Below are 57,671 nucleotides of genomic sequence, written 5' to 3' on the forward strand. Positions count from 1 at the left end.
GCAGCAACGTTTGCGACAGCATTCAACGAAGCGCATGCGACGAATGTAAAAAAAGACAAAACAGCGGGTACAAGTGAATTTTTTGTTTCTTCCAACGGAGGAGCAATCACAGCGAAGTCGATTACGCTTGGGGCAGACATTAAAAAGAGCCTGGATAACATTGCTACGTCGACAGACGGGAACATCGGTGATAGTGCCGGTGCCTTGAAACTGGCCAACATGAAGACGGCAAGTATTCGTTTTGAACGATCCGATACGACGACGACAATCGGTTCGTTTTATCAAAATGTCATTGGAGATATGGCAGTCGCAACGGATCAGGTCGCTCGGCTCGGTCAGAGTTCTGCCGTTTTGATGGAAAGTGCGGAACAGCGCCGTATGTCGGTTTCGGCTGTTTCAATCGATGAAGAGATGACGATGATGATTCAGTACCAACATGCATACAACGCGGCAGCGCGTAATATTACTACGGTTGATGAGATGCTTGATAAAATCATCAATGGTATGGGAATCGTAGGACGGTGATGACTAAATGCGCGTAACACAAACGATGCTGACGAAAACGAATATCGGACATCTATCAGCCAGTTATCAAAAACTGAGTGCGATGCAGGAACAATTGATCAGTGGAAAAAAGATTCAGCGACCATCTGAAGATCCGGTCGTCGCAATGCAAGGGATTCGTTACCGGACAGAAGTGCGTGAAGTCGAACAGTTCAAAAAAAATGTCAATGAAGCGACAGGTTGGATGGACTTGACGGACTCGGCACTCAACGAAGTGACATCCGCCATGAGCCGGGTCCGTGAATTAACGACACAAGCTGCGACGGATACGTATGATGCCACGCAACGGAAAGCAATTCAGAGCGAAGTGGGTCAGTTGATTGAACATATCGGGACACTGGCGAACACGAAATATAATGAAAAAGCCATTTTTAATGGAACAAAGACGGATCAACCCTTCATTTCGATGGAAGGTCTGAAAGAATATTTAACGACACCAGGTAAGGCGGTTAATACCGTATTTACAGACGGTGACCCAACTCAAAAAGAAGAAGAAGTCATACGCTATGAAATCTCTTCCGGAATTGAAGTACAAGTCAACGTTTCACCGACAAATGTATTTAGTCCGGAAACGTTCACGACGCTCAAAAAATTATACGATGCCCTTGGTGGGGTTTCAGACGCAGGTGCCGTCGATAGTTCAAATAATGGAGCCGAATTATCAGGTATGTTAAAAGATCTTGATAGTATGCTCAATCAAACGGTCGAAACGCGTGCTGACCTCGGGGCGCGGGTCAACCGACTCGAACTGAACGCATCTCGTCTGGAAGATCAGGAAATTATCGCGAAATCGGTCATGTCGGATAACGAAGACATCGAAGCCGAAAAAGTCATCATGGAACTGAAGTCGTATGAAACGTTACATCGTGCGGCACTCAGCGCGGGGGCGCGGATCATTCAGCCGACCTTGCTTGATTTCTTACGTTAAGAAGGGAATGACGGACGGTGAATCTGCCACATCTTGAGATGCGTCAAACGTCAGCGAAGATTGGAATCAATACCACCCGTGCGACACTTGAGCAACATCAGGCACCGGCGACGTTATCGATCGAACAGCCGAAAGGGAATCTGTCGATCGAGACAATTGCCGCCCGGCTCGAGATTGATTCGACTCAGGCGATGATTGAAACAGGAAGGATTCCGGCTTTTGAGTCTGTCCAGCGTTATGCGGAGTATGGTCGACAAGTGGGACAACAAGCGGTTGGACGTGCCGCTTCTGAAGGGGATCAACTGATGCGGATTGAGCAGGGGGGCAACGCAGTTTCCCGTGTCGCCAAATCGCGGGACACACCGCCTGCTGAAGTAACGACACTCGGCTTTTCGCCACGCAGTCTCGACCGGGTCAAAATCAATTACACACCGGCAGAAGTGCAACTCAATTACACGGCAGAGCGACCACGAATCGAGGTTCAGGTTAATCGTCCGGAATTGAAAGTCACGGAAGGTACGGTCGACATTTATCTACGGGAACAAAATCAACTGGACATGTGGCCGGTCGGCGGCATGTTCGATGGGGAAGGATAATCATATGCAAATCATGACTGATTTTTTTGGTCCGGTTCAAGTCGACGAAAGTGAAATCATCACGTTCGTTTCGGAAGTACCGGGTTTTCCGGAAGCACGACGCTTTATCCTCTTACCATTTGGGGAAGGCATTCCTTTCTGGTCCTTCCAATCGATTGACCAGCCGGAGTGTGCGTTCGTCGTGACGAATCCATTTTGGATTGATACGGATTACGTGTTTGAATTACCGGAATCGGCGAAAGAGCAGCTTGGTATTCAGGAAACGGCACAAGTCGCTGTCTATACGACGGTCACGTTACGCGAACCGTTCCAGGAGTCGACGACGAACCTACGGGCACCATTCGTCATGGAGACGCAACGCCGTCAAGCGAAACAAATCATTCTCGATGAAACGTACGCCAATCGTCGGATGATCGGCAGTCTGACTGAAGTAGGTGGCCGCTGATGCTCGTCTTAAAACGAAAAACGGGAGAAGCGATTCAAATCGGGGATGACATCGAGCTGACGATTCTCGCCATCGAAGGGGATCAAGTCAAGCTGGGCATCAATGCCCCGCGGCAAATCGATATCCACCGCAAAGAAATCTATTTGGCGATTCAGGATGAGAATGCGGAAGCCTCACAAAGTACCGGTCTGATGAGTCAATTATTAAAGCAACGGACGGATACATGACTAGGACAGGACAGACTTCAATGTCGGTCCTGTTTTTTCGTTCAACAAAAAAATGCTCATTTCTTTTGAATCGTGTATAGTAATGTAGAGAAAAGAAACCTTTTTGACTAAAGAGGGAGTGTAATGGATGAATGAGACGAAGCAGCTGAAGAAAGATGCGAATCGTGTATTAAAAGCGACGAGCCGGACCTTTTATATACCGATCAGCCGTCTGTCACAGGAATTACAGGAAGCCGTCGGAGCTGCTTACTTATGTATGCGGGCGATCGATGAAATCGAAGATCACGAGGAATTGCCGACCGGGGTCAAGACGACATTACTGCGGGAAACGGCGTTGATGATGCGGGGAACATTCGACGCGCATGCGTACCGGACGATGATTGCCCCTTATGCGGATCAGTTACCGGAAGTGACGCTACGCTTGTCAGAATGGATTGCGTATTGTCCGGTTGGTATTCGGACGAAAGTCTTGGAATCAACGGCCGAGATGGCAGAAGGCATGGCCACTTGGGCAGAGCGGGACTGGACGGTCAAAACGGCGGCAGACCTTGACGAGTACACGTATTACGTCGCAGGACTGGTCGGTGTCATGTTATCCGACATCTGGTACTGGAAAGCTGGTATCGTGACGGACAAGCAACAGGCAATCGGATTCGGACGGGGACTGCAGGCCGTCAACATCCTGCGTAATCAACAGGAAGACGCAGAACGTGGTGTCGGATATTTCCCGCCCGGTTGGACGACGGAGACGATGTTCGAGTATGCCCGCGAGAATCTGGCGGAAGCCGATGCGTACCTCGCATCGATTCCGAAACAGACGACTATTTATGAGTTCTGTAAGATTCCGCTTGCGCTTGCTCACGGAACGCTTGATGCACTCGCACGCGGGAAAGAAAAACTCAGCCGCCCGGAAGTCTTGAAGATTGTCGGCAGTGCCGTGTTAAAACGCTAAGTATATAAAAACAGGAGACTTTTGTTCTTAGGAACAAAGGTCTCCTGTCGGTTTAACGGATATCTTCGAGATAAGATAAGACTTTTTCTTCATAGGCTTTCCGGTCATGTTTGTACGACTGGACGTGTCCGCCGTTTTCCGTCACGTATAACTCGGAACGCGGCGCTGCTTTTTGCAACCGCATGCTCTCGGTGACCGGAATCGCGTCATCGTCTTTCCCGTGAATCATCAAAATCGGGTAATCGATCCGACGAATGGCTTCGATCGGTTGAACCCGTTCCGGATTCAATCCCGTCAAAGGCGGGGTGACTTGTAAGATGACCGGCGTGAACGGGAAGTTCGGCAATCCACTCCAAACCGGCAGATTCGTCTCGAGATAGTTCTTGAGGTCACTGAACGGACTGTCGGCGATGACACCGGCGACTTCGGCTTTTGGTGCCGTGACGAGAGACGTTGCAGCTCCCATCGAGATGCCATAGAGGACAACCGGTTCCGATGCGCGGGACTTCGCATAATTAACGGCCGTCAGCAAATCATCCTGTTCCTTCGCTCCGACGGTGACCCGTTTACCTTCGGATTCACCAGAACCGCGGAAATCAAATGTCAGGACGTTGTACCCGGCCTGGTGGAATTTCTTGAACAACGGAAGGATCGGGACATCATTTTGTTCCCGGTTCTTCCCGTACCCGTGGGCAAAGACGATTGTCAGCTTGGCGTCTTCACTCGGAATCCACCAGCCGGATAAACGGGTCCGGTCTTTGTAAGAGCGAAACGAGACATTTTCGTAAACGAGACCTTCCGCCTTTTTCGGGTTGGTCGTCAACGATTCCCGAGGCGGCTCCGTTAAGGAAGAACCGACATAAGCAGAAATTCCGACGATGGCAATCAGGACTAAGACGATGAGTACGATCAGTCCGGCAATCAGTTTCTTGCGGTGTTTTTTCAAAAACGACACGGCGATTCTTCCTCTCTCTAGTAGAGTACGTTAATGAATATCTTTTTTCTTGAAACGACCGCCATGGACATCATGGATGTTTCCGATCGCGATAAAAGCTTCTTCATCGAAATCACGGACGATTTCTTTCAGCTTCGTTTCCTCCAACCGACTGATGACACAAAAGATGATTTTTTTGTCATCGCCGGAAAAGGCGCCTTCCCCGTTTAGGTACGTCATCGTCCGACCGAGCCGGTCCATGATGGCAAGACCAATCTCTTCATGGTTTTCAGAAATGATCCAGACACTTTTCGACTGATCGAGCCCGTCGATGACGACATCAATCGTCTTGAAGGCGATGAAGTAAGTGATCAACGAATACATGGCCCGGTCCCAGCCGAAGACAAAACCGGCAGCCCCTAAAATGAAGACATTGAAGAACATGACGATTTCCCCGACGGAGAAGGGCGTTGATCGGCTGAACGAGACCGCTAAGATTTCCGTCCCGTCGAGTGAACCGCTGGCCCGGATGACGATCCCGACCCCGATTCCGAGAATCAGTCCTCCGAACACCGTCGCAAGCAAATCGACCCGTGTCATCGGACCGATGTCTTCGAGCAACTTCGTCGCAATCGCCATGACCGTGATGGCATACAGTGTGGATAAAGCGAAGGTTTTTCCGATTTGTTTATAACCAAAAAAAATGAACGGAATATTGAGGAAGAACAGCCAAAGGGCGAGTGTCGAGTCCGTCAGCTTGGAGCCGATGATTGAAATTCCGACGATCCCGCCATCGATGATGCTGTTCGGGACAAGGAACCCTTTTAATCCAATCGCAAAAATAACCGCCCCAATCGTCAATAACAACAGGCGGCGCACCAGTTGCCATTTTGTCGAACGGCGGTGTCGTTTGGCCTGTTCAGCAGCGGGCATCGAATCCCTCCTTTTTACACACTTTTCATTACTATAACAAAAAAGCACTAAGGCGTGCGAGAACGACCTTAGTGCTGGTATTATCCGGTATAGCGAAGAGACTGGAAAAAACGTAAGACCAGTTCAGCTTCTTGGACAGTTGCATATTGTCCGACATATTGTCCCTGTTCGATGGCGATGATGGACAAGGTACAGGAGACCATTTGAATCCCTTCGGTGAGCCGTACTTCAAACGTCGCGGTCTGCAACGGCAGTGGCGTTTTCGTCGTGAAGTAGAGATGACGGGTACTCGTCCGGTGTGCCTGAATGTCTGAAAAACTAAAATCAAAGGCTTGATTTTGATGTTTCAGCATCTTGATTTTTCCTGAGACGGAGAAACTGGGAATGGTATCGGACGCAAGGGAACAGGCTTCAATCGGATACAACACTTCCCGTAAGAGGAAACTTTCCATCACCTCTGCCGATACCGGTCTACTAAATAAATAACCTTGGATATTCGGACAGTTCAAGAACCGGAACATCTCGAGTTGTTGTAATGTTTCGATTCCTTCCGCGATGACGGCTAGATTAAACTCTGTTGCCATGTAAAGAATACTTTTGACGATGGCTTGCGCTTTTCGATCCTTCGCGATATGCGTCGCAAATTGCCGATCAATCTTGACGACGTTGATCGGATAACGTTGCAAATAGACCATTGAGGAGTATCCTTTTCCAAAGTCGTCGAGAGCAATCCGAACACCGAGCTGACTTAAGTGTTCGAGGGTCCGACTGATGTTCGGGTCATCCATGATCAAGGCGGCTTCCGTGATTTCAAGTTCAAGCAGATCAGCCGACAGCTGGTACGTTGTCAGAGCTTGTTCGATTTGATGCTCGAACCCGGGGATCAAAAACCGTTTTGGGGAGACATTGACGGAAATCGGAACAAGTTCAGCACCGGCACGGGACCAGTTGATCATCGCCTGACACGCCGTCTCGACGACCCAGTCGCCAATCGCGATATGGAGTGCACTTTCTTCTGCAAGTGGAATAAAATCATTTGGTGGAATCCGTCCCCATTCCGGGTGTTGCCACCGGATTAAGGCTTCGAGACCAATGATTTTCCCAGTCCAGCTATCGACTTTCGGTTGGTACTCAAGAAACAGTTGATTCCGCTCAATCGCGTAATGCAAATCTTGTTCGAGGCGGTAACGGCGATAGTAATCGATATCGAGATTGGACGCATAATGATGGACGGCACTATGGTCTTCTCGGCGCGAACGCCGCAGTGCCGTATATGAATGTTTCATCAGCTCAATCGGATCATGACTATCATCCGGAAAACGGCTGATCCCAATCGAGACCCGGGCAAACAAGGCGTATGGCTCAATCAGAATCGGTGCATCAGATAACGTGAGCAAGGCTTCGGCACACGATGTGATGTCTTGCTTGAAGCTGGACGGAATGAGGATCGCGTATTCATCGCCACCGAGATGACCAAAAAAGACTTCATCTGGTTTTGATGTGTAGAGAAGAGCGCTCGTTGCTTGAATCCACTGATCACCGGACGCATGACCAAATGCATTGTTGATTTCAGAAATCCGGTTAAACGAAATCGATAAAATCGAGAAGGTGGTATTCGTTTGCATCCAGTCCTTGATGGTTTCAGTTAACGAGATCCGGTTTGGCAGACCGGTGACAGAATCGTGCATCGCGAGTTGCTGCAACCGTTCTTCATATTCTTTTTGTAACGTGATGTCATGCATGATGCTGTTCGTATAGGCAATCGATCCATCGAGCTGAAAGACGGGGATTTGTTGATCCTCGACCCATTTGCGACGGCCATCTGGAAACAGCAGTCGATACTGGATTGTGCCGGATTTCCCGGAGGTTAGGCGTTTGATGAACTGTTTCATCGCCGGTTTATCACGCGGGTCCAGTCGCTCAAACAACCAGTCTTGACTGAGAATCAAGTCTTTTGGCAGCTCCTCGAAAATCTGGAAGAATCCTTTGGAATGAAACAGCAGCCGTCCACTTGATAAATCAATTTGTGAAATCGCCGCTTCGAGCGCCTCGTAGATTTCCTTTGTCTGTTCACGTTCGAGCTTCAGTTGGCGCCGAACTTCATCGACTTCCGATAAATCGTACAAAATAACTGAAATCGGTCCATTCAGACCGTCTCGTCGCAACGCTTTTAAACGTAAGAGTTGATACTCTTGATTGGCATTTAGAACGGATACCTCTTGTTCAAACGTATCGAGTTCTCCGTCGAGCAGCCGAATCATCTGAAACTTGAGTGGGTCAAAGTCACGTGGGTGAATCCATTGGTGCACTTGTTCATTCCACAAGTGTTCGGGCTTCTCTGGATCAAGGCCTAAGTAGTTGATCAAGGACGGGGAATACTCGATGGTTCGTGTCGACGGATCATATTTGAAGACGACGAGTTCCGCGATCTGTTCCGTCAGTTCAAGTTGGGAGCGGATTTGCGCGACATCATGTTCGAGTTGCTTTTCGCGGGTGATGTCGCGGGCAACGCCGTAGACGCCGACAATCTGACCATCTTGTTCAATCGGCATGTTGGTGATTTTTAACGTCAGCCGATGTTGATCGACGTGCAGTCCTTGCGCTGTATAATGGACGGTTTCCCCGGCAAGGGCACGTTTGAAAAAGGCAGTCACGGCATCAATCTGTTCCGGTGGATTGAAGACTGCGAAATGTTCGTATAACGTTTCCTGCGAATAACCGAGCATCTGCGGAAGGTATTCATTAAAATAAATGATTTCACCGAGGTGATTGAAGAAAAAAACAGCATCCGTCGTCTGCTTGAAAAACGGTTCCATACGTTCCGGATGTGACAGTTCTAGCCCTCCGATCAACAGAGGGGATGTGGACGAACGACTAAGTCGTTGCATCGCGTTGAAAAAAGTCATAGCTGAATCTCCTCACTCGAATTTTTAGCTCTCTTTCTAGTATCGGAGTATCTGTCCCTGAATTGCAATCAAAGTTCGACAGATAGACTTATTTTTCAAAAAAAGTGAATCATTTTTTGGGGGGTAAGTGAAAAAAGGGGAAGGTGGGAGATTGCGTCCAGGTTCTTTCGCTCACTTTTCTCGGGCGGAACGGAAACCGCGGTCGCCTTGGCAGTCGACCGGGTCTCCCTTGTTCCTGAAGGAAGCAAAGCTTCCTTTTTCCGTAGAAGTCGAGCTTCGAAAGTGGACGCAACCGTCTTATACGATGCACGGATCGAGAGGAAAACGGAAAGAATACAAAACCATAAAAGATGATAAAGTCGCAAAATTGAAGAAGATTATTTTAGGATACAAAAAGACAAACTTTGTCATGCTCCACTGGGTGTGAAGACTGACGCGGTTTGTCGTGATTCAATGTGTCATCAGACCGCTAAGTCACCAGATGTGTCGCGGAGGCGGATCGGGCGACGTTTACGTCAAACAAGACGGTGGGTCCGGACACAGCCTTGCGATCAGCCTGTTGATTCTTGACAGTCACGGCTTGACGTATGGTGTCCGAGAGAGTGCACTCGGAGGCGCCTGCTTTTATGTCTGCTTCAAGGAAAAATAAAAAATGTCCCGCTCTTCATACATGATGAAGGGCGGAACGTGCGGTTTATTCAGAGTCGTTTGCTTGGACGAGGCTTGGTTTGACGAGTGTATAGAATTCATCACTCATCCCGACACGGCTGCCCATCTGGCAAGCGAGTTCGAGTGTTTCCTGGTAGAATTTCGCAACTAAGCCATGGTTTTTGATGTGCATGTCTTTCATTGCTTTTTCGACACCCAGAACGACTTTTGCGATTTGGTCATCGGCGTCATTACGAACAGGGACGACGTTTTCCGGCAAATCAACTTCTTTGTCGTGTCCGTTGAAGCGGAACGAGGCGCCGAATCCGAGGTGCTCGAGGAAGAAGTGTGGTAACAATTTACCGGCAAAGAACTGGTGCCACTCGCTTTCTTTCATCGTATTCATATCGCGTTTGAAAGAAGTCGTCGCGAGTGCGTAGCGGTCATGTGTATCTTTCATGAACTTCTCGAGGATTGGTACCTGCATCGCAAACGAATTCTTCAGCAGATTATCGAGCTGTTCTTGCGTTAATTGTTCTTGTTCAGCCATCAGTTTAACCCCATTTCGTTTCGTTACTTCTATCGTAAGAAATTTAGACAATTCCGTCAAATCTTTTTCAAGAATAGAGTTTACCTATTTCACAAAAGGGAATTTAACTATTATCGAAGGGTTGAGGGGGAGTTAGCATGAAACGACTAGCAATGACAGGGGTATTAATCGGGGCATGTCTAATTCCAGTGACAGCTTTCGGCGCAAGCAACGTGACGTATCAAAAAGGAACGGTTCAAAATAAAGAGTTCGGTTATTCGGTCAAAGCGACGACTGCTCTACAGACAGCAATCAAACAAGACAAGGTCGACGTCGTCAAAAACAAAACCGTTAAGACGAAATACGGGACCGTGACACGAAGCGGGACGTTTTCGCTTTATTATAAAGTGAAGGGCAAAGACCAATTGCTCGTCAACTTGAACTTTGAACCGAAAAAATTATCAAAAAAACAATTTGAAAAACAAGTCGGGTACGGGACGTATCTCGGAATAAAAGGCAACAAAACGTATTATTATGTCCAACCGACAGAAGCCGTCAAAGGCGCAGTCGGTAAAGAAAAAATCGCTCACTTGATCACAAAGGATGTCCCGGCGATGATGAAAACATTTAAATTAAAATAAGTAAACTGCAAGGGGCACCAGCTTTTGCTAGTGCTTCTTTTGATGGTCCGATATAGTAAAGGTTGAGGTGAAGTGAAATGGAATGGACAGTAACAGAAGTCAAACAAACAACAGAAGTATTGCAACTTGAGAAATGTGTCAACGATCACGACGGAATTGAATTGAAAGTCGCGGCGGATTGGGTCGGACAAAATGATTTCGCGATTTATGACGATACGAAATTAATCGGTTATCTGCAGGCCTTCGCGTATTTGCCGACGGAGTGGGAACTCAATGTCTTCGTCGATCCAGATTACCGGAAGCAAGGTGTCTTTAAGACACTTGTCGAAGTAGCGAAAGAAGCGGCACGTCCGCAAGGCGTCGAAGCGTTTACGTTCGTCATTGATGACGCAAGCGAGTCCGGCCAAGCGGTCCTTGGTCAACTTGGTGCTGAATACCGGATGACGGAATACAACATGGTGCTGAAAAAAGCGCAATTGTTCTTAAAAGCGGATCCGGATTTCGAACTGCGGGAAGCGACAGCGGACGATCGTCCGTTCATCGTTGAGACACTCGGTTCATCATTCGGCAACACGGCAGACGAGGCAGAATCTATTTACCAAGCGATTGAGTCGGATGATCGTGTCACGTTCATCGGTGTCGCAAACCGCAAGCCAGTTGGTGTCATTCGGGCTTATCTGGCGTCAGACACGCAGGCGAGCATTCATGCCTTTGCCGTCCGCCCGGAAGCACAGGGCAACGGATACGGTAAGAAAATGTTGAAGCTGATGGTCCAAGCGATGTTCCGGACCGGGCGGACGCAACTTGAGCTCGACGTCGAGACAGACAACGCACGAGCGCTTGATTTGTATAAAGATGCCGGGTTCGTTGTTGGACGCGGTTATCAGTTCCACGTGCTTGGCTTATAATTGTTTTGTAGAAAGTCCATGCGAGTGGGCTTTTTTTGTAGAGTTCAAAGACCACAGGTCTGTCCACTTTTTAAATAAATACGATATCGTTTCCGGTTGTCCGGTGGCGCGCTTTCCTCGGGCGGAACGCAAGCCGCGATCGTCCTCTTCGGACGACCGGGTCTTGCCTGTTCCTGACGGAAGGGACAAGCCCTTCCTTTTCCCGCAGGAGTTGCGCCTGGACTCCGGAAACTGAGGCATTGAAAAATTGGTGAGATATGATGAAGTGACGACATAAAAAAACAAGTTCACATTCTAAAGGAAATCTGAAACCTTCTCCGTTTTTTGTCGTATACTACACATATGGAAAAAAAGAGGAGGCGACGTTATGGAATGTCGGAAAGATTCATTACGGACGTTGAAGTGGGTATCAGGTGGTTTAGAGGCAATGCTCGGGATTCCGGTGCTTGGTGGATTATTTATTGTCTTTGGAACAGGTTACAATGCGCTTTGGGTTATGTTAGCGTTCCATATCGTGGTCGTCGTTTTGACGGCAAGAGCCGGCCGTGTTTCAAAAGGAAACATCGTCGGGATTGTTGCATCAACAGTCGGTGTCATTCCGGTCGTCGGCATGTTCTTGCATCTAGCTGCAGCGATTACGATCTTGCTTGATGCGGCATTCGTGAACCGGATCATTACGCGGACACATGTTGAACGTGTCGAACCGATCCGTCCCCGTCCGGTCCGGAAAGAACAGGAACGCAAAGAAGACCATCCGTTCTAAGTTTTTTTCGTTGACAGGAGAAAACAAGCCGTGTAAAGTAAACAACAAGTTAAGCCATATCAAACAAATCAACGACGCGGAGTAAGTACCGTCAACACTGCCGACAAAGCGAGTCAGGAAAGGTGAGAGCCTGACGCGGTAAGCTGATTAGGGAATGGACCGCTGAGAGCCTGTTGAACGATTCAGTAGACAGGACGGTTGCCTCCGTTAACGGGCTAGCTGGTTGTTGGACCAGCGACAAGAGGAGATTTTTAATCTCAACTAGAGGTGGCACCGCGCGGATAAAGGCGTCCTCTATGCATCAGCTTTTGCTGTGCATAGAGGACGCCTTTTGTTTTACGTCAAGGAACGCCGAATCATCCAACGCACATTATCTTTAGGGGGAATTTTTGATGAAAAAGACATTGATCGCGGCGGCAAGTACGGCGTTCCTGCTTGCAGGATGCTCAACAACGGATACGGAACAAGCAGCACCAAATAAGAACGAAAAGAAAGTCCTGCATACGATGGAAAGTTACGATCTCCTGTCAGTCGACCCGGCAGACGCCATCACGTCAAATATCTTTAACCAGATTTATGAAGGACTCTACCGCTTTGATGCAAACAATGAACTGGTCCCGGCAGCAGCGAAGTCGCATAGCGTGTCGGAAGACGGAAAAGTCTATACGTTTAAGCTCGACCCGAATGCCAAATGGTCGGACGGCAAGCCGGTTACAGCGGAAAACTTCCGTTATGCATATGAGCGCGTCATCGACACGAATTCACCGTTCGCGTATCTGCTCGAGCCGGTTAAGGAAACGAAAGTCATCGACGACGAAACGTTACAGATCGAACTGAAACGCCCGACACCGTACTTCCTCAGCATGACGACGTTTGGCACATACATGCCGGTCCGGGAAGACATCGTCAAAGCGCAAGGCGACAAGTTCGGAACGGATCCGAAAACGAACGTCTACAACGGACCGTTCACGTTCAAAAAATATCAGGCCGAGCAAGGTTATACGCTCGCAAAAAACGCGGACTACGCCGACCGGAAAAACGTCAAGATCGACGAAGTCGATGTCAAAATCATCAAAGATCCGATGCTCGCGATCAACTTGTTTGAAACAGGCGAACTCGACGTTGCACCACTCAACTCAGAAAACGTCGTCACGTACAAAAACAAAAAAGAGTACAACACGTTCAGCGATTCGCGGATGTTCTTCATTCGGATGAATCAAAAAACGGACGCGCTCAAAGATCAGAAGACACGTCAGGCGATTGATGCGGCCTACGATAAAAAAGCACTGACGGAAACGTTGCTCGGAAACGGTTCATTGCCGGCTGATTACATTGTCCCGCAGGATCTTGATCCGAAATACGACAAGACACGTCAAATCGAATCGTCGTTTGACGCGGCACAAGCGAAACAAGTTTTGGCTGGTCAAAACCTTGAGCTGACGATGATCATTGAAGACGACGATGTCTCGAAGAAAATCGGTGAGTACATCCAAGGTTCACTGAAACAACAAAACGTCGACGTTAAACTGTTGTCACTGCCGAAAAAAGAACGATTGGCGCGTGAAGGACGAGGGGATTACGACTTGTCACTCGCGAGCTGGGCTCCAGATTATCAAGATGCAACAACGTACTTGAACTTGTTCATGACAGGAAATCCGTTTAACATGATGGACTACTCGAACAAGAAGTATGACGGTCTCTTGAAACAGGCGGAAAACGAACTCGATCAAGATAAACGTCTGGAACTGTTAAGCGAAGCAGAAACGATGTTGCTTGACGATCAAGCCATCTCACCGGTCTACCAACGAAAAAATGCCTTCCTCCAAAACACAGAAGTCAAAAACCTGGCCCGTCATAATGTCGGAACAGATATCTCGTATAAATACGTCGAGATTGACCGTAAGTAACGTTCTAAAATTAAAGATACCCAATCGACTTTCTTTCTATAGGAAGTGTTGATTGGGTATTTTTGTGCATGGCGTTTCATTTGTGGTGAAAATGAGATGAGAAAGAACTGGAAAATCAGGTCAATTCACTTAAAGCGTCCTCAGAAGTTGCCGATAAGTAAGGTGATGAGATTTGAAACAGGAAAGGGAGTTTCGAAGATGAGTAGATTACGCAAAAATTTAAAGATGCGGTTGTTTGTCTGGGTCTTGGCGATTTCAGTCATTACTGGTGGGATTTCAGCACAGTTGACGTTGTTCTTAAACCGAGGACTTAATGTCGCTGACGGACCGTCGATTTGGTTAGGTGCCGGGATTGGCTTAGTTTTATCCATCATTGGTTCAGCATTGATCCAATTGATTCTCCGTCAACCGATTAAAGCGATTGAAAAGGCGACGGAAACAGCGCGTGAAGTCGCAAACGGTAATTTCAACGTTGATTTCGAAGAAGCAAAACGCGGCGACGAAGTTGATCAGTTGATGCATGAACTCGAAGTCATGGTCTTACATATCCGCAAACAGGCAACACAGATGGGCAATTCAAGTGATAAATTAACGGCGTCAGCGCAGGAAATCGCGGCTGCTGTCCAAGAAGGTAATGCATCAGGCGAAAGCATCCGCTCTGCGATGGCAGAGCTATCGACGAAGATGAATGAAAACGTCGATCAAGCTTATCTGTCGATGGACGCGCTCGGTGCCGTTAAACGGACGATGGATGAAGTCGCAAAAGAAATGAATGAAGCGTTGAAATCGGCGACCGTCATGCAGACGGAAGCTGAGAACGGGAAGACGCTGGCGACAGATTCTGTCGAAGCGATGCATATGATTTCAAGTAAGATGGAACAATCAGCGACATTGAACAGTCGACTAACCGGCATGACAGGTGAAATTTCGAGGATTACCGATGTTATCAGTGACATCTCGGCCCAGACGAACTTACTCAGTCTCAACGCCTCGATTGAAGCAGCACGGGCCGGTGACGCCGGGCGTGGCTTTGCCGTTGTTGCGGCAGAAGTTAAGAAACTCGCGGAACAAACAGCAACATCAGCCAAAGAAATCACGGATTTAATTTCCGGTGTTAAACGTCTTGTTAACGATACAGCTAATGCGATGACGGACGTCCAAAAAGAAGTTGCGACTGGTGTCGGACTCGTCGAACAAGCCGGTTCGTCGTTTGAAGAGATTCACCAGTCGACAGAGAGTGTTTATTCACGTGTCCAGTCGGTTGATCAACTTGTCATTAAGTCAGACAAGGAAATCGATCAGGTTGGATTGACGACGGCAAATATCCTTGCGATGGTCGAAGAAGCATCGAAACACGCGGAACAGGTCTTGCAGGCATCAAGCCATCAAGCGGCTTCACTTGGTGAAGTCAACGGTGCAATGGAAGAGCTCGTCGCCGTCGCGGAACAACTACAGGAAGAGACAGGCGCGACGCGTCTGTGAATCAGAAATCGCAGACGGAAACAGCGTCTGCGATTTTTGTTTGAAGTTTTTTATTTTTTTTGAGAGAAACTGTTAAACATTTCGGTACGGCGACGATATATAGAGTGGAAGCAGTCATCGACTACAACCACCGCGCTACTCTTGGGCCGGCCAGGGGGCGCATCTCGGAGAAGAAGGATCTTCAAAGAGACAAAAAAATTATTCCTATGGAGGGAAACTTACAATGATTATCAATCACAACATTACAGCACTTAACACACACAACAAACTTTCGAGCGCTTCTGCTGCTCAAAGCAAATCAATGGAAAAATTAGCTTCAGGTCTTCGCATCAACAAAGCGGGCGACGATGCTGCTGGTCTTGCAATCTCTGAAAAAATGCGCGGACAAGTTCGTGGACTTGATCAAGCTTCACGTAACGCACAAGACGGTATCTCAATGATTCAAACTGCTGAGGGTGCACTTAATGAAACGCATGATATCCTTCAACGGATGCGTGAACTTTCTGTCCAATCTGCTACAGATACAAATACTGATGCAGATCGTACAAACATCCAAGATGAAGTTAACCAATTAGGAAAAGAAGTTGATCGTATTCGCGATACAACTCAATTCAATACAAAAAATCTTTTAAACGGTTCAATGGATAAAGGACAAGCAGCTGCTGTAGCAAACATTAACCAAAATACAGAAGTTAAAACTGCTACTGCAAGTCTTTTAACAGATGCTTTGACAACTTTAACTGATAAAAACGGAAACAACTTAGGTATCACAGCAACTGACGTAATCAGTGTCTCTTATGTAAAAGATGGAGCGACTGTTACGAACTCATTTACTGCTGGAGCACTTACGACAGCTGCATTAGGAACAACTAACGGTGCTGCTGGGGATACTAACCTAACACTCGCTGCGGATGCTAATAAAAATCTTTCTATCACAGCAGCAGCAGGTGGTTCAGGTGCAGCAATCAATGGTCTTACTGTAACTGTTAAAGATGCATCTGGAAACGTGAGAAGTGCTGCTACAAACGCACTTTCAAGTTTTACAGAAACAACAGCTGCTGCTAACATCAACACAGATGGACAAGCAACTTTCCACATCGGTTCTAACACTGGACAAAACATTCAATTAGCATTTAAAGATATGGGTACTTCTGCTTTAGGTGTTAAAGATTTAAAAGTTGGTAACCAAGGTCAAGCAAACGTTGCTGTTAAAGTTCTCGATACTGCAATTCAAAAAGTATCTGCAGAGCGTTCTAAACTCGGAGCAACACAAAACCGCCTCGAGCACACAATCAACAACCTTAAAACATCTTCTGAAAACCTGACAGCGGCTGAATCACGCGTTCGTGACGTTGATATGGCAAAAGAAATGATGAACCAAACGAAGAACTCGATTCTTGCGCAAGCAGCACAAGCTATGCTTGCACAAGCAAACCAACAGCCGCAAGGCGTTCTCCAATTACTCCGTTAATCGTAATTGGTCATACAATTTACTTAAAGGTCGTGGACTCGTTCCATGGCCTTTTTCTATTGATTTTTAAATCAGGTATTACAACTTACTGGAAGATGCCGATATACTACATAGAGAAGAAAAAGGAGTGTTTGTCTATGAATTCCATCAACACGGAAATTCGGCTTCACCTGCCTGAAAATGTCTTACCATACGAAGCGACACGAAATGTCTTCGTCGAAGCGAATCAAGAGGACTTGGCACAGGATGGAGTCGTTATTCTACCGACACCGCAACATATCGCAAAGCTTGAAACAGCCATTGAAAAGGCAAATGTCCAGCTCGAATCACAACGAACAGGCTTAAAGTTTATCAAACATGAAAAACTCAATGAATTTTATATTCAAGTCGTCGATACAAATAACCATGTCGTCCAAGAAATTCCGAGTAAAAAGGAACTCGATTTTTTTGCCGCTTTCATGGAATTTAATCAACTGATCGATAAACGGATTTAAGGGAAAGGACTGATTGGATGGCAGGGATACGTCTTAGTGGTCTCGCAAGTGGGATCGATACAGAAACGATGATTAAACAATTGATGCAGGCAGAACGGGCACCGGTGGATCGTCTTTCACAAAAGAAACAAACATTAACCTGGCAACGTGACGCTTACCGCGAAATGAACCGTGGCTTACTTGATTTACGAACGGCAGCAAGTGATATGCTGTTATCGAAAAATTATACAGCGAAGACTGCGACAAGTTCGGATTCATCGAAAGTATCCGTGACAGCAAGTCCAGCAGCGACAGCTGGTAGTGTGACGATTGATAAGATTGGTCAGTTAGCATCAGCAGCATCCGTAACGATGATAACAACGGCAGGAAAATCATCAGATACAACGCTTGCTGACAGTGGGATGTTTACTGTGACAGATGGAAAAATCAATGTTCAAATCAATAGCTTTTCTGCTGACGGAAAAGCAATCAGTGAAACGATTTCGCTTGATGCGACGCAAAAATTGTCAGATTTAACATCAGCTATCAATGCTAAATCAAGTCTCGGAATGGGTGCTGTCTATAACGATATTACAGGTAAACTAGTTTTAACGAAGACAAGCACCGGAAAATTGAATCCAAGTGGGGCAGATATAACGATTCGTGATGCGAATGCCAATTCCGAGATTGTGAACTCCGAGTCACTGACGATGGGGCAGGACGGTAAAAATGCAAAGTATACGATTGGCGGTCAGGAACTCGAACAACGGACCAACACCTTTACGCAAAACGGTCTGACAATCACATTAAACGGGACAGCAACGACAGCTACGACCCTCAACACGAAACTCGATACGCAAGCGAACTTTGATTCGATTAAGAAGTTTGTCGATAAGTATAACGAGATGATTGATAAGATGAATAAAAAAGTTCGGGAAGAAAAGTATCGTGATTTCCAACCGTTGACGGATGCGCAGCGAAAGGAATTAAGTGAAGACGAAGTCAAGAAATGGGAAGAGAAAGCTATCAGTGGTGTCTTGAAAAATGATAGTTTCTTACGCGACGGAATGAACTCGTTCCGGAGTGCGATTTCTGCAAAAATCGACACAGGTTACTCATACACAGCTGACTCAAAAACGATTGAACTGAATTATATGTCGCAAATCGGTATCACCTCAACAAGTGATTTCCGCGATGGAGGAAAGTTAAAGCTGGATGAAACAAAACTGAAGAAAATGCTTGAGGAACAACCGGAAGGCGTTTATAAACTATTTACGACCGATGCACCGGAACCGACAAAAGATGCTCAAGGAAATCCAATTCCGGGTACAGCTGGACTTGACGGATTTGTTCGCCAAATCCAAGGATTCGCGACGACGATGCGAGATAAAATTTCGAAGGTCGCAGGACTTGATGGTTCTGTCTCGACGACTTACCGTCTCGGAAAATCCCTCGCCGATCTTGATAAGAGTATGCTGACGTGGGCAGATAAATTAACTAGCAAAGAGAATGCTTACTATCGTCGCTTTGCAGCGATGGAACAGGCGATGAGCCAAGCGAACAGCCAATCGGCAACACTCGCTTCATACTTAGGACAATAAGGAGGATTTCAGATGGCGAACCCATACGCAACGTACCAAACGAACTCGGTTACAACCGCTTTACCACAAGACTTAACGTTGATGTTGTATGAAGGACTAATTAAGTTCTCCATGCTCGCCAAGCGTGCAATCGAACAAGGATTGATTGAACAAAAAAACACGAACATTCAAAAAGCGCAGGCAATCATCCTTGAGCTTCAATTGACGCTTAATCAATCGATTGCCTTGTCAAAAGACTTAAATAACTTGTATGACTATATGCAAGGTCGTTTAATTGATGCCAACGTCAAGAATGACGTTGTGGCAATCGACGAAGTGATTAGTTTTGCGGAAGAATTCCGCGAAACGTGGAAAGAAGCGATGAAGCTCGCGCGTCAACGATGAGTCCGCTTGATCCGCTCCGTCTGAAGACAAAACATCTGATGGAACTGCTTGAGCAGACGCCGGACGAAGACGTTTATGACGAATGGTTACTGAAAATCCAGAACTTGTTGAACGAACGGGAAGCGTTCATCGCCGCTCATTCGAACTTACTGGCCGGTGCCAATCAAGCCGTCATTCAAGAGCTGGTTGCAGAAAGTCAAAAAATCGACTTGAAATTATCATCAGAAACCGCTAAATTAGGGGTACAAATCAATCAATTGCGTCAGACGAAAACGAGTCGGAAATCGTATATCGATCCGTACGAAGAAGTCGAAGGTAGTTTTTCACCGTATTTTGATTCTCGTCAGTAACTTTCTAGCCTTAGGGAGGGATTTCGCGTGCCAAAACGTGAAGACAAGAAACGAAAGGTCGTCAAACCATTTTACCGATCTGACGGCTCGTACGATCAGTTCATCGAACCGGATGTCGAGTCGGAATCCTGGGAAGAAGCCGAACGTCCGATTTCTGATTTACCGGATGCGTATGAAGAAGAAAAATATCGACGCGAGTCGTTGTAATGAAAGAGGACCTTCCACGGTGGAAGGTCCTCTTTCATTTAAACCGATAAGCGTTTTTTTCGTTTTGTTTGACGCTGTACATTGCTTCATCGGCCCGAATCAACAACAAGCTCGTCGTTGTCCCGTCGTCCGGATATCGGGCAATCCCGATTGACGGCGTGACAGACATTGCGCTGTCATTAAACCAAAACGGTTGATTCAGCTGAGTAATCAGTTCTTCGGTGTAAAGAATCGTACCTGCCTTTGAGCGCGGCAGGAAGACGATGAATTCGTCACCGCCAAGCCGGGCTGCGACCTCGTCGTCCCGCAGATGGAGCTGGAGGCGATTCGCTGTTTCTTGCAGAACATAGTCACCGGCGTCATGCCCATACGAGTCGTTGATTTGTTTGAAGCCGTCAAGATCAATGAACAGTAACGAACCGGCTGTAATCTGCGTGAGTCGCTCTTGCAGGAAATGTTCGAAATAACGACGATTTGGCAACCGGGTCAAGACATCATGATACCCAAGTCCTTCGAGCCACTGTTGTTGTTCGAGTGTCTCCGTGATATCGGCTAACAGAACGTAGATGTAATCCTGATCCGGTACCGGAATCAACGTCGTGTCATACGTGAGGGAATCATCTTGTAACAGTAACTTGCGACTCGACTCTAAACGCACGACTTCTTGTCGGAGTTGGTGTGACAGCCGTTCTGATAGTTGTCGACCGAATCGCTGGACTGCTGCCGGATTCATCGTCTGGAGTGTGCCTGTTCGATTGATTTGCAGAATCGGATCCGGATGATCGAGAAACAGGCGCCGGTATTCTTCTTTTCTTAATTCGAGGAGTGCGGTCTTTTCCTTGACGCGCTTTGCGAGATTAAGCTGGGCGACTTCATGTTCTTCGAGCAACTGCTGATTGAGTCGTTCTGAGAAATATTGTCGGATTAAAAATAACGAAAAGAGCAGTGTGATCGTCAAGATATAGACGATGTTCGGCACTTTGAAAAACGAGATCCAAACGAGTAAAAGTACCAGACTGATATACGGTAAATATGGCCGCGACAAGGTATATATGTATGTAATCGATGGTGGGACTTGCCGGAAATAGCGAATCAGCCCAAACAAGCTAAGCGGGTAGAACGGTAAAAAAAGCGCTGCGATGTCGAGTTGATTACGGATCAGAAACGTATAGTACCCGAAGTTCGTGAAACAAAATAAGGCAACGGCCTGAATCAGAATCCGATGTTGCGGCGCACCGCGTAAGCCAGTTGTATAGAGAATCAGAAAAAATAAAATAAGTGCCATGAAACAAAGTGCGTAGATTGTCATCGCAATCAATTCGACGGTAGTCCGGGCAAAGTCAGGGACGTACTGTAAAATCATCACATACCCAAAGACGAGCGACATGCCGAATAAAATAAAGCCATCGAGATAAAGCAACCGGTTTTGACGGAATGACGACCAGACGATCAAGCGGGCCAGTGTCATAGCAGTCAAGAGTAAAAAGAGCGTCAGCGTCATGTTTGCCAAGGCATCGGACCAGACAGGATGGAGACGGTTTGGTAACAGTGCCAACACAACGTTGAGGACAATGCCGAGCCAAAACAAGACAATCGCCAGCCCCATTCTGCGGTACGGATGATTGGATGGTTTTAAAAAATGAACAAACGCTGACGAGGCACAAAAACTTAAGCCGATTAAGGTGATGCTGCCGGCGATGGCAGGGGTCAACGTTTGGTCAAGCGTCAATGCTAGAACCAGATAGGTCACAAGTAAATAAAGAAGACTGATTGCATATGGTCTCGTCATGTGTCCACCTCTTTCCTCGATGTCTTATATATATGCATTTCGTCAACAGGAGAGAAAACCCCTGTTTCGTCCAACACATCTCAGACAAACAGGGGATGAAATCAAATGGTATGTTGTTCACGGTACAATTCCCAGTGCTCGCGGGCTTCCTTTTTAATTCGATCAGAAACAGTTTTACTTTGGAAAATGAGACTGTACCATTGTTTGGCGTTATCTGTATCGCCTAGCGTTGCATACAAATCACTGATTCGTAAAAGTAAGACATCGTGAGGAATGCCCGTTCGGACTGCATCCGTATAGTTTAAGTAAATGGTTTCGTATTTTTGGACAGATCGCATCGTCCAAGAAAGTTCTTGCTCCAAATCTTCCAGCAACCGATACATCCAGGAAATTCGAATGCCAAGCATCGCTTGGATGCTGTCTTTTTGTAACGTGATTTGTGCCATATACAAGCATAGTTTGTATAGATACAGTACTTGTTTCGCAGAACGTTCTGTTGCAGAGAAAGGTAAGACCGGAAGCGTTGATAAGATATCCGTTTCCAGTAGAATCCGGACATCAGGCCGTAGTTTTTCAAACGCTTCATGGAAAATGAAACGACAGTGGCTACATTGGATAGGTTCGTAAAAATAGACGTTAGGTCCCTGATAATGAATGAAACCATCCATATCGGTGTGTTCGACACGAATATGGCGGCTCAAGACACGTTTCGTCTCCGTTTCTTTGAGACAGTAGGGGCAACGGCATTTTTTAAGATAAAGATCAGGCATGATACGTGCTCCTCAAGATAAATTTAGACAAAAACGTTGACGAGCATTCCTTTGATTTCACCGATTTGGTCGAGAATCTCCAATCGGCGTGATTCGCCGGAAATGACGTTGTCGGTCAGTTGCAACAACTTCGCATCGACTTGTTCGACGACCTTGTAGATTTTCGTTCGTCCACGGCGGTTGAAGCCACGTTTTTCTTCGAGTTGTTGCGACTGATCGAGGGCATCTTTTAAGAAGTCCTTGATTTTTTCTTTATAGTCTTCGAGATGTTCAATCGTTTGACTTTCTGCCAGTAACTGACCGTGCTCTTCGACGAGCAGCAACTTTTGTTGGAGACGTTCGTAGCCTTTATGCTCACGTTTATCTTGCATCAAAGCTGAAAACGTCGTCGACGCTTCGACCTCACGTGGTCCGCTCTTAGGTGTCTGAAGGCGGCTTGTTTCTTGAATGCGCCGGATGTCCATCGTTGATTCCTCCTTTGGTTAGTTGATTAGTTGAGTAGTTGTAAGACACCTTGCGGTAAGGCATTGGCCTGGGCGATCATTGCCATACCCGATTGATTCAGGATATTGTACTTCGCATACTCCATCATCTCACGCGCCATATCGGTATCACGAATCCGTGACTCGGACGCCGTCAGGTTTTCTTTACTGACACTGAGGACAGATGATGTTGCTTCGAACCGGTTTTGGATTGCTCCGAGTTTTGCCCGTTGCTGGGAAATCGTATCGATTGCTTGTGTATAAAGGCTGATAGCCTGATCGGCATCGCTGCCTGTCATGACACTGAGCGCGTATTCCGGTGTTGTATTGACGCTTGGGTAATCCAGTTCCAGGGCGTCGGCATTCGGTTTGACGGTCGTACTGATTCCGATATTCAGTCCCCGCATATCATCGATTGTCAAGGCAATGCCTTCATTCGCACCGGCGTTTGTCTGGATGAAGACAGCATTGTCTTTTCCGTATGCACCTGTCAGTAATTTTTTGCCGTTGAACTGGGTTGTCTCAGCAATCCGTGAGACTTCATTCGTCAACTGGTTGATTTCTTCCTGAATCGCGGTCCGGTCTTCTGTCGCGAGTGTGCTATTACCGGCTTGAACGGCCAGTTCGCGCATCCGTTGCAACAGGTTATGTGTTTCGCCGAGTCCACCTTCGACCGTCTGGACCATTGAAATTCCGTCGAGGACGTTCTGTTCCGCTTTATCGAGCGCTTTGAGTCGATTGCGCATCTTTTCCGAAATAGCAAGACCGGCTGCATCGTCAGCACCACGGTTGATTTTTTGGCCACTCGATAATTTATCCATCGTCGTCTTGACGTTCATCTGATTGGCACTTAAGTTTCGGTAGGCTTTTAAAGCCTGTACGTTGTTTGAAATCCGCATTAATAGTCCATCCCTTCGTAACGCTCATGGTGTGCCGCCCGGACGAGGGGACGGTCTTTTTTCAGACTGGCCGCTTGCCAGGTGATTAACAGTTCTTCCGTCAGCTGTAACACTTCGTCTAGGCGTGTCGGCTCGACGTAAGCCTGTAATGTCTGTTCCGCTAAGTAATAATACAATTGATCGAGTTGCGCTGTGATGATGCCGCCTTCGTCGTTCAAACCGGCCTGCAGTTTTTCAAGCAGCTGGTAGGCTTTTTGCAGACGGACGTTGACAGCATCGAACCGTCGCTCGTCGCGACCGGTAATTGCCTGTTCATATTGAAAGACGAGGCCTTTTAACATCGTCTCCGTCAATTGTTGGGGTGTCATCTGGTACAGTTCCTGTTCGGTCATGAGTTCCGTCCTTTCGCGTGATCGAGTTCTTCAATCAACAGTAACAATTCGGCCATTACATCATACAGTTGAGGGGGAATTGCCGTTCCGAGATCAAGGTCGAGCAGGTGACCGAGCAACGACGTGTCCTGTTCAATCGCGACGCCGCTTGCACGGGCTTCCTGTAAAATCCGGTCGGCTGCGGTACCCGTTGCCCGGGCGACGACGATCGGGGCATTGCCCGACGCTTCATCGTACCGGAGGACGGCAGCTGATTTCCGGTGTTTTAAATCAATTTTCTGATACATAGGGCCTCCTTAAATCCGGTAGTCGTAACCGGTCGGTGTCTCGTCCGGTTTGACGGTTTCTGGTGTCGTGTGATCTTTCGTAAAGGCATCGAAGCGGATGCGGACGTCCTGATAACCGGTCGCCTGCAGGGCTTCCGTCGTCCGTTCAAGGAACGGTGTTGCCAGACGCTCAAGGAGCGGGAAATCATTTTCAATCGTAATCTGCATCTTCCGGTTAACGGTCTCGACACGAACGCCGATGTCGCCGAGCCGTGGTGTCTCGAGTTGGACATATAACGTATTGTTTTCCCAGTCGATCACTTCATCCGGGCGTTTATTTTGTAGGTGGACGTGCAGTCCGGCCGTCCCTTCGACGAGCTGGACGGGCAGGGCGAGCAACAGTTGCTGTAACTGCTGGTTGTTGTCCGGTTTATTGACCTGCTGCTGCGTGTTCAGGAACGTCTGCAGTTTCGCTGCTTCCGGATTCGCTGCCGGTGTCGCGAGTTTCAATTCCGCCGTCTGCAACTGGAGCGTTTTTTGAACCGTCTCCTGTAAAACCCGTGGACTGTTTTGTCCTGGTTCATAGGGAATCGGTCGTTGGGCTGTCGTCGCCTGTAGTGTCTGTGCTTGCGGTTGTAATGGCTGCTGTGTGCCTGGAGCAGCCGGCCGTAAGCCCGGATTCAATTCCGGCAAGTACGCTGTCCGGACATTCGCCGGGGCATAGCGGAACGCTTCGAGTGCCAGGCGGACATCCTGGACGACGGCCTTGGCTTCTGCGCCGCGTCCAAGCAGGGCGAGTTCCGTTCCCCGTTCGAGTTTCGATAACAGTTGAATCAGTTGTTTTTCATCACGCATGCTTGTATGTAACATCGCATCTGTCTGTTGGAACGTTTGCCGCAGCCGGTTCGCCGTACTTTCGATGACTTGCGCCATCTGGAGCGGACGTTCCTCGACGAGCGGTTCGATTTGCCGCAGTTGCGAGATGATCGTTCGCTGTTGGCTCCGGAAATCATTTGTCACTTCAGCAAGCCGGGGTGTCACTTCAGCGATGACTGTCAGATTCGACCGGACAGGTGCAGCGGACAGAACGTTTTTTTCCGCCGGCGCTGCTTGTGCTTGCGCAATGACAGCGGTCAGTTGTTCAAGTTTGCTTGGCGCTGGTCGTTCCGTCAGCACGGGGCGTTCACTTGGGAAATAAGACTGCAACTGCTCTCGGACTTCTCGCAGTTCACCGCGGTCGATCCGGCCGAGGATATCCGGTCGGACGTCTGCTGGAACATGCGCCGCAATCTGCCGGAGGGCGACCGGTGTCGCTTGATCGATGTCGTGATGCGTCGGAAGTGTCGCGCGGGCGACGTCGAGTGCAATGACGTTGCTGAGCGTCGGTTTCTCGATCACCGCTTGACGTTCCGGTAAAATGTCCACCAACGCATCGGTTGCGCCGAGCAACTGGGCAATCAGGACGTCGGCGTCGGCCGGCAGCGCACTGTCGGACGGACGTGTCACGAGCTGAAGAACAAGGTCTTTATACGTTCCTTGCAGGGCAGCGACGAGTCGGGCGACCGTTTCCGGTGTCTGCGGCAGTTGCCCCGTCGCAAGCAGTCGGGCGACGGCTTGTTTTAATTCCGGTGGGAGATCATCGAGTAAGGTCGCATCGACACCAGATGAATCCTGTTTGGTCGTTCCGGTCACCGGGACATCAGGATCGGTCTGTTCCGTCACCTGTTCAATCAGGTAACCTTCTGTCGTTTGGCCTTTGACCTGGAATTGAAAGGTACCTTCCGGGACGTCACCTGTGAAGGTCATCTCGACCTTCTCGCGGCCGACCTGGACGAGGGCCGTATTCGGACCTGTCTTTTCAAGGACTGTCCCGCTGTATGTTTTAGTCTCCGATAAGGTGGTCGTGGGGGTGGAACGGGTCGGACTCGTTGGATTCATCTGGATATTCATCGATGAACCTCCTTTCTTGAAAAATTCTTCATCTTATTATATATCGGCACAAACAAAAAAGGATTGAGCGAAATCATCGCCCAACCCATTTTTTTTAAGATTTAATTGCATTAAAGCGGTCCTCTAATGTCATCGCGTTTAATTGCTGGTAACGAGCCATCAGCTCGCCGGTTGCTTTCATTTGGTTGCGGACGATGTAAGGAGAGGCGTTTACGGGAAGGATCATGCCGTTACGAGTTTTGAGTTTCGTCTGTCCGTCTTCCTCGATGACTTCGGACATATGACTCCAGGCATACCACTCGCAATCATCACGTTTTGGTGATTTGGTAGGGAAAAAGACAAGACCAAGTGTCGGTTCGATGACGACCGGAACTTTTCCTTTCACGGAAGCGACACGTTTAGCGGTGACAATCCGTTCCTCGATGGAACTGTTGTACTGTCTGCAGGATAACTGCAGGAGTTGATACGGACGAAGCGGCGTCATGATCGTTGACCCGTCTTCTAAGACGATGATGGATTGTTTCATCATGTCATAACAGGGCAAAATCGCAACGGTCCGTTTCGTGATTCGATACTTTTCGTCATTATGGAATGGTCGCATTCGACTGCATCCTCCTTAGATAGGACAATGGATAAAATAGGTAATTACTAACGATATAATACAATACTACACCTGTAATGACAATGTAATTTTTTGAAATATAGAGAAATAAGTGGCTTCATTCGGTTTGATTTGATATTGAATTCAAATTAATCAGAATTTTTAATTGTCAATAATTGCTTCTTTTGCTAGTATAGATGGTAGAGAGCTTGCTCTCGCTATCCAGTTTGCGAAGGGAACGTGAATTCGAATGGAACAAGGTAAAGTAAAATGGTTTAATGCTGAAAAAGGTTACGGCTTCATCGAGACATCGGATGCAAAAGACGTCTTCGTCCACTTCTCGGCAATTCAAGCAGAAGGCTACAAATCACTTGAAGAAGGCGAAGAAGTAGAGTTCGAAATCGTCGATGGCGATCGTGGTCCTCAAGCAGCAAACGTCTCGAAACTGTAATCCCGTTAGCAGCCGCCACCGTTTTTAGGAATCCCCTAAAAGCGGTTTTTTTGTTTCATCTCAATTTGTTAAGGGTATATACGCTAATATCAACATGCAATAACTATTATAGTACGCTAAGATTCAAGGCAGATGTTCAACAGAATGTCATCGTTTTCATTTCCTTGTATGGCTTATCGTGGTATAATAATTACGAACCAAAAGAATTTTGAATCTTCAGAAGGAAACGACTGAAACGATGACGAATTCATAGGTTCAACCGGTTACTTAAGGAGGAGTTTACATGATCTACAACATTCGCGGTGAAAACTTGGACGTCACAGATGCTCTCAAGGACTACGTCGAGAAAAAGCTTGAAAAGTTAACTCGTTATTTTACAACTCCTACGGAAGCGCAGACGGCTTATGTCAATCTCAAAGTCAACAATGAGAAACAAAAAGTCGAAGTGACGATTCCAATGCCAAACCTCTTGCTTCGCGCAGAGGATGTCAATGGCGATATGTACGCAGCCATCGACCTCGTCGTCGATAAGCTCGAACGTCAAATCCGGAAACATAAAACGAAGATCAACCGGAGAGGCCGTGCCAAAGAAGGCGGTATTGGGGAGTACTTCAAAACGCTCGAAGGACCGGAGGCAGAAGCACCTGTCTACGAAGAGGATGAAGCGGAACTCGAACTTGTTCGGACAAAACGTTTCACACTCAAGCCGATGGATACGGAAGAAGCGATTCTTCAAATGGACATGCTCGGTCACACGTTCTTCGTCTTCTCAGACGCTGAAACGGGTAACACGAACGTCGTCTACCGTCGAAAAGATGGCCGTTACGGCTTGATTGAACCAGAATAATGAATCTACAGAGGACTTACTCCACGGAGTAAGTCCTCTTTTGGTATGATAAAAAACTATTCATGAATAGAAGTAGTCTCAGACTAAAGTTGGATTTCCCGTGACCCGGATGGTCCGCGTGTTGAAATTTGACGGCGTATTCGGTACACTGAATAAAGGAAAAATCTCGGAATTCTGTTCGTTTTAAGAATCGTTCGAAGTAAGGGGACTGTAAGGCATGGCTAATTTTCTAAAAGAGTTATTCGCACCGACAAAACGTGTTCTGAAAAAAGCAGAAAAAGCGGCGGATGCCGTTGAATCATTTGAGGCACAAGTGGCTGCCTTATCGGATCAAGAATTAGAAGGAAAAGCGGTCGAATTCCGGACTCGTCTTGAGAACGGGGAAGACCTCGATGATATTTTACCGGAAGCTTTTGCGGTCTGTCGTGAAGTGTCAACACGTGTCCTCGGGATGCGTCATTACCGTGTCCAGCTGATTGGCGGATACGTCCTGCACAACGGCGATATCGCTGAAATGAAGACCGGGGAAGGGAAAACGCTTGTTGCGACACTTCCTGTCTATTTGAATGCCCTCGCCGGAAACGGCGTCCACGTCATCACCGTCAACGAATATTTGGCGAAACGTGACCGGGACATCATGGAACCACTTTATGCAGCACTCGGTTTATCAGTTGGTCTGAACTTGTCGAGCATGTCGCGCCAAGAGAAACAAGCGGCCTACAACTGTGACATCACATACGGAACGAACAATGAATTTGGATTTGATTACTTGCGTGACAACATGGTCCTCTATAAAGAAGACCGCGTGCAACGTCCGCTGTCCTTTGCTGTCGTCGATGAAGTCGACTCGATTCTTGTCGATGAAGCGCGGACACCGCTAATCATTTCCGGTTCTGCCGAAAAATCAACAGCACTCTATTCGCAGGCAGATATGTTCGCGAAGATGATGAAAGCAGATGAAGACTATACCGTCGACATCAAAACGAAAAGTGTTTTACTGACGGAACAGGGCATCGACCGTGCTGAAAAATATTTCGGCATCGATAACTTGTTCGCGCTCGATCATATCGCTTTGAACCATCACTTGAGTCTTGCGCTCCGTGCGAATTCAGTCATGCACCGGGACGTCGATTACATGATTCGTGAAGACGAAGTCATGATCATCGATCAGTTCACGGGACGTGTCATGGAAGGTCGCCGTTATTCGGAAGGGCTGCACCAGGCGATTGAAGCGAAGGAAGGCGTCGAGATTCAACGTGAATCAATGACGCTTGCGACGATCACGTACCAAAACTTCTTCCGGATGTACACGAAGCTTGCCGGCATGACCGGGACAGCGAAAACCGAGGAAGAAGAGTTCCGTAACATCTATAACATGCATGTCGTACCGGTTCCGACGAACAAACCAATCGTCCGGGACGATCAGCCGGACTTGATCTTCAAGACGATGAACGGGAAATTTGCGGCAGTCGCGGACGAAATCGAACGTGCCCACCGCGAAGGACAACCGGTCCTTGTCGGTACAGTGGCGGTCGAGACGTCTGAACTCCTCAGCAGTATTCTTAAGAAACGCGGCATCCGCCACGAAGTCTTGAATGCGAAAAACCATGCGCGGGAAGCGGAAATCGTTGAGAATGCGGGACAACCGAACGCGGTAACGATTGCAACGAACATGGCCGGTCGTGGTACCGACATCAAGCTGGGACAAGGGGTCATCGAAAAAGGTGGTCTTTACATCCTCGGGACAGAACGTCACGAATCCCGCCGGATCGATAATCAGCTCCGTGGTCGTGCCGGACGTCAAGGGGATCCAGGGGCATCGCAGTTCTATCTGTCACTTGAAGATGAATTGATGCGCCGTTTCGGATCGGATTCCCTGCAATCGATGATGGATCGTCTCGGAATGGATGATTCCCAACCAATCGAAAGCCGGATGGTCTCACGGGCCGTTGAATCGGCACAAAAACGGGTCGAAGGAAATAACTTCGATGCCCGGAAACAGGTTCTCGGATATGATAACGTCATGGCGGACCAACGGAAAGTCATGTACGCGGACCGGGCTGCGATTCTTGATGCCCAGTCGGTTTCAAATATCGTCCGTCCGATGATCGAACAGACGATTGAAGCCGGTGTCCATCAGTACACGCCAATCGAGTTCGTTCCGGAAGAGTGGAGCATTGGTGCATTAGCGGAATGGGCCAACCAAACGCTTGCGCTCGAAGAAAAAGTGTCGGAACAGGATCTGTTCGGTAAGGAACGCGAAGAAATCATCGAACTGTTAAAAGAACGGACTTTTGCCCATTACGAGCACAAACGCTCGGAAGTACCGGCTGAAGCGTTTGACGAGTTCGAGAAAGTCATCGTTCTCCGCGCCGTCGACCAGCACTGGATGAACCATATCGATCAGATGGATCAATTGCGTGAAGGGATTCATTTACGTGCCTACGGTCAAAACGATCCACTTCGTGAGTATCAATCGGAAGGTTCGCTGATGTTTGACACGATGAACGCAGCGATTGCGGAAGAAGTGACACAGTTCGTTCTCCGTGCGGATCTTGATCCGAACCTGAAACGCGAGAAAGTCGTCAAAGATGAAGTCGCGGTTTCCGGAAAAGAGGACAAGGTCGTCAAAAAAGCGCCGGTCCGCAAAAATCCAAATGAACAAATCGGACGTAACGACCCATGTTGGTGCGGATCCGGTAAAAAATATAAGAACTGTCACGGCCGTCAGGCATAAGTGACGAAGCGGCTGAAAGAGGCGGGAGATTCCTGCCTCTTTTGACGGAAAGAGAAGGTGGAACACAATGGAATTAGCAGAAATACGCAATACCGCCGAGTGGATGGAAAAGAAACTCGCTGAATACAAAGCATCGCTCGATCTCGAGAACAAAATCTCACGCATTGAGGAGCTTGAAAATGAGATGACGTATCCGGACTTCTGGAACAATCAGGAGTCGGCTCAAAAGGTCATCGACGAATCAAACGGTCTGAAAGCGATGGTCGATAAATACCAGCACCTCGCAGACGGTCACGAAAACATCGTTTTGACGTACGAATTGATTAAAGAAGAGCCGGACGTCGAATTGCAGGAAGAACTGGAGTCGGAACTCGGCGACATCAAAAAGAAATTTGACGAGTTCGAATTGCAAATCCTGTTGAACGGCGAATACGATGCGAACAACGCGATTCTCGAATTACACCCGGGAGCAGGCGGAACCGAGTCACAAGACTGGGCATCGATGTTACTCCGGATGTACCAGCGTTTCTGCGACAAGCAAGGCTGGAAAGTCGAAACGATGGACTATCAGCCGGGTGACGAAGCCGGTGTCAAATCGGTCACACTCCGTATCCAAGGGCACAATGCCTATGGGTATTTAAAAGCGGAAAAAGGAATTCACCGTCTTGTCCGGATTTCACCGTTTGATTCGTCAGGCCGTCGCCATACGTCGTTCGTCTCATGTGACGTCATGCCGGAATTCAACGATGACATCGATATCGATATCCGGACGGAAGACTTGCGTGTCGATACGTACCGGGCATCCGGTGCCGGTGGACAGCACATCAATACGACGGACTCTGCCGTTCGGATCACCCACATTCCGACAGGCGTCGTCGTCTCATGTCAGCAGGAACGGTCGCAAATCAAGAACCGTGAAGCGGCAATGAAGATGTTGAAAGCAAAACTCTACCAACGTGAAATCGAAGAGAAACAAAAGAAACTCGACGAAATCCGCGGCGAAAAATCAGACATCGCCTGGGGTAGCCAAATCCGTTCGTACGTCTTCCACCCATACAGCATGGTTAAGGATCACCGGACGAACTACGAAGTCGGGAATACGCAAGGCGCAATGGATGGAGACATCATGGGCTTCATCGATGCGTACCTGCGCTTAATGAATATGTAAGTTTATATCCCGCCGGCCTTTGTGTCGGCGGTTTTTTTCTACCAATCGATTCAGGAGGCAAAACAGATGCAGATTCGTACAGAAATATTCAAAGATGCCGCGGGAATTCGGCTCGTCCATCAAGCCGCGTTTGGCCAGCGGACAGAAGCCGATCTCGTCGAAGCGTTACGGGAAGCCGAGGAGTCGCTCCCGCACTATAGCCGCGTCGCTGTAACGGACAAGGGAGAGATTGTCGGTCATGTCTTACTGAGCCGGATTTACATCGAAGACATCCCGTCGCTCGCACTCGCTCCGGTCGGTGTCAAACCGCACTGGCAACGGAAAGGCATCGGCTCGGAACTGATCCGTCAAGTGATTGAAGATGCCCGGGAAGCCGGTGAAGCGCATATCGTCGTCCTCGGTCATGACAGTTATTATCCGCAGTTCGGATTCGAGCGGGCTGTCGATTACGGAATCGAAGCCCCGTTCCCGGTTCCGACGGATGTCTTTCTCGTCATGCCGCTCGAGCGGCAGGCCTTAAAAGGGATTCGTGGTGTCGTCCGGTACTCAAAACCCTTTAGTGCGGTATAAGAGAACCACTGCGAGTTGTTCAGCCCTTCTAGTCGCTCATCTGTTTTTCCGCTAAAATGAAAAACGGGTTGTAGAACTTATGTAAGGGGAAATGTAACGTTATGACATCAACACGTCAGGAAGTCGTTCGCGACTATATCTATTTACTACTCGGTTCGGTGTTCGTCGCCAGTGCCTTCAGTTTATTTTTGGCCCCGAACCAGTTGGCCTCCGGAGGCGTCAGCGGTCTGTCGATCGTCTTGAACGATCTGTTCGGGATTTCACCGGGCTTGTTTCAATTAATCGCCAACATCGTCCTGCTTGCGATCGGCTGGATGATTCTCGGGATGGGCTTTGGCGTCAAATCGCTTGTCGGCTCGATCTTTTTACCGGTCGTCATCTTAGTCTATGAACGGTTTGAAGTGCCGGCAGCGACGATGAATCCGATGCTCGCCGCGATCTTCGGCGGAGCCGGTGTCGGAATCGGTCTCGGTCTGATTTTTAAAGCCCGCGCCTCGACCGGCGGGATGGACTTGATTGCCCAGATTCTGCATCGCTTCACCAAAATTCCGCTTCATCTGTGTATCGCCATGCTCGACGGAACGATCGTCATCAGTGCCGCCATCATCTTCTCGCTTGAGATTGGTCTGTATGCCCTTGTCGCCTTGTTCATTACGATCAAGATGATTGATGTCGTCCAGCTCGGCATCACGAACGACAAACTGGCGTATATCATCTCGGATCAACGGGAAGCGCTCGTCAAAGAGATTTTCCAGACGCTTGACCGGGGAGCGACGGAAATCGAAGCTGCCGGTGCCTTTACACGGACGCGGAAACCGATGTTAATGGTCGTCGTCCGGCAAGGGGAAATCACGACATTAAAGGAAATCGTCAAGCACATTGATCCGACAGCCTTTTTGGTCGTCAGTGAAGCCCATGAAGTGTTAGGGCTTGGTTTCTCGGACGATAAACGGTACCGGAATGTGCCGTAAACGTTAGTCATTCGTGAAGTTTTTGTGAAATCACGCTTAGAAAGTACGAATAACGGTTATACTCTAGTAGATAACACTGTGGTTTTGTACTTAACTAAGGGGGAATCCGGATGAAACTGAAAAATCTTTTACTCGCAGCAGGACTCGGTGCGACACTCGTACTCGGCGCATGTGGCAGTGACGATTCAAGTTCGTCAGATACATCAAAAGACGAATCGACGATGAGTGATGATTCGTCAAAAACAGAAACAGCGGTTGATGCTGAAAAAATCTTTGCCAACAACTGTGCTTCGTGTCACGGGAAGAATCTCGAAGGTAACGTCGGACCAAACTTGACGAAAGTCGGGGCCAAGTTATCATCGGAAGAAATCCAAAAAATCATTAAAAACGGTAACGGACAAATGCCAGCCGGCATCCTGAAAGACGATAAAGAAATCGTCGCCGTTGCGGATTGGTTAGCTGACAAAAAATAATTATGTGATAGTATGGGGCTAGAGATGACGAACATGACAAGTGTTCGCCGTCCGGCCCCCTTTTTTTATCTAAATCAGCCGGAAATGACATTTGATTGTAATGTGCTTAAAAAATGTTGCCTGTTATAATGGTGTTCGGTAGGCGTTAAGACCTATCTGATCACCATCAGTAATCAAGTAAGGATGTGAAGCAAGTGATCAAGATGCAACAAGTCAGCAAGATTTATCCGAACGGTGTCACGGCACTTCGTGAAGTCAATTTGACGATCAACCAAGGCGAATTCGTCTACATCGTTGGTCCATCCGGAGCCGGAAAATCGACATTCATGAAAATGATGTATCGCGAAGAACGGCCGACAAGCGGTTCGTTTTTATTTAAAGGAATTGAAGTAGGCAAGTTGAAAAACCGCCAGATCCCCGAACTTCGTCGCCAAATCGGCGTCATCTTCCAAGACTTTAAACTACTCCCGTCCTTGACGGTTTATGAAAACGTCGCGTTCGCCCTTGAAGTCGTCGGGGAAGACCGCTCGCAAATCCGTAAGAAAGTGCTTGAAGTACTCGATCTCGTGAAGTTGAAGCACAAGGAACGTAACTATCCTGATGAACTATCCGGTGGAGAACAACAACGGATCTCGATTGCGAGAGCCATTGTCAATCGTCCGTCACTCGTCATCGCTGATGAGCCGACAGGAAACCTCGACCCGGATACGGCATGGGAGATCATGGAAGTGTTTGAAGAGATTTATCGCCGTGGGACAACGGTCGTAATGGCGACCCACAACCGAGATATCGTCAATAAGATGCGTCATCGCGTCCTCGCAATTGACGGTGGAAAAATCGTCCGAGACGAAGAGAAAGGAATGTACGGCTATGAAGTTTAATGGATTCCGTCATTTACGGGAAGGGGCAAAAGGTCTCGTCCGAAACGGCTGGATGACATTCGCTTCCGTCAGTGCCGTTACCGTGACCTTATTACTCGTAGGGATTTTTGCGATGGTCATGTTCAACGTCAACAAGATTTCCGATAACGTCGAAAAAGACGTCGAAATTCAAGTATTCGTCGAACGAGAGTCCGATCAGGCAAAAATCGATGCAGTTGGAAAAAAATTAGAACAGATGCCGGGTGTTGAATCTGTTCGTTACAGCTCAAAAGAAGAAGAACTGGACCGCTTCAAGGAACAGCTTGGCGAAGGATCACAAGCGTATCAGTCGGTTGAGAAGGATAATCCGCTCCACGACCGGTATATCGTCAAGGCAACTTCACCAAATGAGACAGAAACTATTGCAAATACAGTCAAAAAAATGGAAAATATAGATAGTGTCGAATATGGCGAAGATTATGTTGAGAAGATGTTCAACTTCCTTGAAGGGGTTCGGATCGGCGGAATCATCCTGATTGTCGGTTTGACATTCATGGCAATGTTCCTCATCTCGAATACGATCAAGGTCACGATTTTCTCACGTCGCCGTGAGATTGAAATCATGAGACTCGTCGGTGCGAAAAACGGCTTCATCCGTGCACCGTTCTTCATCGAAGGATTATTGATGGGGGTACTCGGGGCACTGATTCCGATTGCCGTCGTCTACTTCGGATACGAAGTGACGTACAATGCATTGCAACCGCAGCTCGTGTCCTTGAATGCCTCGATCTTCACCTTGATTCCACCGGGTGAACTGTCGATTCAGGTTTCTGTCATCCTGCTTGCACTTGGTGCTTTCATCGGTGTGTGGGGATCAACGACGTCACTTGGCCGCTTCTTGAAGATATAACGACTTAAAATCAAATAAAAGATAGAGGAGAGATGCTTCTCATGAAGGTCCGATTCTGTTCTACCGTCCTAAGCTTGGCATTAATTGGTTCAAGTGTATCCGTTCAGGCAACGTCCAAGGAAGATTTGTTGAAGGAACAACAGGAGGTCGAGTCCCGTCTGCAAGAGACGGAACAATCGCAGAATCAGACATCGGAGAAGTTAGTCTTGACGAAACAAGAGCGCAAGGAAGCGAAAGCGCGTCTTGATGAAGTCAACAGCCGTCTGGAAGATTTAGCGAGTAAGATTGCGGATCAACAGGCGGCTGTTTCTGTTGCCAAAGAGGAACTGGCGATCGTCACCCGTGCCGTCAGTCAAACTGAGACCAAACTGCGAGCGCAGGAAAAATTGATCGGAGACCGTCTGCGGTCCGTTCAACGGGATGGGGATGTCAAATACATCGAAGTATTGCTCGATGCCAAGGATTTTGGGGATTTGATTTCACGTTTCAGCACCGTCAGTGAAATCATCCAGCAGGACGATGGTGTCTTACAGACGTACCAAGCGAACGTCAAACAATTAACAGAACAACGGTCCGAGCAGGAACTGATTCTCGGACAACTAAAAAAAGAGCAGCGGAAGCTGTTGATTCTAAAGACCCGGATCATCGCGGAATCCGAAGTCAAACGGACACTGGTTGTCCGGTTGAACAGTCAGGTTAAACAGTTACAGCAGGAACAGTTCACGAAAGCGGAGGAAGCCGCGATCCTTGAGGACCAACAACGTCTGATCAGTCGTCAGCTGGAAGAGTTGCGGGCGGCCGAACTACAGGCCCGACAAGAGGCAAAAGAACGTGCAGAAGCGGCGCAAAGAGCAGCCGAAACAGCAGCCCGGGAAGCAGCAGAGGCCGAGCGGCAGGCAGAACAGGAAGCAAAAACGCAGAAAGAACAAAACCAAACGACGTCTCGCCCGCCGACGGCTTCGGAACCGGTAACGGAAGCACCTTCTTCCCAACCGGCGACACCCGAAACGGGAACGGCCTTGAAGCCCTTCCTGTTGCCTGTAACCGGCTATGTCTCGTCCCCGTTCGGTCCTCGCAATAATCCGCTGACCGGGAAGTCGGAACGGCATACCGGACTGGATCTCGTTAATGCCAAAGGAACACCAATCAAAGCAGCGGCCGGTGGGATTGTCCTCCGGGCTGGCAGTGCGACCGGCTACGGAAATGTCGTCATGATTACGCATCTGATTGAAGGCAAAGTCTGGACGACCGTTTACGGGCATCTCGATTCTGTCTCGGTCACGGCCGGACAAACGGTCATGCCGGGGGATATCGTCGGCAAACTCGGTTCAACCGGCTGGTCGACGGGACCGCATCTTCATTTTGAGATTCATCGCGGCGAGTGGGCCGTCGGGCAACCGAATGCGGTTGATCCGGCACCTTACATCTTATAACTTCAATGCGCGACTGACGAAAAGGTAGGGTAACCTATCTTTTTTTGCTATACTGAAAAAAATAGCAGGTTTACACCAGAAACGAGGAATTACGCGTGAAAAAATCGACAACGGCCGTCATCGCGGTCAGTACGTTTGGTTTGGGTCTTGGAGCAGGGGCTGTCGGGATGTTAGCGGCAGGTGGAACGGATTCAGTGGCGACGGGTTCTTCGTCTAAAGCAACGGGGGATTGGAAAAAGATTGATCAGGTCCGACAGATGATTTCACAAAATTATTTGGAAGACGTATCGGATCAAGAGTTGCTAGAAGGGGCATTGACGGGAATGACGGAAGTCCTCGAAGATCCGTATTCCGTTTATATGGACGAATCGGAAACCGCATCGTTCAACACGAACTTGTCATCGTCGTTCGAAGGAATCGGCGCGACGCTTGAACAAAAAGGCGAATCGATTGTTATCGTCTCACCGATCAAGGGATCGCCTGCTGAAAAAGCCGGTATCAAACCAGGAGATATTATTTTAGAAATCGACAGTAAATCAACAAAAGGACAGAAAACGGATCAAGCGGTAAAAAAAATCCGCGGCGAAAAAGGCACGAAAGTCGTCTTGACGATTCAACGCGGCGGACAGGATCCGATGAAGATTACGATCGTCCGCGATACGATTCCGATTGAAACCGTCTACTCGAAGACAGAAAAAGTTAACGGCAAGACGATCGGTGTCCTGCAAGTGACACAATTCTCGGACCCGACGGCAAAAGAGTTCGAAAAACAACTCGCAGCGCTCGAAGAGAAAAACATTGATGGACTTGTCATTGATGTCCGGGGAAATCCGGGTGGTCTGCTGACGGCAGTCTCACAAATGATTGCTCCGTTCATTCCGAAGGAGACACCGATTTTCCAAGTAGAAGATAACAAAGGCGAACGGACGCAGGAATTCGGGAAAGCGGACGAGAAGAAACCCTATAAGCTCGTTGTCCTCGAAGACAGTGGATCGGCCTCGGCTTCTGAAATTCTGGCAGCCGGTCTAAAAGAAGGTGCCGGTGCGGAAGTGGTCGGGACGAAGTCGTTCGGAAAAGGAATCGTTCAAAGTGCCTATGATTTAAAAGATGGCAGTGATTTGAAACTGACGACGAATAAATGGCTGACTCCGGACGGAAACTGGATTCATAAAAAAGGCGTCAAGCCGACAGTCGAAGTCAAACAGCCGGATTACTTCAATGTGACGAAGATTCTAACGGATGACAAGACACTTGCAAGCGGAGATTACGGCAAAGCTGTCGAAAACGCGCACCTGGTTCTCGAAGCGATCGGCTTCGATCCAAAAGGGCAGGACGGTTACTTCGGCGATACGATGAAACAGGCTGTCGAGCGTCTCCAAAAAGAAGCGAAGCTCGAAGCGACCGGTAAAATCGATCAAGTGACGGCGTCCGAAATGGAAAGCCGTCTTCTGAAGAAACTGGAAGATCAAAAAAATGATGTTCAGCGCATCAAGGCGTTGGAAGTCGCTGCACAATAACTCACAGAAAGAGGTCTGAATGAGCGTGGAATTACTCGATGGAATCGGTTGGACAGTGATTAGTCTCTTTGCTAGTCCAATCTTGTGGTTAGCAATTCTAGTCAGTTTTTTACTCAGCGTGCGACGTGTCAAACGTGAACGGAACCTGTTCCGGTCACGGACGCGCAGCAAACGGACCGATGTCTTCGAAACGCTTGTTCCCGGCTTCGTAGTTGGTCTTGTCTTATCCGTCATCAGTGTAAGTCTGGCATTGACGGTCTCGTCCGAGTTTCTGATTGCTTTCATGGTGTTGACGTTCTTGATTCTGTTAACTGGTATCATTCGATTCAATTTACCGTTAGGGTCGCTTGTCATCTTAGCAGGTGTCACCTGGTTCATGACGAGTGAACGGATTGATGGTCTTCGGGATGTCAGTGTCAGCGATTGGTTACTGCTTGCAGCCCTATCGTTAGGTGCCGAATTCCTGTTGCTCATCTGGCGGGGAAAAAAGAATTTATCGCCTTCGCTCGTCTTGTCGAAACGGGGACGTTACATCGGTGGTCTATCGTCCAATAAACTGTGGTTGATTCCGCTCGTCGTCCTTGTGCCGGGAAGCAGTCTGGAAGCCTTCATTCCGCAATGGTCGTTTCCGGAGTTCGTTCCGATCGTCCTGTTCTTGCCGGTCGGCTTCAGCTTCCTCTTTACTGGCCAGTTACCGGAACAGTTGATCCGTCCCCTGATCCAAGGGCGGCTGATCACGTTCTTATTGTCTGTCGTGCTCGCGGCAGGGGCATTCTTGACCGGACAGGATGTCTGGTTGTACGGCTTGCCTGTCTTGTTAATTATTCACCTGATTCTGCATCAGCGGACGAAACGACTCAACCGGTCACAGACCCCGTTGTTCCTTAATGGAAAACGTGGTGTCGTCATTCTCGGGACGTTACCGGAGAAACCGGCTTCTGAGATGGGACTGATTCCGGGTGAAGCGATTTATAAGGTCAACGGAGAGTTCGTCGAGTCGGAGAAATCATTTTATGAAGCGATTCAAAAACATAAGCCGTATCTCCGTCTCGAAGTCATGAACCATAACGGAGACGTCCGGTTCGCACAGCGGGCTTTTTATGAACAGGATCATCACGATCTTGGGATTTTGTTCGTCAGTGAGCCCGGTAATAAACGGACGAAAATCCGGACACTTCAGTGAGTCAAAATCAAAATCCAGCTAAAAAAAAAGTCCAGCCGCCGTGCTGGACTTTTTCTTTTGGTGAAAAACGGGTAACTTTTAAATGGAGCACTTCAAAATCGAATGTTTGTTCGTAAAGTGGTACAATAAAAATAGATTTTGTGAACTGGATGAGGGGGAAGAATACGATGGATTTTGAGTTAGTATCACCATTTGAACCGGGTGGCGACCAACCGGTGGCAATTGAAAAACTGATTGCAGGCGTCAAGAACGGCGAGCGCCATCAGACGTTACTTGGAGCGACGGGAACAGGGAAAACATTCACCGTCTCGAACGTCATCAAAGAGATTAAGAAGCCGACATTGGTCTTAGCGCACAACAAGACGCTTGCCGGTCAGCTGTATTCGGAGTTCAAAGAGTTCTTCCCAAATAACGCAGTCGAATATTTCGTCAGCTTTTATGATTATTATCAACCGGAAGCGTACGTACCGTCGACGGATACGTTCATCGAAAAAGACTCATCGATCAATGATGAGATTGATAAATTACGTCACTCGGCGACATCTTCTTTGTTTGAACGCGAAGATGTGCTGATTGTCGCGTCGGTATCGTGTATCTATGGTCTCGGTAATCCGGAAGAGTACAACAACCACGTGCTGTCGTTACGTGTCGGAAACGAGATGGGACGGAACGAGATGTTACGCCGTCTGATCGATATCCAATATGAACGGAACGATATCGATTTCCAGCGCGGACGGTTCCGCGTCCGGGGAGACGTCGTCGAAATTTTCCCGGCGTCGCGTGATGAACAATGTGTCCGGGTCGAATTTTTCGGAGATGAGATCGAACGCATCCGCGATATGGATCCATTGACCGGTGAAATCATTGCCGACCGGGAACACATCTCGATTTTCCCGGCATCCCACTTCGTGACGGGGGATACCCGTCTGCAAAAAGCGATTGCGAACATTGAGGCTGAGCTCGAAACGCAACTCGCGAAGATGCGCGAAGACGGTATGCTGCTTGAAGCCCAGCGTCTCGAACAACGGACGAACTACGATCTCGAGATGATGCGCGAGATGGGTTACTGTTCCGGGATTGAAAACTATTCCCGCCACTTGAACTTAATGCCACCGGGCTCGACACCGTATACGCTGATCGACTATTTCCCGAAGGACTTCCTGCTCGTCGCCGATGAGTCGCACGTGACGTTGCCGCAAATCCGCGGTATGTACAACGGCGATCAGGCACGGAAACAAGTCCTCGTCGACCACGGTTTCCGTCTGCCGTCGGCGAAGGACAACCGGCCGCTCCGGTTCGAGGAATTCGAAGAAAAGGTCAGCCAGGCGATCTATATCTCGGCGACACCGGGTCCTTACGAAATCGAACATACAAAAGAGATGGTTGAACAGATCATCCGACCGACCGGACTGGTCGACCCGACGATCGAGATTCATCCGATCACGGGACAAATCGACTACCTGATGGATAACATCCGGGAGCGCGTCGCGAAAAATGAACGGGTTCTCGTGACGACGTTGACGAAAAAAATGTCGGAAGACTTGACGGACTACCTGAAAGAACATGGCGTCAAGGTCAACTATATGCACTCGGAAATCAAGACACTCGAACGGATTGAAATCATCCGCGATTTACGGCTCGGCAAATACGATGTCCTCGTCGGGATTAACCTGTTGCGGGAAGGACTTGATATTCCGGAAGTCTCGCTCGTGACGATTCTCGATGCCGATAAAGAAGGGTTCCTGCGTTCGGAACGGTCGCTGATTCAGACGATCGGTCGGGCGGCCCGGAACTCGGAAGGGCACGTCATTCTCTTTGCTGATAAGATGACCGACTCGATGCAGCGGGCCATTGATGAAACCGATCGGCGGCGAAACATTCAGCTCGCCTTTAATAAAGAACACGGTATCACGCCGAAAACGATTCAAAAAGATGTCCGTGGTGTCATCAGTACGACGATTGAGAATGATGATACCGTCGAAAAACTCGAGAAGTTCAACAAACTGAAAAAACCGGAACGCGAAACGTTGCTCGAACAACTCGATCAAGAGATGCGTCAAGCGGCGAAAGACATGCAGTTTGAACGGGCAGCTGAATTGCGAGACCTTATCTTAGAATTGAAAGCAGGTGCCTAAGTTGGCAGAAAAAAAGAACAAAATCATCATCAAAGGCGCTCGCGTCAATAACTTACAGAACATCGATGTCGAAATTCCGCGCGATCAGCTCGTCGTCTTGACGGGCTTGTCGGGATCGGGGAAATCATCCCTCGCGTTTGATACGATTTATGCGGAAGGACAACGGCGGTATGTCGAAAGTCTGTCCGCTTATGCCCGTCAGTTTTTAGGTCAGATGGACAAACCGGATGTCGATGCGATTGAAGGACTCAGTCCGGCGATTTCAATCGACCAAAAGACGACAAGTAAAAACCCGAGGTCGACGGTCGGGACGGTCACGGAAATTTATGACTATCTGCGTCTGCTGTATGCACGGATTGGGAAACCGATCTGTCCTAATCACGGAATCGAAATCTCGAGCCAAACAATCAGTCAGATGGTCGACCAAGTGATGGAACTGCCGGAACGCAGCCGTCTGCAAATTCTCGCGCCGATTATTTCCGGACGCAAAGGAGCCCATGTCAAAGTCTTCGAAGACTTGAAAAAAGAAGGATTCGTCCGCGTCCGTGTTGATGGAGAAACGATCGATTTGACGGATGAAATCGAACTCGAGAAAAATAAAAAACACTCAATCGAAGTCGTCGTCGACCGGGTCGTCGTGCGTCCGGACGCTGAAGCCCGCCTCGCGGACTCACTCGAGACGGCCCTTCGTCTTGCTGACGGTCGCGTCATCGTCGATACGATGGATGGGAACGAACTGTTGTTCAGCGAACATCATGCCTGTCCGATTTGCGGCTTCTCAATCGGTGAACTCGAACCACGCATGTTCTCGTTCAACTCACCGTTTGGTGCCTGTACGTCGTGTGACGGTCTCGGAACGAAACTGGAAGTCGATGTCGATCTCGTCGTGCCGCATCCGGATAAATCGCTCAACGAAGGGGCGATTATCGCCTGGGAACCAACGAGTTCACAATACTATCCTCAGTTGCTGGCGGCTGTCTGCAACCACTTTAACATCGACATGGATACGCCTTTCGAACAGTTGTCGGAAGAACACCGCGATATCTTGTTGAACGGTAGCACGAAGGAAGAAATTCAGTTCCGTTATGAAAATGACTTCGGGATGGTCCGCAATACATCGTTATTCTTTGAAGGTGTCCTGAATAACCTGCAGCGCCGCTTCAAAGAGACATCATCGGACTACATCCGTGAACAGATGGAAGGGTACATGGCGAAAAAAGCGTGTCCGACGTGTAAAGGACACCGCTTGAAACGCGAATCATTGGCAGTCAAAGTGTCAGGAATCCACATCGGTGATGTGACGAAGATGTCCGTCAAACAAGCTGTCGTCTGGTTTGAAGAGTTACCAAGCAAACTGTCGGAGAAGGATCAGACAATTTCGCGGATGATCGTCCGCGAAATTCATGAACGGTCTTCATTCCTCGAAAACGTCGGTCTTGATTATCTGACAATCTCGCGTGCCGCCGGAACATTATCCGGCGGGGAAGCGCAACGGATTCGTCTGGCGACACAAATCGGTTCCCGGCTGACAGGAGTTCTCTACGTCTTGGATGAACCGTCAATCGGACTCCACCAACGCGATAACGACCGCTTGATCAATACGTTGAAGACGATGCGCGATCTCGGAAACACGCTGATTGTCGTCGAACACGATGAAGATACGATGATGGCTGCGGATTACCTGATCGATATCGGACCGGGAGCCGGCGATCACGGCGGATTCGTCACGGCAGCGGGACGTCCGGAAGAATTAATGCAGGATCCGAACTCGTTGACGGGACAATATCTATCCGGCAAGAAATTCATTCCGGTTCCGTCTGAACGGAAACAACCGGACGGTCGGGCCTTACGGATTCATAAAGCGTCGGAAAACAATTTGAAAAACGTCGATGTCGACATTCCGCTTGGTTTGTTTGTTGCCGTGACCGGTGTGTCGGGTTCCGGGAAATCGACGTTGATCAACGAGATTCTTTATAAAACGATTGCTCACGAGATGAACCGGGCGAAGGAAAAACCGGGCGCCCATAAAGGAATTTCCGGACTCGATCAAATCGATAAGGTCATCGATATCGACCAGTCACCGATCGGTCGGACACCGCGTTCGAACCCGGCGACGTATACCGGCGTCTTTGACGATATCCGCGACGTGTTCGCCTCGACGAACGAAGCGAAGCTCCGCGGCTACAAAAAAGGCCGTTTCAGTTTCAACATTAAAGGCGGACGCTGTGAAGCCTGCCGCGGCGATGGAATCATCAAAATCGAAATGCACTTCCTGCCGGATGTCTACGTTCCGTGTGAAATCTGTCACGGAAAACGGTACAACCGCGAAACACTGGAAGTGAAATATAAAGGCAAGACGATTGCTGATGTCCTGGAGATGACAGTCGAAGATGCCTTGGAATTCTTTGATAAGATTCCGAAAATCAGCCGGAAGCTGCAGACGATTGCCGACGTTGGTCTGACATACATGCGTCTCGGACAACCGGCAACGGAACTGTCCGGCGGAGAAGCGCAACGGGTCAAACTGGCATCTGAGCTGCATAAACGGTCGACCGGGAAAACGATTTACATCCTTGATGAACCGACGACAGGGCTCCACGTCCACGATATCGCCCGGTTGCTGAAAGTCTTGCAACGACTGGTCGACAACGGTGACACGGTGCTCGTCATCGAACACAATCTCGATGTCATCAAGACAGCCGATTATTTGATCGATCTTGGTCCGGAGGGCGGAGACGGTGGCGGGAAGATTGTCGCGACCGGGACACCGGAAGAAATCGCAGCTGTCAAGGAGTCGTACACAGGTCATTACCTGGCTCCTGTTCTCGAACGGGACGCGGCCCGGATTGAATCTTGAAACTTTTTTGATTCAGGAATCGTAAAAAGGGAAGTAAGGGAAGTAGAACGAAGTAAATAAGCAAGTCACATCGATTAACGTGTACCAGATCAGAGGAGGGAAATACTGATGAAGCAAGATATGCGCCAACTGATACTTGAACAAGTGAAAGAAGGAAAGCTGACGATTGACGAAGCGCTCGACAAATTAGAGCGCCTCGAGGCAATCGATCAGAACCCGTCGCAGGCAAGTGAGCATAAATACGTGGACGAACCGGAACATTACGACCGGGTCGATCATTATACGGTCGATTCTTTGACAACGAAGGTCATGTCAGCTTTTGACGGCCTCGTCAACCGGATTAAAGAGAGTGATTTATCACTCAATCAAACGTCCGGACCGAACGTCACGTACGTCAAACAATTCCCGTTCAGCGGTGAGACGATTCATTTGGATTTATTTAATGCCAATGCAATCGTCGAACCGGGTGATTTGGAAGAGTGTGAGTTGACCGTTACCGGTCGCCCGCTCCGTCAAGTTAACGAAGAACAGGCACTGGAGCAGCTGCAAGCAGCGCTTCAGCACTCTGTCTCTGCGAATACGTTATCGATTCGTTTAAAAGACAAACGGGTTCGAGCGACGGTTCACTTGAAGGTTCCGCGCCGTCACTATGAATCATTTGTGTTGCAGACGTTAAATGGTGAAATCACGTTATCTTCGCTCGATGCGACGTCGGTGCAACTGATGACGGCGAATGGACGGATTCAGGTTCGTGACCTGTTCAGTGAAGAAGTGAAGACATCAACAGCAAACGGTTCGATCGAAATCGAAGAATCGGAAATCAAGTCTCTAAAAGCGAAAACAGCCAATGGTCAAGTCATCGCGACAGGTGTGTTTGAGCGCTCTGAGCTGAAGACGGCGAACGGAAACGTCCGTTGTGAACTGAAGACGGTCCAGGATGCGAAGATCCAAGCATCGTCGCTTGCGGGAAGTATCGCCCTGATGTTGCCGCACGGTGCGGAAGTCTACGGTGAACTGGAAACGAACTTTGGCGGGTTGAACTGTAACCTCGATGAGATGGAATTGATCCGTGATCAAAAAGAAGTCGTCAACCGGAAACTCCACTTCCTGTCAGGTCGTGGACGGACACCGAAGATTGAAGTCGCTGCCGATACGAAGACAGGTACGATTTCCGTTACACACGGTGTTCACTTGAGTCCGCAAGCCTTATAATATGATCCCTGCCTCTTACATAACGAGAGGCGGGGATTTTTTTGCGAAAAAAAAGACGACCCGCTATCAAAGGATAGGGCGCCGCCGGATAAAAAGTGGTACTGCTTAATAATCGTAATCCTGATCCATCATCGGATCGTCAAAATTCATGTTTTCGAAATTGTTCATATCATAGCCAAACGAGAAGAGCGTGATGACACCGATGATTCCGAGAACAATCGAGAGAATGATCAGCCCAATCCCCATCCAACTCTTCCGGCGTGAGCGGTTCCAATAGAAAATGATAGCCAAAATATACGAGATGAACGAACCGCTGATAAAGATCCCGATAATCGAGATGATGAAGAACAATAATGCCGTTTGATCCTGGTTACGCGAATACGCTTTCCACATATCAATCAGGGCGATGATGAGATAAACGAATCCAACAATGGCAAGAATTCCGAATAAAATGAAGATAATAATAATGCCAATACCACTACCTGATGATTCCATCATGGTAAACCCTCCTTTTTTTCCTATCTGTACTCCATTCCCAAGATTGCCCACTTCTAATCGAAATCCTTGATTTTGATAAAAATATGGTACAATACTTCAAGTGAAAGGGGCTGATTGAGCGTGCAACCAAAAGTGCGAACAGCTGAAATCGTAAAGCAATTCAATTTAAAAATTGTCACCGGGGAAGAAGGACTACATCGTCCGATTCTGACGGCTGATCTTTGTCGACCAGGTCTTGTCCTCGCCGGATATTACGCCTATTATCCAGCAGAACGTCTCCAGATTCTCGGGAAAACGGAATTGACGTTTTTCAACAACTTGACGTATGAAGAACAGCTGGAACGAGCAAATGTTCTCTGTACGGATGAAACACCGGGAATTTTGATTACACGTGGTTTTGATGTGCCGGAAGCCATCGTCAAAGCAGCGGACGAAACGAACGTCCCCCTTTTGACGACGAAGGGACATACGACATCGGTCGAATCGCAAATCACGAATTTCCTTGAGGCAGAACTGGCGCCAACGACAGCGATGCATGGCGTGCTCGTCGACATTTACGGTGTCGGTGTCTTCATCAAAGGCGCAAGCGGCGTCGGGAAATCCGAGACGGCACTGGAACTCGTCAAACGGGGACATCGTTTGGTCGCCGATGATTCGGTCGAGATTCGCCAAACCGGGGACGGGATCCTTGTCGGGACAGCTCCGAAATTGATTCAGCATCTGCTTGAAATTCGCGGAATCGGCATCATCGATGTCATGACGTTATTCGGTGCCGGTGCCGTTCGTTCGCATAAGAAAATCAGCCTCGTCTGTAATTTGGAAATTTGGGATCAGGCGAAAGTCTACGATCGGGTAGGACTGGACCAGGAAACATTGCAAATCATCGATACGGAAATCCCGTTCTTGACGATTCCGGTTCGTCCAGGGCGAAACTTAGCCGTCATCATTGAGGTGGCTGCGATGAACTATCGTCTGAAAAACATGGGTATCAATACAGCAGAAGAGTTTGCCGGGCGTCTCGCGCAAGCGATTGAAGACGGGAACGGTGGTCTGTGATGGGAACATTAGCGAGTGTCCAACCAACGTTTGATCGGGTAGCCATCGAACTGGGCCCGATTCCGATTTATTGGTACGGGATCGTCATCGCGCTTGGCGCTGTCGTCGGTCTGATGATTGCGATCTTTGAATCAAAACGGATCGGTTTTAACGAAGAATATGCCGTCGATGTCGTTATCTGGTCGATTCCGATCAGCATCATCTGTGCCCGGATTTATTATGTCGCGTTTGAGTGGGATTATTATGGCCAGAATCTTGATCAAATCATTAACATCCGCCAGGGCGGGATTGCGATTCATGGTGCCATCATCGGTGCGATTTTGACAGTTTTGATTTATACGCGGAAGAAAAACATCTCGTTTTGGCAAATTGCCGACATTCTGGCACCGTCGCTCTTATTCGGACAAGCTGTCGGACGCTGGGGGAACTTCTTTAACCAAGAAGCTCACGGCGGAGAGACGACGTGGACCTTCCTGCAGGATACATTGCACTTACCGGACTGGATCGTCAATCAGATGTATATCGACGGTGCCTATTACATTCCAACGTTCTTATATGAAAGTATTTGGAACATCATCGGTGTCATCTTATTGATCGTCTGGCGGATGAAGTTCAACCCGCGCCGCGGTTACGTGTTCCTCGGTTACCTGATCTGGTATTCGATTGGCCGTTTTTACATCGAAGGTTTACGGACGGACAGTTTGATGATGGGAGGCGGACTCCGGACCGCGCAAATCGTCTCGATCTGTCTGATTATCTTCGGAGTCATCATGCTATTCGTGCGGAAAAATGCCGTTCGTTATTTGGACGGAACAAAACGGGAGGCGAAATGAACCGATGATTCAAACGATTTTATTTGATCTCGACGGGACGTTGATTGATACGAACCCCCTCATCCTAAAAAGTTTTGCCCATACGCTCGATTATTACTATCCGGACCGGACGTTTACGGAAGCGGAACTGCTTCCGTTCATCGGACCGACGCTTGAAAAGTCGTTTTCGGAAATGAATGCGGACCAGTGGAAAGAAATGGTCGCGTTTTACCGGAGTTACAACATCGCGATGCATGACGCGCTTGTCCTCGAATATCCGGGAGTACTCGACGGATTACGACAATTGAAGGAACAAGGCTATAAATTAGCGGTCGTCACGTCGAAGAGTCGCCGGGTCGCGCTAAAAGGAATCGAACTGTTTGGATTGACACCTCTGTTTGATGCCATCATCGCAGCAGATGATGTGACGGAAGAGAAGCCGGCTGTCGAACCGTTTGAAAAGGCGATGGCGTTACTCGGTTCGACACGGGAAGAAACGATCATGGTTGGTGACAACGATACGGACATCCACGGCGGGAAAAATGCCGGTCTGAAAACCGTTGCCGTCGGCTGGGCGATTAAAGGACGTCCGTATCTCGAAGCGTTGCAGCCGGATTTAATCATTGATTCGATGGAACAGTTGAGTGACTGGATCGAGGCCGAAAATGCCAAGGCGGACTGACCGGTATCACGTCGGGGCAACGAACCCGCTCTGGCATATGTACCGGACGGTGTCGTTCTTCAAGGTGATGTGGTGTTTTACGATCATCACGATCGGCAGGTTTTCCCCGTCGCTTCGCTTCAAGAACAGCCTCTACCGGACGTGTCTCGGGATGAAGATTGGAGACCGGACGGCGCTTGCTTTGATGGTCATGCCGGATACGATGTTCCCGGAACGGATTACGATCGGCTCCAACACCATCATCGGATTCAATACGACGATTCTCTGTCACGAATATTTGACGACCGAATACCGGATCGGCAACGTGACGATCGGGAATGATGTGTTGATTGGCGCGAACGTGACGATTCTGCCCGGTGTGACAATCGGAGACGGTGCGATGGTTGGAGCAGGTTCCGTCGTCCACCGGGATATTCTGCCCGGTGAACGGGTGTCGAGTCAACCGCTGCGCCGGCACGAAATGTGACAAAAATGTGAGAAGGAGGAGAGGACGAGATGAATCAAATCCGCTTTACGTATAAGACAGGAAAGTATTTCGGAAGATTATTTGCTGAACGTCCGCAAGGATTGGTCGTTGAGGTATTGGCCGTCGAGAAACATCCGATTCAAGGTGATCTGCACAATCCGAATCAGATCGACGTGCCACTCTTCCATGTCCGTACCGCCTTACACCCGCACGAAAAAGTGACGGTTGCCCCCGGTGTCGTCTATGCCTATGAAGGCGAGATTCCGAGCTATGCCGAAAGCTTACGCCAAGCGTTCGACAAGGAAGTGGAACGCTTGAATGGACAAAACCCACAAACGGATGCTTTCGTACAAAAATGCTTGGAGAATTACAAGGAACTGGAATCGATTTATGCGAAACGTTGGGGATAAACCCCGGCGTTTTTTTCTGTTGCAACGGTTTCCGAGATAGGTTATTCTTGTCTCTGCAACTACGAAACCAGATTTAGATCTATGGGGGCTTGAATCATGATGGAATTAACTGAATACAAAGCAGACCCCTTTGCGATTACAACGCGCCAAGCGGAGCTTTTTTATTTCCGCGGACGGAAGGCGCACCGGGAAGGGCGACTGGAAGAGGCGGTCTATCATCTCGATGAAGCAACGACACTTCAGCCGAGTGACATCCGTTACCTTTTACGTTACGCCCGTGTTTTATTCGAGACAGGCGAAATCAATCATGCCAATGATGTCTTGAAACAAGTGCGGACGCTCGACCAGTCAAATACCGAATCATTATTTTATTTAGCGAATAACTACGCGCATGTCTCCTTATATGAAGAGGCTAAAAATTACGCGCTTGAATATTTATCCAGTGCACCAAACGGGAAACACGCAGAGGCATCGGCCGCACTCGTGGAATTAATCGATCTCGAACAAGAGATGGAAGATGACGATGAGGATGAATTGATTCGTTTACATGCTCAGGCACAACGTCAAATCGACAAAGGGATGCTCTTTGCGGCGCAGGAGACACTCGAGTCATTAATCGCCCAGTATCCGACATTCTGGCCGGCCTATAACAATCTCGCCATCGTCGAGTTTTATCTCGGTGAAAACGATCGTGCTTTTGCTTCACTCGAACAAGTCCTTGATGGAAATCCGGGAAACTTGCATGCCCTCTGTAACACGCTTGTGTTGTTGCATGAGATGGGACAGGATGAAGAAGCGCATCGTTTGTCGAACAAACTCGAACACGTCCGCTCTGTCAATCTTGAGACACGCTATAAGGTCGCGTCAACGCTTGCGATCATCGGCCGTCATGATTTGGCATACGAAGAACTGAAGTTACTCGAACGTCGTGGCTACCGGGGAGACCCGTTGTTTGGACACTGGTTGTCGATCTCAGCTTTCAAGACGGGACATGTCGAAGAAGCCGCTGCGTTCCTTCAATCAGAAGAAGCGCAAGGCATGCGGGAAGAACGGGAAGCTTACGACATCCGTCATAACCTCCAGTTCCGCTCAGCCTTGATCCAAGCCTTGAAGACAGAAGATGATGTCTCACGGATTTTTACGGCCTTGTTACTCGGCAAGCTGAACGATGAGGAAGCGAAGCTCGCATTATCGATGATGCCGGAAGTGACGGATCATCCAGACGTTTTATTACTGACTGAACAAATCATTCATGAGATGAACGGGGAGCACGAAGTTGTCGATGCTCGGATTCAACGTGCCTTGATGACGATTCGTCTTGCGGAACGATATGTGTCGGATGAGGAACGGATGAGCCTCGAAGGTGATTTTTACGAACGATTTGCCCGACTCGTTCTGAGTGGTGAGACGTTTGAATCGGTCGAACAGTCGGCTGCGGCCTTGATTTATCTGTTTCATGATGTCCGCGACGGTATGTTGATTGAAGACTGCGCGGCACTCGTTCACGTTTCATTCGATGATGTGGCAGCGACGATCCGTGCCTATCAACGACTTTTGAACCCGGCCCGTGCAAAGTGTTAGACGTTTGTACGATTCTCACCTATACTCAAATTACAACGAAAATACAGATGGGGTGGAATCATGACAGAAACTGAACAGAAAATTTATGACGTCATCATTATTGGTGCCGGTCCTGCCGGAATGACAGCTGCACTTTACGCATCACGTGCGAACCTTTCGACATTGATGATTGAGCGCGGTATTCCGGGCGGCCAGATGGCCAACACGGAAGATATCGAAAACTATCCGGGCTACGACAGCATTCTTGGACCGGATCTTTCACAAAAAATGTTCGACCATTCAAAAGCGTTCGGTGCAGAGTATGCGTACGGAGACGTTCGCAGCATCGAAGACGGTCCGGCATTCAAGACCGTTCATGCACACAACAAGGATTACCATGCTCGGGCGATCATCATCGCTTCAGGGGCGCAGTACAAGAAAATTGGTGTTCCGGGCGAGGAAGAACTCGGCGGACGCGGTGTCTCTTACTGTGCAGTCTGTGACGGTGCGTTCTTTAAAGAAAAAGAACTGTTCGTCATCGGTGGCGGTGACTCAGCCGTCGAAGAAGGTGTCTACTTGACACGCTTCGCGAAAAAAGTCACGATCGTTCACCGTCGTGAAGAATTACGTGCTCAAAAAATTCTTCAAAAACGGGCATTCGACAATCCGAAAATCGACTTCATCTGGAACCATACGGTTAAACAGATCAACGAAGATAACGGAAAAGTCGGCGGCATTGAATTGATCAATACGAAAACAGCGGAAACGACAACGTATCCGATCGATGGTGTCTTCATCTACATCGGCATGAACCCGATCACAGGATATGTCCAAGATCTCGGCATTCTGAACGATCAAGGGTATGTCGTGACGAATGAAGCGATGGAAACGAACATCAAAGGTATTTTCGCAGCCGGCGACGTGCGTGAAAAAACACTTCGTCAAGTCGTCACAGCGACAAACGACGGTTCGATTGCAGCGCAAAACGCGCAACATTACATCGAAGCCTTGCTCGAAGAATTACAGGAATCATCACAAGTCTAATTCAAGGTCCAGCTTGGTTGGGAGGCTCTTCCATCAAGCTGGCTCTTTTTTTATGTTATACTGAAACGAGAGTAAAAAATACACACGGAACTGTTGTCTGGAGGGCGAAGAGATGGAACAGAATCAACCGCAACTGGTCATCATTACAGGAATGAGTGGCGCCGGAAAAACGGTCGCCATGAACAGCTTTGAAGACTTAGGCTATTTTTGTGTCGACAATCTACCACCGACGTTACTGCCGCAATTGATTGAAGTGATTGGGCAGGTCCGTCCGAAAATCGCCGTCGCCATCGATACACGGGCTCGTGATTTCATCGACAGTTTCTTTGTCGTTTATGAAGATCTGAAGAAAACGAATCTGCAAATCCGGATGCTGTATCTTGATGCCCGCAACGACGTGCTCGTCCGCCGGTATAAAGAATCACGCCGGTCGCATCCTTTGGCGCCGACGGCTTCCCCGTTGATCGGAATTGAACGGGAACGGACGTTGCTTGAAGGATTCCGCGATAAAGCCCAGTTGTTGATGGATACGAGTGACATCAAACCGCTCGCCTTAAAGGAACGAATCTTAAAAGAATTTACGGAAGGGGAACGGATTCCGTTCACCGTCAACGTGATGTCGTTCGGGTTCAAGCACGGTCTGCCGCTCGATGCCGATCTTGTGTTTGACTTACGTTTCCTGCCGAACCCGTTTTACATTCCGGAACTCCGACCAAAGACAGGTCTCGATCTCGAAGTCTCGTCGTATGTCATGCAATGGCCGGAAGCGAAGCTGTTTTATAAAAAGCTCGTCGACATGCTCGAATTCCTGATTCCCCAGTATGAACGGGAAGGGAAATCGCAGCTCGTCGTGGCGCTCGGCTGTACGGGGGGCAAACACCGCTCGATTACGTTTGCGGAAGCGATCAGTAAAGAATTCAAGAATCAATACCATGTCGTGACGAACCATCGGGATTATGTCCATGCGAAGGAGGAAAAATAATGAAATGGGAACGGAAAGTCGTCGCCATCGGCGGAGGAACGGGCCTATCGACTCTTTTGCGCGGACTAAAACACTATCCGCTTGATATCACGGCCATCGTCACCGTCGCGGATGACGGCGGAAGTTCGGGCCGCTTGCGGACGGAATTCAACATGCTGCCGCCGGGCGATATCCGAAACGTCATCGTCTCCCTGTCGAAGTCCGAGACGTTGATGGACCGGATCATGCAATACCGCTTTGAGACGGGGGAAGGTCTGCACGGACACTCGCTCGGTAACTTAATGCTGACGGCTGCGACGCAGCTCTGTAACGGGTCATTCGTCGAAGCGATCGGTGTCATGGGACAACTCTTGAATGCCGAAGGGAAAGTCTATCCGGCGACGGAGCGGACGATTACGTTATGTGCCGAGTTTGAAGATGGAACGATCGTCAAAGGGGAATCCTTGATTCCGAAAGTCGGCAAAGTCATCGAACGGATTTTCCTCGAGGAAGAGGATGTCCGTCCTGTTCCGGAAGCGATTCAGGCGATTCTCGATGCCGACGTCATCGTCCTTGGTCCCGGCAGTCTCTACACGAGCGTCATTCCGAACGTCCTGATCGAGGAAATCCGCGATGCGATCAAACAATCGCTTGCGCCGGTCGTCTATATTTGTAACGTCATGACACAACCGGGTGAGACGACAGCCTTTACGGCAAATGATCACTTGAATGTCCTGGAACGATTCCTCGGTGAAGGGGTGATTGATACGATCATCGTCAACAACGAATCGATTGATGTCAGTTATCTGCGGAAGTACCAGAAGGATCATGCCGATATGGTGACCTATGATGAATCGAGTTTTGAAGAAGCAGGAATTGAAGTACTCGCGGACGATATCGTGGATTATAACCATCACTTCATCCGTCATGACTCAGATGCTGTCGCAAGCCTCGTCATGCGGAAAGTTCTATCCATCCGACGTGTACGTCAATTCGAAGGGAAGGAGGAACTGACGTGAGTTTTGCATCAGAAGTCAAAAAAGAATTAACGCAAATCGCGATCACTGATCATGAAATGAAGGCGGAACTCGCCGCCTTGGCCCGGATGAACGGCGCGATCTCATTTGGGCTTGGACGTGGACTGACACTGGATATCTCGACGGAAAATGCATCGATTGCCCGCCGTATTTATTCCTTGCTCAAACGGGCCTATGCCGTCCATTTGGATTTACTTGTCCGGAAAAAGATGCGTCTGAAAAAAAATAACGTCTATATCGTCCGCGTCAAACAACAGGCGGATAAGATTCTACAGGATCTTGGGATTCTGGGAGAAGGATTTACGATGATCCGCTCGATCAGCGATTCGATTCTCAACGACGAACGGCGTGCACGGGCCTATCTGCGCGGTGCCTTTTTAGCCGGAGGATCGTTAAACAATCCGGCGACGTCCTCGTATCACCTGGAAATTTTCAGTCTGTACGAAGAACATAATGCCGCCTTGCGCAGCCTGACAAATCAATTTGATTTGAATGCGAAAGCAATCGAGCGAAAAAAAGGACATATTCTCTACATCAAGGAAAGTGAGAAGATTTCTGATTTTCTTAAGCTCGTCGGAGCGACGTATTCGATGTTACGCTTTGAAGATGTCCGGATCTTAAAAGACATGCGGAATTCGGTCAACCGGCTCGTCAACTGTGAGACGGCGAACCTGAATAAAACCGTCGGGGCGGCGTTACGCCAGGTCGAGAACATCAAGTTTCTCGAACGGACGGTCGGACTCGATGTCTTGCCGGACAAATTAAAAGAAATCGCCATTTTGCGGGTGACACACCAAGATGTGACCTTGCAGGAGCTCGGCGAGATGGTCGAGAGTGGTTCCATCTCGAAATCCGGGATCAATCATCGATTGCGCAAGATTGATCAAATTGCGGATAAAATGCGAAACGGGGAGTCGATGACCGGGTCTCTTTAGGGAGTAACTTGCGAGATGAACCATAGTCTACTATAATATATAGTCGATGCAACTAAATGTTCGAATTAAGGAGTTTTTGAAATGGCTAATGAGAAAAAACGTATTTCGCTGACAGTTGATGCGAAGTTTGATGAAGTGCTTACGAAAAAAGCGAAAACGATCGGTGTGCCAAAAAGTACGCTCGTCGCATTTGCGACATCGTTGTTCCTGAAGCAATTACAGGCAGAAGAAGAGCTTTCACCGCATGCGAACGGGATTTACACATTGATTCGCGAAAACCACGATATCGTTTCTGATATCACAGATTTGATCGACTAATAAATAAGGACCTCTGTCCGCGTCTGTTCTGAGAAGAGCGACGCAAGGGACGGAGGTCTTTTTGATGGTCAGAAAAAAACCGTCCTCGCAATCAGCGAAGACGGTCCAATGAAAATTATGCACGTTCCATGACGCGGTCGATTAAACCGTAGTCAGCTGCTGTTTGAGCAGACATGAAGTTATCACGCTCTGTATCACGCTCAATGACTTCAAGTGGTTGTCCTGTGTTTTCAGCCATGATTTTGTTTAAGTGTTCACGCATTTTGATGATACGTTCCGCATGGATTTTGATGTCCGATGCTTGACCTTGTGTACCACCGAGTGGTTGGTGAATCATGATTTCAGCGTTAGGAAGGGCAAAACGTTTTCCTTTCGCGCCGGCTTGAAGCAAGAATGCACCCATGGAAGCCGCCATTCCGATACAAATCGTTGAAACTTGTGGTTTGATGAAGTTCATCGTATCGTATATCGCCATACCTGCTGTGATTGAGCCACCTGGACTGTTGATGTAAAGCGAGATTTCTTTATCTGGATCTTCTGCTGCTAGGAAGAGTAACTGGGCAACGACTGAGTTGGCGACGTTGTCGTCAATCGCGCTCCCGAGAAGGATGATACGGTCCTTGAGCAAACGTGAATAGATATCGTAAGCACGTTCCCCGCGGTTGGTTTGTTCGATGACTGTTGGAATTAACATAGTCTTTGCCTCCTTATGATTGGTATGTAGCACATATTCGACTTGTCCTTATCATAATCCTTTGGTCAATATTGGTCAAAAGATACGCTGTAGGTTTTATATATTTTTCCTGAAACCGGGGCTGCTAAACATATCAATTTGAACTACCTCCACCTACGCTTTGCTTAGAGGTGGAGGATTCCTGAGTGATCCGACCTGACGGTCGAAACCTGATCAGGCTAACCCCGTCGTCCCGACGGTTGAAGAAGCTAAGATGCGTTCTGCTTCTTGTTTGAGATTCAGTCCTGCATTCACATCTCGGTCGTGGTGGATGCCACAAATCGGGCATGTCCATTTACGTAAGCCAAGATGTTTCACGTCTTTGTGTTGATGTCCGCAACTGGAGCACAGTTGGCTGGAAGCAAAGGTCTTGCCGACTTTCACGACGGTTTTCCCGTACCAGTCCGCCTTATATTCGAGCATGCGGAAGAACGCTGACCAACTGACGTCCGAGATAGACTTGTTTAACTTGCGGTTCTTCTGCATGTTCTTCACCTGCAAGGTTTCGATGCCAATGACGTCGTGGTTTTTGACGATCTCGGTGGATACCTTGTGCAAGAAGTCGGTTCGCTTGTTGGCAATCTTTTCGTGGATGCGGGCGACCTTTCGCTTCTGCTTCTGGTAGTTCTTCGACTCGGAAAGTTGTACTTTCTTGTCCAAAGCGATGTGCTGACGACGAGAGAGCTTGCGTTGCTCACGCGCCAGCTTTTTCTCGAGCGAACGGAAGTAGCGGTCGTTTTGGTACACCGTGCCGTCCGACAGGATGGCGAAGTTCTTCAACCCGACATCGACGCCGACGGATGAACCGGTTTTCGGCAGTTCGTGGATTTCCTGCTC

The 57,671-nt window shown here is 48.5% G+C and carries 60 protein-coding genes and 1 other annotated feature (2 of these 61 only partly in view); of the genes, 45 read left to right on the forward strand and 15 right to left on the reverse strand.

Annotation, left to right across the window (positions count from 1 at the left end):
• The 6 genes from flgK to P402_RS0104040 all read left to right on the forward strand — a co-directional run.
• Window positions 1-525, forward strand: the end of a protein-coding gene (gene flgK / locus P402_RS0104015; RefSeq protein WP_026827529.1) for a flagellar hook-associated protein FlgK. The gene continues 1,005 nt to the left of window position 1, outside the view; 525 of the gene's 1,530 nt are visible here — the last part of the coding sequence; its start codon lies beyond the left edge, outside the window; its stop codon occupies window positions 523-525.
• Between the two features lie 7 nt (window positions 526-532).
• The gene (gene flgL / locus P402_RS0104020) at window positions 533-1,492 is read left to right on the forward strand and encodes a flagellar hook-associated protein FlgL (protein ID WP_026827530.1); all 960 of its coding nucleotides are present in this window, start codon (window positions 533-535) and stop codon (window positions 1,490-1,492) included.
• A 17-nt stretch (window positions 1,493-1,509) separates the two neighbouring features.
• Window positions 1,510-2,088: a DUF6470 family protein gene (locus tag P402_RS0104025; RefSeq protein WP_026827531.1), complete on the forward strand. Its 579-nt coding sequence runs from the start codon at window positions 1,510-1,512 to the stop codon at window positions 2,086-2,088.
• Between the two features lie 4 nt (window positions 2,089-2,092).
• Window positions 2,093-2,533, forward strand: a complete 441-nt coding sequence (gene fliW, locus P402_RS0104030) for a flagellar assembly protein FliW (protein WP_026827532.1) — start codon at window positions 2,093-2,095, stop codon at window positions 2,531-2,533.
• Complete coding sequence (csrA, locus tag P402_RS0104035; RefSeq protein WP_026827533.1) at window positions 2,533-2,760, forward strand: carbon storage regulator CsrA; 228 nt, start codon at window positions 2,533-2,535, stop codon at window positions 2,758-2,760. The genes fliW and csrA overlap by 1 nt, the downstream gene beginning before the upstream one ends.
• A gap of 127 nt (window positions 2,761-2,887) precedes the next feature.
• Window positions 2,888-3,712 (forward strand): squalene/phytoene synthase family protein, encoded by an 825-nt coding sequence (locus tag P402_RS0104040; RefSeq protein WP_026827534.1) that lies wholly within the window; start codon window positions 2,888-2,890, stop codon window positions 3,710-3,712.
• Between the two features lie 52 nt (window positions 3,713-3,764).
• Here P402_RS0104040 and P402_RS0104045 read toward each other — a convergent pair whose 3' ends face one another.
• The 3 genes from P402_RS0104045 to P402_RS0104055 form a co-directional block, all read right to left on the reverse strand.
• Window positions 3,765-4,667 (reverse strand): alpha/beta hydrolase, encoded by a 903-nt coding sequence (locus tag P402_RS0104045; RefSeq protein ID WP_026827535.1) that lies wholly within the window; start codon window positions 4,665-4,667, stop codon window positions 3,765-3,767.
• 30 nt (window positions 4,668-4,697) lie between these two features.
• A complete protein-coding gene (locus P402_RS0104050; protein ID WP_026827536.1) occupies window positions 4,698-5,579 on the reverse strand; it encodes a YitT family protein in 882 nt (293 codons plus the stop codon).
• A gap of 80 nt (window positions 5,580-5,659) precedes the next feature.
• Window positions 5,660-8,485, reverse strand: a complete 2,826-nt coding sequence (locus P402_RS0104055; RefSeq protein ID WP_026827537.1) for a sensor domain-containing protein — start codon at window positions 8,483-8,485, stop codon at window positions 5,660-5,662.
• 151 nt (window positions 8,486-8,636) lie between these two features.
• Here P402_RS0104055 and P402_RS17135 point away from each other — a divergent pair, with 151 nt between their 5' ends.
• The gene (locus tag P402_RS17135) at window positions 8,637-8,912 is read left to right on the forward strand and encodes a hypothetical protein (RefSeq protein WP_026827538.1); all 276 of its coding nucleotides are present in this window, start codon (window positions 8,637-8,639) and stop codon (window positions 8,910-8,912) included.
• Between the two features lie 18 nt (window positions 8,913-8,930).
• Window positions 8,931-9,134: a hypothetical protein gene (locus P402_RS16905; RefSeq protein ID WP_200868716.1), complete on the forward strand. Its 204-nt coding sequence runs from the start codon at window positions 8,931-8,933 to the stop codon at window positions 9,132-9,134.
• A 45-nt stretch (window positions 9,135-9,179) separates the two neighbouring features.
• Here the strand turns inward: P402_RS16905 and P402_RS0104065 are convergent, their stop codons facing one another.
• Window positions 9,180-9,683, reverse strand: coding sequence for a hypothetical protein (locus P402_RS0104065; protein ID WP_014971216.1), 504 nt, complete (start codon window positions 9,681-9,683; stop codon window positions 9,180-9,182).
• A 137-nt stretch (window positions 9,684-9,820) separates the two neighbouring features.
• Here P402_RS0104065 and P402_RS0104070 point away from each other — a divergent pair, with 137 nt between their 5' ends.
• The 11 genes from P402_RS0104070 to P402_RS0104120 all read left to right on the forward strand — a co-directional run bounded on the left by P402_RS0104070 (window position 9,821) and on the right by P402_RS0104120 (window position 19,849).
• A complete protein-coding gene (locus P402_RS0104070) occupies window positions 9,821-10,303 on the forward strand; it encodes a hypothetical protein (protein WP_026827539.1) in 483 nt (160 codons plus the stop codon).
• 77 nt (window positions 10,304-10,380) lie between these two features.
• The gene (locus P402_RS0104075; protein ID WP_026827540.1) at window positions 10,381-11,211 is read left to right on the forward strand and encodes a GNAT family N-acetyltransferase; all 831 of its coding nucleotides are present in this window, start codon (window positions 10,381-10,383) and stop codon (window positions 11,209-11,211) included.
• A gap of 367 nt (window positions 11,212-11,578) precedes the next feature.
• Window positions 11,579-11,974 (forward strand): hypothetical protein, encoded by a 396-nt coding sequence (locus tag P402_RS0104080; RefSeq protein WP_026827541.1) that lies wholly within the window; start codon window positions 11,579-11,581, stop codon window positions 11,972-11,974.
• Between the two features lie 62 nt (window positions 11,975-12,036).
• Window positions 12,037-12,272: a binding site (T-box leader), on the forward strand.
• A 94-nt stretch (window positions 12,273-12,366) separates the two neighbouring features.
• Entirely contained in the window at window positions 12,367-13,881 is a 1,515-nt protein-coding gene (locus P402_RS0104085; protein ID WP_026827542.1) for a peptide ABC transporter substrate-binding protein, read from the forward strand.
• A 198-nt stretch (window positions 13,882-14,079) separates the two neighbouring features.
• Entirely contained in the window at window positions 14,080-15,363 is a 1,284-nt protein-coding gene (locus tag P402_RS0104090; RefSeq protein ID WP_026827543.1) for a methyl-accepting chemotaxis protein, read from the forward strand.
• 223 nt (window positions 15,364-15,586) lie between these two features.
• On the forward strand, window positions 15,587-16,834 hold the full coding sequence (locus P402_RS0104095; RefSeq protein ID WP_026827544.1) for a flagellin N-terminal helical domain-containing protein: 1,248 nt from the start codon (window positions 15,587-15,589) through the stop codon (window positions 16,832-16,834).
• Window positions 16,835-16,971: 137 nt separating this feature from the next.
• Window positions 16,972-17,328 carry a flagellar protein FlaG gene (locus tag P402_RS0104100; protein WP_026827545.1) on the forward strand — a complete coding sequence of 119 codons (357 nt, stop codon included), beginning with the start codon at window positions 16,972-16,974 and terminating at the stop codon, window positions 17,326-17,328.
• A 17-nt stretch (window positions 17,329-17,345) separates the two neighbouring features.
• Entirely contained in the window at window positions 17,346-18,908 is a 1,563-nt protein-coding gene (gene fliD, locus P402_RS0104105; protein WP_026827546.1) for a flagellar filament capping protein FliD, read from the forward strand.
• Between the two features lie 12 nt (window positions 18,909-18,920).
• Window positions 18,921-19,292 (forward strand): flagellar export chaperone FliS, encoded by a 372-nt coding sequence (fliS, locus tag P402_RS0104110; protein WP_026827547.1) that lies wholly within the window; start codon window positions 18,921-18,923, stop codon window positions 19,290-19,292.
• The gene (locus P402_RS0104115) at window positions 19,289-19,642 is read left to right on the forward strand and encodes a hypothetical protein (protein WP_026827548.1); all 354 of its coding nucleotides are present in this window, start codon (window positions 19,289-19,291) and stop codon (window positions 19,640-19,642) included. Before fliS ends, P402_RS0104115 begins: the two co-directional genes overlap by 4 nt.
• A gap of 27 nt (window positions 19,643-19,669) precedes the next feature.
• Entirely contained in the window at window positions 19,670-19,849 is a 180-nt protein-coding gene (locus tag P402_RS0104120; RefSeq protein ID WP_026827549.1) for a hypothetical protein, read from the forward strand.
• 34 nt (window positions 19,850-19,883) lie between these two features.
• Here P402_RS0104120 and P402_RS0104125 read toward each other — a convergent pair whose 3' ends face one another.
• The 8 genes from P402_RS0104125 to P402_RS0104160 form a co-directional block, all read right to left on the reverse strand.
• The gene (locus P402_RS0104125) at window positions 19,884-21,638 is read right to left on the reverse strand and encodes a GGDEF domain-containing protein (RefSeq protein WP_026827550.1); all 1,755 of its coding nucleotides are present in this window, start codon (window positions 21,636-21,638) and stop codon (window positions 19,884-19,886) included.
• A 101-nt stretch (window positions 21,639-21,739) separates the two neighbouring features.
• Complete coding sequence (locus P402_RS0104130) at window positions 21,740-22,408, reverse strand: DUF2225 domain-containing protein (RefSeq protein ID WP_026827551.1); 669 nt, start codon at window positions 22,406-22,408, stop codon at window positions 21,740-21,742.
• Window positions 22,409-22,431: 23 nt separating this feature from the next.
• On the reverse strand, window positions 22,432-22,872 hold the full coding sequence (locus P402_RS0104135) for a YaaR family protein (RefSeq protein WP_026827552.1): 441 nt from the start codon (window positions 22,870-22,872) through the stop codon (window positions 22,432-22,434).
• A gap of 26 nt (window positions 22,873-22,898) precedes the next feature.
• Window positions 22,899-23,789 (reverse strand): flagellin N-terminal helical domain-containing protein, encoded by an 891-nt coding sequence (locus P402_RS0104140; protein ID WP_026827553.1) that lies wholly within the window; start codon window positions 23,787-23,789, stop codon window positions 22,899-22,901.
• Entirely contained in the window at window positions 23,789-24,181 is a 393-nt protein-coding gene (locus P402_RS0104145; protein WP_026827554.1) for a flagellar export chaperone FliS, read from the reverse strand. Before P402_RS0104145 ends, P402_RS0104140 begins: the two co-directional genes overlap by 1 nt.
• Complete coding sequence (locus P402_RS0104150) at window positions 24,178-24,468, reverse strand: EscU/YscU/HrcU family type III secretion system export apparatus switch protein (protein WP_026827555.1); 291 nt, start codon at window positions 24,466-24,468, stop codon at window positions 24,178-24,180. Before P402_RS0104150 ends, P402_RS0104145 begins: the two co-directional genes overlap by 4 nt.
• A gap of 9 nt (window positions 24,469-24,477) precedes the next feature.
• A complete protein-coding gene (locus P402_RS0104155; protein WP_026827556.1) occupies window positions 24,478-26,397 on the reverse strand; it encodes a hypothetical protein in 1,920 nt (639 codons plus the stop codon).
• Window positions 26,398-26,491: 94 nt separating this feature from the next.
• Window positions 26,492-26,998 (reverse strand): competence protein ComK, encoded by a 507-nt coding sequence (locus P402_RS0104160; RefSeq protein ID WP_026827557.1) that lies wholly within the window; start codon window positions 26,996-26,998, stop codon window positions 26,492-26,494.
• Between the two features lie 250 nt (window positions 26,999-27,248).
• Here P402_RS0104160 and P402_RS0104165 point away from each other — a divergent pair, with 250 nt between their 5' ends.
• The 15 genes from P402_RS0104165 to P402_RS0104235 all read left to right on the forward strand — a co-directional run bounded on the left by P402_RS0104165 (window position 27,249) and on the right by P402_RS0104235 (window position 46,322).
• Complete coding sequence (locus P402_RS0104165) at window positions 27,249-27,449, forward strand: cold shock domain-containing protein (protein ID WP_026827558.1); 201 nt, start codon at window positions 27,249-27,251, stop codon at window positions 27,447-27,449.
• Window positions 27,450-27,732: 283 nt separating this feature from the next.
• Entirely contained in the window at window positions 27,733-28,296 is a 564-nt protein-coding gene (hpf, locus tag P402_RS0104170) for a ribosome hibernation-promoting factor, HPF/YfiA family (RefSeq protein ID WP_026827559.1), read from the forward strand.
• A gap of 217 nt (window positions 28,297-28,513) precedes the next feature.
• A complete protein-coding gene (gene secA, locus P402_RS0104175; RefSeq protein ID WP_026827560.1) occupies window positions 28,514-31,033 on the forward strand; it encodes a preprotein translocase subunit SecA in 2,520 nt (839 codons plus the stop codon).
• A gap of 67 nt (window positions 31,034-31,100) precedes the next feature.
• Entirely contained in the window at window positions 31,101-32,201 is a 1,101-nt protein-coding gene (gene prfB, locus P402_RS0104180) for a peptide chain release factor 2 (RefSeq protein ID WP_026827561.1), read from the forward strand.
• Window positions 32,202-32,267: 66 nt separating this feature from the next.
• The gene (locus tag P402_RS0104185) at window positions 32,268-32,771 is read left to right on the forward strand and encodes a GNAT family N-acetyltransferase (protein WP_026827562.1); all 504 of its coding nucleotides are present in this window, start codon (window positions 32,268-32,270) and stop codon (window positions 32,769-32,771) included.
• A gap of 101 nt (window positions 32,772-32,872) precedes the next feature.
• The gene (locus tag P402_RS0104190) at window positions 32,873-33,742 is read left to right on the forward strand and encodes a YitT family protein (RefSeq protein ID WP_026827563.1); all 870 of its coding nucleotides are present in this window, start codon (window positions 32,873-32,875) and stop codon (window positions 33,740-33,742) included.
• 110 nt (window positions 33,743-33,852) lie between these two features.
• Window positions 33,853-34,215, forward strand: a complete 363-nt coding sequence (gene cccB, locus P402_RS0104195; protein ID WP_200868717.1) for a cytochrome c551 — start codon at window positions 33,853-33,855, stop codon at window positions 34,213-34,215.
• A 194-nt stretch (window positions 34,216-34,409) separates the two neighbouring features.
• The gene (gene ftsE / locus P402_RS0104200; protein WP_014971187.1) at window positions 34,410-35,096 is read left to right on the forward strand and encodes a cell division ATP-binding protein FtsE; all 687 of its coding nucleotides are present in this window, start codon (window positions 34,410-34,412) and stop codon (window positions 35,094-35,096) included.
• Complete coding sequence (gene ftsX, locus P402_RS0104205) at window positions 35,086-35,985, forward strand: permease-like cell division protein FtsX (protein ID WP_012371286.1); 900 nt, start codon at window positions 35,086-35,088, stop codon at window positions 35,983-35,985. The genes ftsE and ftsX overlap by 11 nt, the downstream gene beginning before the upstream one ends.
• Before the next feature lie 41 nt (window positions 35,986-36,026).
• Complete coding sequence (locus P402_RS0104210) at window positions 36,027-37,418, forward strand: M23 family metallopeptidase (RefSeq protein ID WP_026827565.1); 1,392 nt, start codon at window positions 36,027-36,029, stop codon at window positions 37,416-37,418.
• A gap of 95 nt (window positions 37,419-37,513) precedes the next feature.
• A complete protein-coding gene (locus P402_RS0104215) occupies window positions 37,514-38,935 on the forward strand; it encodes a S41 family peptidase (protein ID WP_026827566.1) in 1,422 nt (473 codons plus the stop codon).
• 19 nt (window positions 38,936-38,954) lie between these two features.
• Entirely contained in the window at window positions 38,955-40,118 is a 1,164-nt protein-coding gene (locus P402_RS0104220) for a hypothetical protein (protein WP_026827567.1), read from the forward strand.
• 167 nt (window positions 40,119-40,285) lie between these two features.
• Window positions 40,286-42,253 (forward strand): excinuclease ABC subunit UvrB, encoded by a 1,968-nt coding sequence (gene uvrB, locus P402_RS0104225; protein ID WP_026827568.1) that lies wholly within the window; start codon window positions 40,286-40,288, stop codon window positions 42,251-42,253.
• A 1-nt stretch (window position 42,254) separates the two neighbouring features.
• Complete coding sequence (gene uvrA / locus P402_RS0104230; protein WP_026827569.1) at window positions 42,255-45,110, forward strand: excinuclease ABC subunit UvrA; 2,856 nt, start codon at window positions 42,255-42,257, stop codon at window positions 45,108-45,110.
• A gap of 108 nt (window positions 45,111-45,218) precedes the next feature.
• Complete coding sequence (locus P402_RS0104235; protein ID WP_026827570.1) at window positions 45,219-46,322, forward strand: DUF4097 family beta strand repeat-containing protein; 1,104 nt, start codon at window positions 45,219-45,221, stop codon at window positions 46,320-46,322.
• 105 nt (window positions 46,323-46,427) lie between these two features.
• On the opposite strand, the gene P402_RS0104240 is transcribed toward P402_RS0104235, so the two are convergent.
• On the reverse strand, window positions 46,428-46,820 hold the full coding sequence (locus P402_RS0104240; RefSeq protein ID WP_026827571.1) for a hypothetical protein: 393 nt from the start codon (window positions 46,818-46,820) through the stop codon (window positions 46,428-46,430).
• Between the two features lie 120 nt (window positions 46,821-46,940).
• Between P402_RS0104240 and hprK the strand changes: the two genes are divergently transcribed.
• The 11 genes from hprK to P402_RS0104295 all read left to right on the forward strand — a co-directional run bounded on the left by hprK (window position 46,941) and on the right by P402_RS0104295 (window position 56,101).
• Complete coding sequence (hprK, locus tag P402_RS0104245; protein ID WP_012371278.1) at window positions 46,941-47,876, forward strand: HPr(Ser) kinase/phosphatase; 936 nt, start codon at window positions 46,941-46,943, stop codon at window positions 47,874-47,876.
• A complete protein-coding gene (gene lgt, locus P402_RS0104250) occupies window positions 47,876-48,709 on the forward strand; it encodes a prolipoprotein diacylglyceryl transferase (protein WP_026827572.1) in 834 nt (277 codons plus the stop codon). Before hprK ends, lgt begins: the two co-directional genes overlap by 1 nt.
• A 4-nt stretch (window positions 48,710-48,713) precedes the next feature.
• The gene (gene ppaX / locus P402_RS0104255) at window positions 48,714-49,370 is read left to right on the forward strand and encodes a pyrophosphatase PpaX (RefSeq protein WP_026827573.1); all 657 of its coding nucleotides are present in this window, start codon (window positions 48,714-48,716) and stop codon (window positions 49,368-49,370) included.
• On the forward strand, window positions 49,354-49,836 hold the full coding sequence (locus P402_RS0104260; RefSeq protein WP_026827574.1) for an acyltransferase: 483 nt from the start codon (window positions 49,354-49,356) through the stop codon (window positions 49,834-49,836). Before ppaX ends, P402_RS0104260 begins: the two co-directional genes overlap by 17 nt.
• A 29-nt stretch (window positions 49,837-49,865) precedes the next feature.
• Window positions 49,866-50,246 (forward strand): sporulation phosphorelay system protein KapB, encoded by a 381-nt coding sequence (kapB, locus tag P402_RS16210; RefSeq protein WP_034769706.1) that lies wholly within the window; start codon window positions 49,866-49,868, stop codon window positions 50,244-50,246.
• 96 nt (window positions 50,247-50,342) lie between these two features.
• Entirely contained in the window at window positions 50,343-51,827 is a 1,485-nt protein-coding gene (locus P402_RS0104270) for a tetratricopeptide repeat protein (protein ID WP_026827575.1), read from the forward strand.
• Between the two features lie 60 nt (window positions 51,828-51,887).
• The gene (trxB, locus tag P402_RS0104275; RefSeq protein ID WP_012371272.1) at window positions 51,888-52,850 is read left to right on the forward strand and encodes a thioredoxin-disulfide reductase; all 963 of its coding nucleotides are present in this window, start codon (window positions 51,888-51,890) and stop codon (window positions 52,848-52,850) included.
• 112 nt (window positions 52,851-52,962) lie between these two features.
• Window positions 52,963-53,832: an RNase adapter RapZ gene (gene rapZ / locus P402_RS0104280; RefSeq protein WP_026827576.1), complete on the forward strand. Its 870-nt coding sequence runs from the start codon at window positions 52,963-52,965 to the stop codon at window positions 53,830-53,832.
• Window positions 53,832-54,830: a gluconeogenesis factor YvcK family protein gene (locus tag P402_RS0104285; protein WP_026827577.1), complete on the forward strand. Its 999-nt coding sequence runs from the start codon at window positions 53,832-53,834 to the stop codon at window positions 54,828-54,830. The genes rapZ and P402_RS0104285 overlap by 1 nt, the downstream gene beginning before the upstream one ends.
• Window positions 54,827-55,783 (forward strand): DNA-binding protein WhiA, encoded by a 957-nt coding sequence (whiA, locus tag P402_RS0104290; protein ID WP_026827578.1) that lies wholly within the window; start codon window positions 54,827-54,829, stop codon window positions 55,781-55,783. Before P402_RS0104285 ends, whiA begins: the two co-directional genes overlap by 4 nt.
• 81 nt (window positions 55,784-55,864) lie before the next feature.
• Entirely contained in the window at window positions 55,865-56,101 is a 237-nt protein-coding gene (locus P402_RS0104295; protein WP_012371268.1) for a hypothetical protein, read from the forward strand.
• Between the two features lie 115 nt (window positions 56,102-56,216).
• Here P402_RS0104295 and clpP read toward each other — a convergent pair whose 3' ends face one another.
• A complete protein-coding gene (gene clpP, locus P402_RS0104300; protein WP_268745040.1) occupies window positions 56,217-56,828 on the reverse strand; it encodes an ATP-dependent Clp endopeptidase proteolytic subunit ClpP in 612 nt (203 codons plus the stop codon).
• A gap of 180 nt (window positions 56,829-57,008) precedes the next feature.
• Window positions 57,009-57,671, reverse strand: partial view of an IS200/IS605 family element RNA-guided endonuclease TnpB gene (gene tnpB / locus P402_RS0104305; protein ID WP_026827580.1) — the 3' portion only. The gene runs 510 nt beyond the window's last position; only the last 663 of its 1,173 coding nucleotides appear in the window; its start codon lies off the right edge, out of view — the gene reads right to left on this strand; its stop codon occupies window positions 57,009-57,011.

It is taken from the genome of Exiguobacterium sibiricum 7-3 (genome assembly GCF_000620865.1).
GTDB lineage: Bacteria > Bacillota > Bacilli > Exiguobacteriales > Exiguobacteriaceae > Exiguobacterium_A > Exiguobacterium_A sibiricum_A.

What these genes read in the sequence shown, in the direction of transcription:
- P402_RS0104140 (WP_026827553.1), bottom strand. Translation starts at nt 23,789, where the DNA reads ATGCGGATTTCAAACAACGTACAGGCTTTAAAAGCCTACCGAAACTTA.
- P402_RS0104070 (WP_026827539.1), top strand. Translation starts at nt 9,821, where the DNA reads ATGAAACGACTAGCAATGACAGGGGTATTAATCGGGGCATGTCTAATT.
- P402_RS0104090 (WP_026827543.1), top strand. Translation starts at nt 14,080, where the DNA reads ATGAGTAGATTACGCAAAAATTTAAAGATGCGGTTGTTTGTCTGGGTC.
- P402_RS0104155 (WP_026827556.1), bottom strand. Translation starts at nt 26,397, where the DNA reads ATGAATATCCAGATGAATCCAACGAGTCCGACCCGTTCCACCCCCACG.
- P402_RS0104210 (WP_026827565.1), top strand. Translation starts at nt 36,027, where the DNA reads ATGAAGGTCCGATTCTGTTCTACCGTCCTAAGCTTGGCATTAATTGGT.
- cccB (WP_200868717.1), top strand. Translation starts at nt 33,853, where the DNA reads ATGAAACTGAAAAATCTTTTACTCGCAGCAGGACTCGGTGCGACACTC.
- P402_RS0104220 (WP_026827567.1), top strand. Translation starts at nt 38,955, where the DNA reads ATGAGCGTGGAATTACTCGATGGAATCGGTTGGACAGTGATTAGTCTC.
- P402_RS0104130 (WP_026827551.1), bottom strand. Translation starts at nt 22,408, where the DNA reads ATGCCTGATCTTTATCTTAAAAAATGCCGTTGCCCCTACTGTCTCAAA.
- P402_RS0104260 (WP_026827574.1), top strand. Translation starts at nt 49,354, where the DNA reads ATGCCAAGGCGGACTGACCGGTATCACGTCGGGGCAACGAACCCGCTC.
- P402_RS0104100 (WP_026827545.1), top strand. Translation starts at nt 16,972, where the DNA reads ATGAATTCCATCAACACGGAAATTCGGCTTCACCTGCCTGAAAATGTC.
- rapZ (WP_026827576.1), top strand. Translation starts at nt 52,963, where the DNA reads ATGGAACAGAATCAACCGCAACTGGTCATCATTACAGGAATGAGTGGC.
- secA (WP_026827560.1), top strand. Translation starts at nt 28,514, where the DNA reads ATGGCTAATTTTCTAAAAGAGTTATTCGCACCGACAAAACGTGTTCTG.
- P402_RS0104160 (WP_026827557.1), bottom strand. Translation starts at nt 26,998, where the DNA reads ATGCGACCATTCCATAATGACGAAAAGTATCGAATCACGAAACGGACC.
- prfB (WP_026827561.1), top strand. Translation starts at nt 31,101, where the DNA reads ATGGAATTAGCAGAAATACGCAATACCGCCGAGTGGATGGAAAAGAAA.
- P402_RS0104135 (WP_026827552.1), bottom strand. Translation starts at nt 22,872, where the DNA reads ATGGACATCCGGCGCATTCAAGAAACAAGCCGCCTTCAGACACCTAAG.
- P402_RS0104115 (WP_026827548.1), top strand. Translation starts at nt 19,289, where the DNA reads ATGAGTCCGCTTGATCCGCTCCGTCTGAAGACAAAACATCTGATGGAA.
- P402_RS0104075 (WP_026827540.1), top strand. Translation starts at nt 10,381, where the DNA reads ATGGAATGGACAGTAACAGAAGTCAAACAAACAACAGAAGTATTGCAA.
- flgL (WP_026827530.1), top strand. Translation starts at nt 533, where the DNA reads ATGCGCGTAACACAAACGATGCTGACGAAAACGAATATCGGACATCTA.
- fliW (WP_026827532.1), top strand. Translation starts at nt 2,093, where the DNA reads ATGCAAATCATGACTGATTTTTTTGGTCCGGTTCAAGTCGACGAAAGT.
- ftsX (WP_012371286.1), top strand. Translation starts at nt 35,086, where the DNA reads ATGAAGTTTAATGGATTCCGTCATTTACGGGAAGGGGCAAAAGGTCTC.
- fliS (WP_026827547.1), top strand. Translation starts at nt 18,921, where the DNA reads ATGGCGAACCCATACGCAACGTACCAAACGAACTCGGTTACAACCGCT.
- P402_RS0104285 (WP_026827577.1), top strand. Translation starts at nt 53,832, where the DNA reads ATGAAATGGGAACGGAAAGTCGTCGCCATCGGCGGAGGAACGGGCCTA.
- P402_RS0104295 (WP_012371268.1), top strand. Translation starts at nt 55,865, where the DNA reads ATGGCTAATGAGAAAAAACGTATTTCGCTGACAGTTGATGCGAAGTTT.
- P402_RS0104235 (WP_026827570.1), top strand. Translation starts at nt 45,219, where the DNA reads ATGAAGCAAGATATGCGCCAACTGATACTTGAACAAGTGAAAGAAGGA.
- lgt (WP_026827572.1), top strand. Translation starts at nt 47,876, where the DNA reads ATGGGAACATTAGCGAGTGTCCAACCAACGTTTGATCGGGTAGCCATC.
- P402_RS0104270 (WP_026827575.1), top strand. Translation starts at nt 50,343, where the DNA reads ATGATGGAATTAACTGAATACAAAGCAGACCCCTTTGCGATTACAACG.
- hpf (WP_026827559.1), top strand. Translation starts at nt 27,733, where the DNA reads ATGATCTACAACATTCGCGGTGAAAACTTGGACGTCACAGATGCTCTC.
- P402_RS0104145 (WP_026827554.1), bottom strand. Translation starts at nt 24,181, where the DNA reads ATGACCGAACAGGAACTGTACCAGATGACACCCCAACAATTGACGGAG.
- trxB (WP_012371272.1), top strand. Translation starts at nt 51,888, where the DNA reads ATGACAGAAACTGAACAGAAAATTTATGACGTCATCATTATTGGTGCC.
- kapB (WP_034769706.1), top strand. Translation starts at nt 49,866, where the DNA reads ATGAATCAAATCCGCTTTACGTATAAGACAGGAAAGTATTTCGGAAGA.
- P402_RS0104095 (WP_026827544.1), top strand. Translation starts at nt 15,587, where the DNA reads ATGATTATCAATCACAACATTACAGCACTTAACACACACAACAAACTT.
- P402_RS0104055 (WP_026827537.1), bottom strand. Translation starts at nt 8,485, where the DNA reads ATGACTTTTTTCAACGCGATGCAACGACTTAGTCGTTCGTCCACATCC.
- csrA (WP_026827533.1), top strand. Translation starts at nt 2,533, where the DNA reads ATGCTCGTCTTAAAACGAAAAACGGGAGAAGCGATTCAAATCGGGGAT.
- P402_RS0104190 (WP_026827563.1), top strand. Translation starts at nt 32,873, where the DNA reads ATGACATCAACACGTCAGGAAGTCGTTCGCGACTATATCTATTTACTA.
- P402_RS0104125 (WP_026827550.1), bottom strand. Translation starts at nt 21,638, where the DNA reads ATGACGAGACCATATGCAATCAGTCTTCTTTATTTACTTGTGACCTAT.
- ppaX (WP_026827573.1), top strand. Translation starts at nt 48,714, where the DNA reads ATGATTCAAACGATTTTATTTGATCTCGACGGGACGTTGATTGATACG.
- P402_RS0104040 (WP_026827534.1), top strand. Translation starts at nt 2,888, where the DNA reads ATGAATGAGACGAAGCAGCTGAAGAAAGATGCGAATCGTGTATTAAAA.
- uvrB (WP_026827568.1), top strand. Translation starts at nt 40,286, where the DNA reads ATGGATTTTGAGTTAGTATCACCATTTGAACCGGGTGGCGACCAACCG.
- P402_RS0104085 (WP_026827542.1), top strand. Translation starts at nt 12,367, where the DNA reads ATGAAAAAGACATTGATCGCGGCGGCAAGTACGGCGTTCCTGCTTGCA.
- P402_RS0104050 (WP_026827536.1), bottom strand. Translation starts at nt 5,579, where the DNA reads ATGCCCGCTGCTGAACAGGCCAAACGACACCGCCGTTCGACAAAATGG.
- P402_RS0104065 (WP_014971216.1), bottom strand. Translation starts at nt 9,683, where the DNA reads ATGGCTGAACAAGAACAATTAACGCAAGAACAGCTCGATAATCTGCTG.
- P402_RS0104165 (WP_026827558.1), top strand. Translation starts at nt 27,249, where the DNA reads ATGGAACAAGGTAAAGTAAAATGGTTTAATGCTGAAAAAGGTTACGGC.
- fliD (WP_026827546.1), top strand. Translation starts at nt 17,346, where the DNA reads ATGGCAGGGATACGTCTTAGTGGTCTCGCAAGTGGGATCGATACAGAA.
- P402_RS0104080 (WP_026827541.1), top strand. Translation starts at nt 11,579, where the DNA reads ATGGAATGTCGGAAAGATTCATTACGGACGTTGAAGTGGGTATCAGGT.
- P402_RS0104185 (WP_026827562.1), top strand. Translation starts at nt 32,268, where the DNA reads ATGCAGATTCGTACAGAAATATTCAAAGATGCCGCGGGAATTCGGCTC.
- P402_RS0104240 (WP_026827571.1), bottom strand. Translation starts at nt 46,820, where the DNA reads ATGATGGAATCATCAGGTAGTGGTATTGGCATTATTATTATCTTCATT.
- P402_RS0104150 (WP_026827555.1), bottom strand. Translation starts at nt 24,468, where the DNA reads ATGTATCAGAAAATTGATTTAAAACACCGGAAATCAGCTGCCGTCCTC.